At 68.5% G+C, this 54,410-nt stretch carries 55 protein-coding genes and 1 pseudogene (2 of these 56 cut by a window edge); 29 read left to right on the top strand and 27 right to left on the bottom strand.

Translation table 11 applies throughout. The features are described 5' to 3' along the window. A protein-coding gene (locus FOZ74_RS03630) for an Rne/Rng family ribonuclease (RefSeq protein WP_146911792.1) crosses the window boundary here: on the bottom strand, positions 1 to 2,779 show its 5' portion. Its footprint begins 95 nt before the window's first position; only the first 2,779 of its 2,874 coding nucleotides appear in the window; it begins with the start codon at positions 2,777 to 2,779; its stop codon lies off the left edge, out of view. Between the two features lie 557 nt (positions 2,780 to 3,336). Between FOZ74_RS03630 and FOZ74_RS03625 the strand changes: the two genes are divergently transcribed. The 4 genes from FOZ74_RS03625 to FOZ74_RS03610 are packed head-to-tail and all read left to right on the top strand — an operon-like array spanning position 3,337 to position 6,421. Next, the gene (locus tag FOZ74_RS03625; protein WP_146911791.1) at positions 3,337 to 4,323 is read left to right on the top strand and encodes an RluA family pseudouridine synthase; all 987 of its coding nucleotides are present in this window, start codon (positions 3,337 to 3,339) and stop codon (positions 4,321 to 4,323) included. Then, on the top strand, positions 4,320 to 4,988 hold the full coding sequence (locus tag FOZ74_RS03620; RefSeq protein ID WP_146911790.1) for an HAD family hydrolase: 669 nt from the start codon (positions 4,320 to 4,322) through the stop codon (positions 4,986 to 4,988). Before FOZ74_RS03625 ends, FOZ74_RS03620 begins: the two co-directional genes overlap by 4 nt. Beyond that, the gene (locus tag FOZ74_RS03615; RefSeq protein WP_146911789.1) at positions 4,988 to 5,371 is read left to right on the top strand and encodes a Rieske (2Fe-2S) protein; all 384 of its coding nucleotides are present in this window, start codon (positions 4,988 to 4,990) and stop codon (positions 5,369 to 5,371) included. Before FOZ74_RS03620 ends, FOZ74_RS03615 begins: the two co-directional genes overlap by 1 nt. Positions 5,372 to 5,374: 3 nt before the next feature. Continuing rightward, the gene (locus FOZ74_RS03610) at positions 5,375 to 6,421 is read left to right on the top strand and encodes a S49 family peptidase (protein WP_146911788.1); all 1,047 of its coding nucleotides are present in this window, start codon (positions 5,375 to 5,377) and stop codon (positions 6,419 to 6,421) included. Positions 6,422 to 6,433: 12 nt separating this feature from the next. Here the strand turns inward: FOZ74_RS03610 and FOZ74_RS16535 are convergent, their stop codons facing one another. The 5 genes and pseudogenes from FOZ74_RS16535 to FOZ74_RS03590 form a co-directional block, all read right to left on the bottom strand. Beyond that, positions 6,434 to 7,399 (bottom strand): flagellin, encoded by a 966-nt coding sequence (locus FOZ74_RS16535; RefSeq protein WP_255437833.1) that lies wholly within the window; start codon positions 7,397 to 7,399, stop codon positions 6,434 to 6,436. Between the two features lie 624 nt (positions 7,400 to 8,023). Then, positions 8,024 to 8,542 (bottom strand): annotated as a pseudogene (locus FOZ74_RS16530) (flagellin N-terminal helical domain-containing protein); the annotation flags it as partial. Positions 8,543 to 8,736: 194 nt separating this feature from the next. Further along, positions 8,737 to 9,519, bottom strand: a complete 783-nt coding sequence (locus FOZ74_RS03600) for a crotonase/enoyl-CoA hydratase family protein (RefSeq protein WP_146911786.1) — start codon at positions 9,517 to 9,519, stop codon at positions 8,737 to 8,739. 1 nt (position 9,520) lies between these two features. Then, entirely contained in the window at positions 9,521 to 10,291 is a 771-nt protein-coding gene (locus tag FOZ74_RS03595) for an SAM-dependent methyltransferase (protein WP_146911785.1), read from the bottom strand. Then, a complete protein-coding gene (locus tag FOZ74_RS03590) occupies positions 10,288 to 10,887 on the bottom strand; it encodes a Maf family nucleotide pyrophosphatase (RefSeq protein ID WP_146911784.1) in 600 nt (199 codons plus the stop codon). The genes FOZ74_RS03595 and FOZ74_RS03590 overlap by 4 nt, the downstream gene beginning before the upstream one ends. 25 nt (positions 10,888 to 10,912) lie before the next feature. On the opposite strand from FOZ74_RS03590, the gene FOZ74_RS03585 reads away from it, so the two are divergent. The 23 genes from FOZ74_RS03585 (at position 10,913) to FOZ74_RS03475 (ending at position 30,472) form a co-directional block, all read left to right on the top strand. Further along, positions 10,913 to 11,467: a YceD family protein gene (locus FOZ74_RS03585; protein WP_146911783.1), complete on the top strand. Its 555-nt coding sequence runs from the start codon at positions 10,913 to 10,915 to the stop codon at positions 11,465 to 11,467. 114 nt (positions 11,468 to 11,581) lie between these two features. After that, positions 11,582 to 11,773, top strand: a complete 192-nt coding sequence (gene rpmF, locus FOZ74_RS03580) for a 50S ribosomal protein L32 (RefSeq protein ID WP_146911782.1) — start codon at positions 11,582 to 11,584, stop codon at positions 11,771 to 11,773. A 127-nt stretch (positions 11,774 to 11,900) separates the two neighbouring features. Further along, positions 11,901 to 12,950 carry a phosphate acyltransferase PlsX gene (gene plsX, locus FOZ74_RS03575; protein ID WP_146911781.1) on the top strand — a complete coding sequence of 350 codons (1,050 nt, stop codon included), beginning with the start codon at positions 11,901 to 11,903 and terminating at the stop codon, positions 12,948 to 12,950. Beyond that, positions 12,950 to 13,927 (top strand): beta-ketoacyl-ACP synthase III, encoded by a 978-nt coding sequence (locus FOZ74_RS03570; protein ID WP_146911780.1) that lies wholly within the window; start codon positions 12,950 to 12,952, stop codon positions 13,925 to 13,927. The genes plsX and FOZ74_RS03570 overlap by 1 nt, the downstream gene beginning before the upstream one ends. 53 nt (positions 13,928 to 13,980) lie before the next feature. After that, complete coding sequence (fabD, locus tag FOZ74_RS03565; protein ID WP_146911779.1) at positions 13,981 to 14,934, top strand: ACP S-malonyltransferase; 954 nt, start codon at positions 13,981 to 13,983, stop codon at positions 14,932 to 14,934. Further along, positions 14,931 to 15,671 carry a 3-oxoacyl-ACP reductase FabG gene (gene fabG, locus FOZ74_RS03560; RefSeq protein ID WP_146911778.1) on the top strand — a complete coding sequence of 247 codons (741 nt, stop codon included), beginning with the start codon at positions 14,931 to 14,933 and terminating at the stop codon, positions 15,669 to 15,671. Before fabD ends, fabG begins: the two co-directional genes overlap by 4 nt. Positions 15,672 to 15,766: 95 nt before the next feature. Next, positions 15,767 to 16,006 (top strand): acyl carrier protein, encoded by a 240-nt coding sequence (gene acpP / locus FOZ74_RS03555; protein WP_003058049.1) that lies wholly within the window; start codon positions 15,767 to 15,769, stop codon positions 16,004 to 16,006. Positions 16,007 to 16,071: 65 nt separating this feature from the next. Next, the gene (gene fabF / locus FOZ74_RS03550; RefSeq protein ID WP_146911777.1) at positions 16,072 to 17,316 is read left to right on the top strand and encodes a beta-ketoacyl-ACP synthase II; all 1,245 of its coding nucleotides are present in this window, start codon (positions 16,072 to 16,074) and stop codon (positions 17,314 to 17,316) included. 36 nt (positions 17,317 to 17,352) lie between these two features. Beyond that, a complete protein-coding gene (locus FOZ74_RS03545) occupies positions 17,353 to 17,844 on the top strand; it encodes a hypothetical protein (protein ID WP_146911776.1) in 492 nt (163 codons plus the stop codon). Beyond that, a complete protein-coding gene (rpoE, locus tag FOZ74_RS03540; protein WP_146911775.1) occupies positions 17,841 to 18,473 on the top strand; it encodes an RNA polymerase sigma factor RpoE in 633 nt (210 codons plus the stop codon). Before FOZ74_RS03545 ends, rpoE begins: the two co-directional genes overlap by 4 nt. Positions 18,474 to 18,516: 43 nt before the next feature. Continuing rightward, on the top strand, positions 18,517 to 19,122 hold the full coding sequence (locus tag FOZ74_RS03535; protein WP_146911774.1) for a sigma-E factor negative regulatory protein: 606 nt from the start codon (positions 18,517 to 18,519) through the stop codon (positions 19,120 to 19,122). A gap of 135 nt (positions 19,123 to 19,257) precedes the next feature. Continuing rightward, positions 19,258 to 20,688, top strand: a complete 1,431-nt coding sequence (locus FOZ74_RS03530; protein ID WP_146914062.1) for a DegQ family serine endoprotease — start codon at positions 19,258 to 19,260, stop codon at positions 20,686 to 20,688. Between the two features lie 175 nt (positions 20,689 to 20,863). Further along, the gene (gene lepA / locus FOZ74_RS03525) at positions 20,864 to 22,672 is read left to right on the top strand and encodes a translation elongation factor 4 (RefSeq protein WP_146911773.1); all 1,809 of its coding nucleotides are present in this window, start codon (positions 20,864 to 20,866) and stop codon (positions 22,670 to 22,672) included. Positions 22,673 to 22,677: 5 nt separating this feature from the next. Then, positions 22,678 to 23,655, top strand: a complete 978-nt coding sequence (lepB, locus tag FOZ74_RS03520) for a signal peptidase I (RefSeq protein ID WP_146911772.1) — start codon at positions 22,678 to 22,680, stop codon at positions 23,653 to 23,655. 10 nt (positions 23,656 to 23,665) lie between these two features. Then, entirely contained in the window at positions 23,666 to 24,031 is a 366-nt protein-coding gene (locus FOZ74_RS03515; RefSeq protein ID WP_146911771.1) for a DUF4845 domain-containing protein, read from the top strand. Continuing rightward, the gene (gene rnc / locus FOZ74_RS03510) at positions 24,031 to 24,714 is read left to right on the top strand and encodes a ribonuclease III (protein WP_146911770.1); all 684 of its coding nucleotides are present in this window, start codon (positions 24,031 to 24,033) and stop codon (positions 24,712 to 24,714) included. Before FOZ74_RS03515 ends, rnc begins: the two co-directional genes overlap by 1 nt. Continuing rightward, the gene (gene era, locus FOZ74_RS03505; protein ID WP_146911769.1) at positions 24,711 to 25,640 is read left to right on the top strand and encodes a GTPase Era; all 930 of its coding nucleotides are present in this window, start codon (positions 24,711 to 24,713) and stop codon (positions 25,638 to 25,640) included. The genes rnc and era overlap by 4 nt, the downstream gene beginning before the upstream one ends. Positions 25,641 to 25,693: 53 nt before the next feature. Beyond that, on the top strand, positions 25,694 to 26,452 hold the full coding sequence (recO, locus tag FOZ74_RS03500) for a DNA repair protein RecO (RefSeq protein WP_146911768.1): 759 nt from the start codon (positions 25,694 to 25,696) through the stop codon (positions 26,450 to 26,452). Further along, the gene (locus tag FOZ74_RS03495; RefSeq protein ID WP_146911767.1) at positions 26,449 to 27,228 is read left to right on the top strand and encodes a pyridoxine 5'-phosphate synthase; all 780 of its coding nucleotides are present in this window, start codon (positions 26,449 to 26,451) and stop codon (positions 27,226 to 27,228) included. The genes recO and FOZ74_RS03495 overlap by 4 nt, the downstream gene beginning before the upstream one ends. After that, on the top strand, positions 27,225 to 27,881 hold the full coding sequence (locus FOZ74_RS03490) for an HD domain-containing protein (RefSeq protein ID WP_255437762.1): 657 nt from the start codon (positions 27,225 to 27,227) through the stop codon (positions 27,879 to 27,881). The genes FOZ74_RS03495 and FOZ74_RS03490 overlap by 4 nt, the downstream gene beginning before the upstream one ends. After that, positions 27,878 to 28,273, top strand: coding sequence for a holo-ACP synthase (gene acpS / locus FOZ74_RS03485; RefSeq protein WP_146911766.1), 396 nt, complete (start codon positions 27,878 to 27,880; stop codon positions 28,271 to 28,273). The genes FOZ74_RS03490 and acpS overlap by 4 nt, the downstream gene beginning before the upstream one ends. 58 nt (positions 28,274 to 28,331) lie before the next feature. Further along, a complete protein-coding gene (gene nagZ, locus FOZ74_RS03480) occupies positions 28,332 to 29,414 on the top strand; it encodes a beta-N-acetylhexosaminidase (protein WP_146911765.1) in 1,083 nt (360 codons plus the stop codon). A gap of 2 nt (positions 29,415 to 29,416) precedes the next feature. Further along, positions 29,417 to 30,472, top strand: coding sequence for a 6-phosphofructokinase (locus tag FOZ74_RS03475; RefSeq protein WP_146914060.1), 1,056 nt, complete (start codon positions 29,417 to 29,419; stop codon positions 30,470 to 30,472). A 45-nt stretch (positions 30,473 to 30,517) separates the two neighbouring features. On the opposite strand, the gene FOZ74_RS03470 is transcribed toward FOZ74_RS03475, so the two are convergent. The 8 genes from FOZ74_RS03470 to FOZ74_RS03435 form a co-directional block, all read right to left on the bottom strand. Then, complete coding sequence (locus FOZ74_RS03470) at positions 30,518 to 31,219, bottom strand: ABC transporter ATP-binding protein (RefSeq protein ID WP_186764679.1); 702 nt, start codon at positions 31,217 to 31,219, stop codon at positions 30,518 to 30,520. Positions 31,220 to 31,236: 17 nt separating this feature from the next. Then, entirely contained in the window at positions 31,237 to 32,004 is a 768-nt protein-coding gene (gene livG, locus FOZ74_RS03465) for a high-affinity branched-chain amino acid ABC transporter ATP-binding protein LivG (protein ID WP_146911763.1), read from the bottom strand. Continuing rightward, positions 32,001 to 33,254, bottom strand: coding sequence for a high-affinity branched-chain amino acid ABC transporter permease LivM (locus FOZ74_RS03460; protein ID WP_146911762.1), 1,254 nt, complete (start codon positions 33,252 to 33,254; stop codon positions 32,001 to 32,003). Before FOZ74_RS03460 ends, livG begins: the two co-directional genes overlap by 4 nt. Further along, positions 33,254 to 34,183, bottom strand: a complete 930-nt coding sequence (gene livH, locus FOZ74_RS03455; protein ID WP_146911761.1) for a high-affinity branched-chain amino acid ABC transporter permease LivH — start codon at positions 34,181 to 34,183, stop codon at positions 33,254 to 33,256. Before livH ends, FOZ74_RS03460 begins: the two co-directional genes overlap by 1 nt. 128 nt (positions 34,184 to 34,311) lie before the next feature. Next, entirely contained in the window at positions 34,312 to 35,367 is a 1,056-nt protein-coding gene (locus FOZ74_RS03450) for a high-affinity branched-chain amino acid ABC transporter substrate-binding protein (protein WP_432417479.1), read from the bottom strand. Between the two features lie 200 nt (positions 35,368 to 35,567). Beyond that, entirely contained in the window at positions 35,568 to 36,188 is a 621-nt protein-coding gene (locus FOZ74_RS03445; RefSeq protein WP_146911759.1) for a mechanosensitive ion channel family protein, read from the bottom strand. 12 nt (positions 36,189 to 36,200) lie between these two features. Continuing rightward, positions 36,201 to 37,751 carry a lysine--tRNA ligase gene (lysS, locus tag FOZ74_RS03440; RefSeq protein WP_146911758.1) on the bottom strand — a complete coding sequence of 517 codons (1,551 nt, stop codon included), beginning with the start codon at positions 37,749 to 37,751 and terminating at the stop codon, positions 36,201 to 36,203. Between the two features lie 158 nt (positions 37,752 to 37,909). Next, a complete protein-coding gene (locus tag FOZ74_RS03435; protein WP_146911757.1) occupies positions 37,910 to 39,022 on the bottom strand; it encodes a high-affinity branched-chain amino acid ABC transporter substrate-binding protein in 1,113 nt (370 codons plus the stop codon). Positions 39,023 to 39,250: 228 nt separating this feature from the next. Between FOZ74_RS03435 and FOZ74_RS03430 the strand changes: the two genes are divergently transcribed. Beyond that, positions 39,251 to 39,793: a YggT family protein gene (locus FOZ74_RS03430; protein ID WP_146914059.1), complete on the top strand. Its 543-nt coding sequence runs from the start codon at positions 39,251 to 39,253 to the stop codon at positions 39,791 to 39,793. Between the two features lie 55 nt (positions 39,794 to 39,848). On the opposite strand, the gene accD is transcribed toward FOZ74_RS03430, so the two are convergent. The 7 genes from accD to asd all read right to left on the bottom strand — a co-directional run bounded on the left by accD (position 39,849) and on the right by asd (position 48,476). Continuing rightward, positions 39,849 to 40,721, bottom strand: coding sequence for an acetyl-CoA carboxylase, carboxyltransferase subunit beta (accD, locus tag FOZ74_RS03425; protein ID WP_146911756.1), 873 nt, complete (start codon positions 40,719 to 40,721; stop codon positions 39,849 to 39,851). A gap of 40 nt (positions 40,722 to 40,761) precedes the next feature. After that, positions 40,762 to 41,571 carry a tryptophan synthase subunit alpha gene (trpA, locus tag FOZ74_RS03420; RefSeq protein ID WP_146911755.1) on the bottom strand — a complete coding sequence of 270 codons (810 nt, stop codon included), beginning with the start codon at positions 41,569 to 41,571 and terminating at the stop codon, positions 40,762 to 40,764. Further along, complete coding sequence (trpB, locus tag FOZ74_RS03415) at positions 41,568 to 42,821, bottom strand: tryptophan synthase subunit beta (protein ID WP_146911754.1); 1,254 nt, start codon at positions 42,819 to 42,821, stop codon at positions 41,568 to 41,570. The genes trpA and trpB overlap by 4 nt, the downstream gene beginning before the upstream one ends. 15 nt (positions 42,822 to 42,836) lie before the next feature. Next, a complete protein-coding gene (locus FOZ74_RS03410) occupies positions 42,837 to 43,550 on the bottom strand; it encodes a phosphoribosylanthranilate isomerase (RefSeq protein ID WP_146911753.1) in 714 nt (237 codons plus the stop codon). Then, positions 43,547 to 44,371: a tRNA pseudouridine(38-40) synthase TruA gene (truA, locus tag FOZ74_RS03405; protein ID WP_146911752.1), complete on the bottom strand. Its 825-nt coding sequence runs from the start codon at positions 44,369 to 44,371 to the stop codon at positions 43,547 to 43,549. Before truA ends, FOZ74_RS03410 begins: the two co-directional genes overlap by 4 nt. 69 nt (positions 44,372 to 44,440) lie before the next feature. Further along, a complete protein-coding gene (locus tag FOZ74_RS03400; RefSeq protein WP_146911751.1) occupies positions 44,441 to 47,116 on the bottom strand; it encodes a motility hub landmark protein FimV in 2,676 nt (891 codons plus the stop codon). A gap of 247 nt (positions 47,117 to 47,363) precedes the next feature. Then, a complete protein-coding gene (gene asd / locus FOZ74_RS03395; protein WP_146911750.1) occupies positions 47,364 to 48,476 on the bottom strand; it encodes an aspartate-semialdehyde dehydrogenase in 1,113 nt (370 codons plus the stop codon). A 352-nt stretch (positions 48,477 to 48,828) separates the two neighbouring features. Between asd and FOZ74_RS03390 the strand changes: the two genes are divergently transcribed. After that, positions 48,829 to 49,428, top strand: coding sequence for a hypothetical protein (locus FOZ74_RS03390; protein ID WP_146911749.1), 600 nt, complete (start codon positions 48,829 to 48,831; stop codon positions 49,426 to 49,428). Positions 49,429 to 49,489: 61 nt separating this feature from the next. Here FOZ74_RS03390 and FOZ74_RS03385 read toward each other — a convergent pair whose 3' ends face one another. The 6 genes from FOZ74_RS03385 to FOZ74_RS03360 form a co-directional block, all read right to left on the bottom strand. Further along, positions 49,490 to 49,687: a YgaP family membrane protein gene (locus tag FOZ74_RS03385; protein ID WP_146911748.1), complete on the bottom strand. Its 198-nt coding sequence runs from the start codon at positions 49,685 to 49,687 to the stop codon at positions 49,490 to 49,492. Positions 49,688 to 49,703: 16 nt separating this feature from the next. Then, on the bottom strand, positions 49,704 to 49,913 hold the full coding sequence (locus FOZ74_RS03380) for a YgaP family membrane protein (protein WP_146911747.1): 210 nt from the start codon (positions 49,911 to 49,913) through the stop codon (positions 49,704 to 49,706). Positions 49,914 to 49,973: 60 nt separating this feature from the next. Then, positions 49,974 to 51,110 (bottom strand): NAD(P)/FAD-dependent oxidoreductase, encoded by a 1,137-nt coding sequence (locus tag FOZ74_RS03375; protein ID WP_146911746.1) that lies wholly within the window; start codon positions 51,108 to 51,110, stop codon positions 49,974 to 49,976. A gap of 97 nt (positions 51,111 to 51,207) precedes the next feature. After that, positions 51,208 to 52,494: an NAD(P)/FAD-dependent oxidoreductase gene (locus tag FOZ74_RS03370; protein ID WP_146911745.1), complete on the bottom strand. Its 1,287-nt coding sequence runs from the start codon at positions 52,492 to 52,494 to the stop codon at positions 51,208 to 51,210. Between the two features lie 49 nt (positions 52,495 to 52,543). Further along, positions 52,544 to 53,923: a TolC family protein gene (locus FOZ74_RS03365; RefSeq protein ID WP_255437760.1), complete on the bottom strand. Its 1,380-nt coding sequence runs from the start codon at positions 53,921 to 53,923 to the stop codon at positions 52,544 to 52,546. 56 nt (positions 53,924 to 53,979) lie between these two features. Then, a protein-coding gene (locus FOZ74_RS03360; RefSeq protein WP_146911744.1) for an efflux RND transporter permease subunit crosses the window boundary here: on the bottom strand, positions 53,980 to 54,410 show its final stretch. Its footprint extends 2,812 nt past the window's final position; 431 of the gene's 3,243 nt are visible here — the last part of the coding sequence; the start codon falls outside the window, past its right edge — the gene reads right to left on this strand; its stop codon occupies positions 53,980 to 53,982.

Below are 54,410 nucleotides of genomic sequence, written 5' to 3'. Positions count from 1 at the left end.
GCCGCTCGCGCGGCACGTGCACCGGCCTGGGCTCGGCGGCGATCGCGGCCTGCACCGCGGCGACCTTGTCGGCATCGGACTGCACCCACACCAGGCCGCTGGCGGCGGCGCTTTCCTGCAGGCTTTGCAGCGGCAGCGTGTAGGGCTGCTGCGGCGCGGGCGCGGGGGCGCTGGCGGCAGATGCTTGCGCCGGCGCGGGCGCGGCCACGGCAGCCGCCGCTGGTGCGGGCTCGGCGGCCACGGTGACGTCGATGTGCTCCTGCGACGCCGCCGGGGTGAGCGCGCTGCCGGGCGAGGTGACGTCGATCAGCGTGTGCGGGCCCTCGTCTTCGCCGGCCGGCGCGTGCGCAGCTTCATCCACCGAGGCGGGCTGCCCGGCCGCGGCGAAGTAGCTGCGCCGGGCGGGCGCGGCGGCTTCTTCGGGCTCGAGCATCACCGTCGGCTCGAAGTCCGCTGGCGGCTCGCTGTCGGGCGCCTGGGCGCTGGTGTCTTCGGCGGATTCCGCACCGCGGCTGCCGCGGCGGCGGTCACGTCCGTAGCGGTCGCGCGAGCGGCGCGAGCGGCGCTCGCCATTGCCCGGCGCCTGCTCTTCGGTGTGCTCCACCGCGCCGAGCTGGATCACCGCCTCCTCGCTTGGAGTGCTGGCCAGGGTATCGGTGCTGGCGGCCGGCGTGGCCGGTGCTGGTGTTGCTGGCGCGGCTTGCTCCGTGGCATCGCGTTCGCGCGGCTCGCGGCGGCGGCCGCGTTCGCGGCTGGGGCGCTCGGCGCTGCGTTCGCCCGCCTCGGCTTCGGGCGCGCGGCCGTTGTGGCGCGGCTCGCCCGCCTCGCGGCGGGGCTCGCGTGCTTCACGCGGCTCGCGCGGGGGGCGCGGCTGGCGCGGGCGCTCCTGGCCGTTGGCTTCCGCGCGTTCGCCGCGGTCGCCGCGCTGGCCGCCACGGCGCCCGCCACGGCGCTGGCCGCTGCGCTCTTCGCGCGCGGCGCCGGCCTCGGCGGATGCTGCCGGGGCGGTGGGCGTCGCCACGGGCTGGGCCGGCGGCGTGGCCATGCCGAACAGCCCCTTGAGCCAGGACAGGAAGCCTTGCTCCTGCACCTGCACGCGCGGCTGGACCACGGGCGGCTGGACCGGCGCGGGCGCCGGCGCCACGGCGGCCGGCCGCGGCTGGGCGAGCGGCGCGGGCGCATCGGGCAGCACGCCCTTGATCACCGGTGTCTGGCGGTTGGTCGGCTCCTGCGAGCGGCGGGTGATCTGCGTCGGCTCTTCCTGCGCGTCGGCCATCTTGTAGCTGGCGTCCAGGTTGTCCAGGCGCGGGTCGTCGTGCTTGAGGCGCTCGAGCTTGTAGTGCGGCGTCTCCAGCCCCTTGTTCGGAATCAGCACGACGGAGATGCGCTGGCGCAGCTCGATCTTGGCGATCTCGGCGCGCTTTTCATTGAGCAGGAAGCTCGCTACCTCCACCGGTACCTGGCAGTGCACGGCGGCGGTGCTGTCCTTCATGGATTCTTCCTGGATCATGCGCAGCATCTGCAGCGCAAAACCCTCGGTGTCGCGCACGTGGCCGGTGCCGTCGCACAGCGGGCAGCGGATGTGCGCACCTTCGGAGAGCGCGGGCTTCAGGCGCTGGCGGCTCATCTCCATCAGGCCGAACTTGCTGATGGCGCCGAACTGCACGCGCGCGCGGTCCTGGCGCAGCGCGTCGCGCAGGCGGCTTTCCACCTCACGGCGGTTCTTCGCTTCCTCCATGTCGATGAAGTCGATCACGATCAGCCCGCCCAGGTCGCGCAGGCGCATCTGGCGCGCCACCTCGTCGGCCGCTTCCAGATTGGTGCGCGTGGCGGTTTCCTCGATGTCGCTGCCCTTGATGGCGCGCGCCGAGTTCACGTCGATGGAGACCAGCGCCTCGGTGTGGTCGATGACGATGGAGCCGCCCGAGGGCAGCTGCACCATGCGCGCGTAGGCCGACTCGATCTGGTGCTCGATCTGAAAGCGCGAGAACAGCGGCGCGTCGTCGCGGTAGCGCTTGACGCGTGCGGCATGCTCGGGCATCACGTGCGCCATGAACTGCTGCGCCTGCTCGTAGATGTCGTCGGTGTCGATCAGGATGTCGCCGATGTCGGCGCTGAAGTAGTCGCGGATGGCGCGGATCACCAGGCTCGACTCCTGGTAGATCAGGAAGGCGCCCTTGCCGGCCTTGGCGGCGCCGTCGATGGCGTTCCACAGTTTCAGCAGGTAGTTCAGGTCCCACTGCAGCTCGGCGGCCGAGCGGCCTATGCCGGCGGTGCGCGCGATGATGCTCATGCCCTTGGGGTATTCGAGCTGGTCCATCGCCTCTTTCAGCTCGGCGCGGTCTTCGCCCTCGATGCGCCGGCTCACGCCGCCGCCGCGCGGGTTGTTCGGCATCAAGACCACGTAGCGCCCGGCCAGGCTGATGAAGGTGGTCAGCGCCGCGCCCTTGTTGCCGCGCTCTTCCTTCTCGACCTGGACGATGAGCTCCTGGCCTTCCTTGATCACGTCCTGGATCTTGGCCTGGCTGGGCGAGACGCCCTCGGCAAAGTACTGGCGCGAAACCTCCTTGAACGGCAGAAAGCCGTGGCGGTCCTCGCCGTAGTCGACGAAGCAGGCCTCCAGCGAAGGCTCCACGCGCGTGACGACGGCCTTGTAGATGTTGCTCTTGCGCTGCTCGCGCCCCTCGATCTCGATCTCGTAGTCCAGCAGTTTCTGGCCGTCCACGATGGCCAGGCGCCGCTCCTCGGGCTGCGTGGCGTTGATGAGCATCCGTTTCATGATGCGTGTCCTTTGTTCCAAGCTGCGGCCTGTACGCGGCAAGGCGCCGCGCCAGAACCTGAAGCCCCGCGCAAACGGGGCCGCGAATGCCCGGGCTGAAACAGGAAACCGGCAGCAGGAAGAAAGCCGCACGCACCCGGCGCGTGCCGCGCAAGCTGAAAGACTCAGCTGCGCGGGCGCAGGGGTGGGGCGTGGATGAAGGCGAAATGCAGGAAGGGCGGCTTCGCTATGGGTTTGGAAGCTGCTTGCGCCCGCCAGATGGGCGCCTCAGGCGTATTTGATGCACAAAATGCGGGCTCGCGCCCGCACCAGTGCGACCAGATCCACGCCAGAACTACCCACATGATTTCGCTTTGTCCGCTGGTGCCGGGTTCCCGCGAGGGAGAGGCCGCCAGCCTTGAATTCCGTATGCTGTGTTTCGATGCGTCAGCCGCCCGGGCGGTGCGTGCTTGCAAAAGGCACTCGCTTCCCGGTGGCATCAACCAACCTGCGCGACCGGTCGGGTTGGTGGCCACTAAACTTCAGCCACTTCAATCACTTACACACTCTTCGCTCAGGTGACCGCAATTATAGGGGGCAAACCCCAGGGCGCCCCGGCGGCGCGCCAGCTGGTGGTGGACGCCGAGTCGGCCGGCCAGCGGCTGGACAACTTCCTGCTGCGCCAGCTCAAGGGCGTGCCCAAGACGCACGTCTACCGCATCATCCGCAGCGGCGAGGTGCGCCTGAACAAGGGCCGCAGCAGCGCCGACGCGCGCCTGGCCGAAGGCGACCTGGTGCGCCTGCCGCCATTGCGCCTGGCCCGGCAGGCACCGGCCCCGGTGGCGCCCGCGCGCGAATTCCCCATCCTGCTGGAAGACGACTGGCTCATCGCGCTGAACAAACCCGCGGGCGTGGCGGTGCACGGCGGCAGCGGCGTGAGCTTCGGCGTGATCGAGCAACTGCGCCGCGCGCGCCCCGAGGCGAAATTCCTCGAACTCGTGCACCGGCTCGACCGCGACACCTCGGGCATCCTGCTCGTGGCCCGGCGCCGCTCGGCGCTCACCGCGCTGCAGCAGCAGTTCCGCGAGCGCGTGACGGGCAAGACCTACCTGGCCCTGGCCGTCGGCACCTGGCCGGCGCGGCTCAAGGTGATCGACGAGCCGCTCTTCAAGTACCTGCAGGAGGGCGGCGAGCGGCGCGTGCGCACCACCACGGCGCAGGACCCTGACGGCATGCGCGCCGTCACGCTGGTCAAGCGCCGCAGCGTGCTCGCCGCGCGCCACGAACAGGGCCTGCCCGCGATGAGCCTGCTGGAGGTCACGATCAAGACCGGGCGCACGCACCAGATCCGCGTGCACCTGGCGAGCCAGGGCCACCCGATCGCGGGCGATGAAAAATACGGCGATTTCGACCTCAACAAACGCCTGCGCAAGCTCGGCCTTGCGCGCATGTTCCTGCATGCCTGGCGGCTGCAGTTCGATCATCCCGCCAGCGGCGAGCGCATCGAGCTGCAGGCCGAGCTGCCGCCCGAACTCGCCACCTTCATCACACCCGAGCACCCATGACTTCTTCCATCTCGCGCCGCTTCGATCTGATCGCCTTCGACTGGGACGGCACGCTGTTCGATTCCACCCAGCTCATCGTGCGCTGCATCCAGGAGGCCGTGCGCGACGTCGGCGGCACCGTGCCCAGCCCCGATGCCGCCGCCTGGGTCATCGGCATGGCCCTGCCGCAGGCGCTCGCGCGCGCGGCGCCGGACGTGCCGCCCAGCAAATACCCCGAACTCGCCAACCGCTACCGCGTGCACTACGTGCAGCACCAGGACGACCTGAGCCTGTTCGATGGCGTGCTGCCCATGCTCGACCACCTGCGGCACAGCGGCCATCTGCTGGCCGTGGCCACCGGCAAGAGCCGCCGGGGGCTGGATCAGGCACTGGCCACGGCGCAGCTGCGCGGTGTATTCGACGCCTCGCGAACCGCCGACGAGACGGCGGGCAAGCCCGATCCGCTGATGCTCAGCGAACTCATGGCCGAGCTCGACGTGCCGCCCGAGCGCGTGCTCATGGTCGGCGACACCACGCACGACCTGGAGATGGCGCGCAACGCCGGCTGCCCGAGCGTGGCCGTGGCCTATGGCGCGCACGCGAGCGACGGTTTCGCCGCGCTCGCGCCGCTCTTCGTCGCCCCCACCGTCGCGCGGCTCGACGCCTGGCTGGCGGAGCACGCGTGATGGCGCCCGCCGAGCCGCGACCGGAGCGCATCTACCTGTGCGACAGCGGCGCGCTCGGCGATGGCGGCACCGGCGTGGCCTTCGACGTCGTCTACCGCGGCGAGCGGCTGCGCGCCTTCGCGGTACGCTGGCGCGGGCAGGTGCATGCCTACCTGAACCGCTGCAGCCACGTGCGCAGCGAGCTGGACTACCGCGAAGGCCATTTCTTCGATGCCGATGGGCTGCTTCTGGTCTGCGCCACGCACGGCGCGGTGTTCGAGCCGGACACCGGCTGCTGCGTCGGCGGGCCGGGGCGCGGGCCGCTGGTGAAGGTGCGGCTGAGCGAATGCGAGGGCAGGGTGTACTGGCATACTGCGCCGCTGCTGCAACCGCCCGCGCCCTGACCGATGACCGACCCGAACCGCCCCGATGCTGAAGATTTGGGGTCAAATCTGCCTGAAACGCCCGACCTGTGGGCGCAAAAAGCTACCAAAGAAGGAGCAAATCGCACCCCGACGCAGCGCCAGGACCGCTGGGAGCGCGAGGTGCTGGAAAAGCTCGTGCTCGCCACCGTGCGCGAGCAGCGGGCCGCGCGGCGCTGGCGCATCTTCTGGCGCCTGCTGTGGCTGGGCATCGTCGGCGCCCTCATCTGGAACTTCAGCGCGCGCGAGATCGGCGGCGGTGTTCGCAGCTCGCCGCACACCGCCGTCGTGGACATCAAGGGCGAGATCGCGGCCCAGGCGCCGAGCAGCGCCGAGTCGGTCATCACCTCGCTGCGCAACGCCTTCGAAGACCCGGGCTCCAAGGCGGTGGTGCTGCTGTTCAATTCGCCCGGCGGCAGCCCGGTGCAGGCCGGCATGATCAACGACGAAATCCTGCGCCTGAAGGCCAAACACGACAAGCGGGTGTACGCGGTGGTGGAGGAAACCTGCGCCTCAGCCGCCTACTACATCGCCGCGGCCGCCGACGACATCTATGTGGACAAGGCCAGCATCGTGGGCTCGATCGGCGTGCTCATGGACGGCTTCGGCTTTACCGGCACCATGGACAAGCTCGGCGTCGAGCGGCGCCTGCTCACCGCCGGCGACAACAAGGGCTTTCTCGACCCCTTCAGCCCCATGTCGCCCGAGCAGCGCGCCTATGCGCTCCAGATGCTCGAACAGATCCGCCAGCAGTTCATCGCGGTGGTTCAAAAAGGCCGGGGCGACCGCCTGAAGGTCACGCCCGACACCTTCAGCGGCCTGTTCTGGACGGGTGAGCAGGCGGTGCGCATGGGCTTGGCCGACCAGCTGGGCAGCCTGGACTACGTCGCGCGCGAGGTGGTCAAGGCCGAGGACATCGTCGACTACACCCAGCGCGCCAACGTCGTCGATCGCCTGGCGCGGCGCTTTGGCGCGGCGGTGGGCGCGGGGATCGTGCAGGCCATGAAGGGCGTGCTGCCCGCCTTGCGTTGAGCCTCAAGTCCTTCACAAATTGAGCAGGGCCAGCACGCCCTGCGGAATCTGGTTGGCTTGCGCCACCATGGCCGTGCCCGCCTGCTGCAGGATTTGCGCGCGCGCGAGGTCGGCGGTTTCCTTGGCGAAGTCCGCATCCTGGATGCGCGAGCGCGCGGCGGACTGGTTTTCGGTGCTGATGCTGAGGTTGGCGACCGCCGTCTCGAAACGCGACTGCAGTGCGCCGAGCCTGGAGCGCGCGCCGCTGACGTGGGCCAGGGCGGCGTCGGCGGTCTTGATGGCGTCGTTGGCGCCTTCCACGGTGGAGATGTCCAGTTCCGAGACGGGGTGCAGTGTCGAGACTTCGTCATCGAACGCACGGGTGTCCAGCGTGTCGATGGAGAAGGATTGGTGCGAGTCCAGCACCACCTGGCCGCTGACCACGGCGTTCTCGGCCACCACATCGGCGAACAGCACGCCAGCCGGGTTGAACGGCATGCCCGTGGCGGACTTGCTCACCGCCACGTCGCCTGCGTTCTGGAAACTGGTGTCGCTGAGCATGATGTCGTTGCCCGTCGGGTGGCGCAGCAGCACCGACTTGCCGTCGGCGTCGTAGGTGGCGTAAACGCCGGTCTTGCTGCTGATGGCGTTGAAGGCGTCGATCGCGGCGGACAGGCCGCTGGGCGAGTCGATGTCGAGCAACTGAAACCCCACGGTCTGCGGCGTGCCGTTGTCCGAGCGCAATTGCAGGATGTAGGCGCCTGGCGTGTCGAACTGCAGTCGCGCCGTGGTGTCGGCCGTGGCCGTCACGCCGGTGGTTTCGGTGCGGGTGTTGATGCGCGCGGCAATCTGCGCCGCCGTGTCGCTGGCGTGAATGCGGATCGTAGCGTTTTCCTGCGTGCCCTGGATGGTGAAGCTGCCATCCAGCACACCGTTGTTGCCCCAGGTGACGTTGGTGGCTGGCGTGCCGTTGATGGAAAAGCGCTCGGTGCTAGCCATGTCGATTTCGCCGCCGATGGTGGCGAGCTTGCCCGTGTCCCCCGGGTTGCCGCCCAATTGAATCGCTGGCCCCGTGGGCGTGCCCGCATGATTGGCCTTGCGCACCGAGAACGGTGACAGCGGCGAGGTCCAGAAGGTGGAGCCGCGCAGCAGGATGTCGTCGCCGCTGGCAGACGTCAGCAGAATGCCCTGACCGTCAGCCGTGGGCGCGGCCGACACGCCCGATTGGGTGCTTTGCGCATTGATGCTGGCGATGGCCTGCGCCAGTCCGTCGGCGGGTGGCGTGCCAAGGATGAAGGAAATCGCGGGGGGGGGGGTAACACTGTTGGCGAAAACTTGTAATTCGTAGTTACCCGAGGTTGGGAATGTCAACAGTGCGCGCGTGATGGGCGTGGCCGTGAATTCCGGTGGGGTCAGGCCCGAGGCCGTCTGCATCTTGGCCGCCACCATGGCGGCGGTGTCGTGGGCGGCCACGGTGGCCGTGCCGCCCACGGGATTGCCATCCTTGTCCTGAAGCTGCAGCGAGCCGGGGGATGTGCCATTGCCGCTCCAGCCCGCCACCGCTCCGGGGCCGGGCGAGAGGTCACGGTTCCAACTGCGCACCACGTCCGAATTGCCCGCGATCTGGTTGTTGCCGTAGACCTGCGTGCGCAGGTTGACCATCGCCGCCACGATGGTCTGGTGGGCATTTGCCCCCACCTGGAACTGCTGGCTGCCGAAGGTGCCGTCGAGCAGCCGCTGGCCGTTGAATTCGCTGGTCAGGGCGGTACGGTCCAGTTCCGTCGTGAGTTGCGCCACCTCGGCCTGCAGCGCGGCGCGGTCGGCCGCGCTGTTGCTGGCGTTGGCCGACTGCACCGCCAGTTCGCGGATGCGCTGCAGCACGCTGGCGGAGCTCGCCAACGCGCCTTCGGCCACCTGCGCCAGCGAGATGCCGTCGTTGGCATTGCGCATCGCCTGGTTGGTGCCTCGGATCTGGCTCGTGAAACGCTCGGAAATGGCCAGGCCTGCCGCATCGTCCTTGGCGCGGTTGATGCGCAGCCCCGAGGACAGGCGCGCGATGGTCGTCTGGAAGGCTTGCTGCGTCACGCCCAGGTTGCGCTGGGCGGTGAGCGACGCGATGTTGGTGTTGATGGTGGAAGCCAAGGCAATCCCTCCTGACGGTTGTCGGGAGATGGTCGCCACTTTCGCGCCGATCTATAGCCGGATAAGGGAGCGCTTCCGAGCGTAATTTCCGGTTTTGGTGTTTGGCATTCAAAAACGGCGTCTGCCTTTTTTGGAAAATCGCAGGCAGCTATCTTGTTGATAGTCCCATCTGCCATATGGCAGGCGGGCCGGGGTTAGCGCGCCTCGTCGCTCTGGCCGTGGCGCCCCGCGCCCCGGCTGAAGCGCGCCGCGCCCGCCGCGCCTTCGGCGGCCACCATGGGCACGCCCATGCGGCCTTCGCGGCGCAGCGCCTCGGCCAGCGGCAGGTCCCACTGCGCGTAGGCGCTGGCGCGATCGGCCCGCATGCACTGCTGGGGAAAGGCCGCGATCTCGCGTGCCAGCGCCTCGGCGGCGGCCAGCGTCTGCCCCGTGGGCACGACGCGGTTGATGAGGCCCATGGCCAGCGCCTCGGCGGCACCGACGGCGCGGCCGGTCAGGATCAGGTCCAGCGCCCGCCCCATGCCGACGAGGCGCGGCAGCCGCACCGTGCCGCCGTCGATCAGCGGCACGCCCCAGCGGCGGCAGAACACGCCCAGTTGCGCATCCTCGGCCGCGACGCGCAGGTCGGCGAGCAGCGCCAGTTCCAGCCCGCCCGCCACCGCGTAGCCTTCGATGGCTGCGATGAGGGGCTTGGCCAGCGGCATGCGCGTCGGACCCATGGGCGCGCGCGGGCCGCCCTCGGGGTCCAGTTCGTTGCGCAACTCCGGGTCGGCCACGGCGGTGAGGTCCGCGCCCGCGCAGAAGTGGCCGCCCGCGCCATGCAGCACGGCCACGCGCAGCGCCGCGTCGGCCTCGAAGCGTTCAAAGGCCAGGCGCAGCGCGTCGGCCATGGGGCGGTGCACGGCGTTGCGCCGCTCGGGCCGGTTCATGGTGATGAGCGCGACCGGCCCGCGCGTTTCAAAGTTCACATCGCTCATATCAGGCTCCGATCGCAAACACGGTGGGCCGTCTCGGCGGCGTGAACGCGGGCATCTGCCGCCAGGCCTGCACCGCCTTGCACTGCACCTGGCTGCCCGCCAGCGTCAGACCGCTGGCCAGCGCCAGGCGCGTGTCCGGCTGCAGGGACTGCAGCAGCGCGGTGAACAGGGCGGCATTGCGGTAGGGCGTCTCGATGAACAGCTGGGTCTGCCCGTGCTTGAGCGCCAGGGTTTGCAGTTGCCGGATGCGCTGGGCGCGCTCGCCCGCGTCCTGCGGCAGGTAGCCGACAAAGGCGAAATTCTGGCCGTTCAGGCCGCTGGCCGCCAGCGCCAGCAGGAGCGATATCGGCCCGACCAGCGGCACCACGGGCGCGCCCAGCGCGTGGGCGGCGCGCACCACGGAGCTGCCGGGGTCGGCCACCGCGGGCATGCCCGCCTCGCTCACCAGGCCGATGTCGTGGCCCAGGCCCAGCGGCGCCACCAGCGTGCGCGCGTCGAAGCCGCCCGTGTGGTCCCCCTTCTTGTGCACGGCGTGCGGCAGTTCGGTGATGCTTTGCATCTGCAGCGGGCAGGCCAGCGGCAGGTGCTCGCTCAGGCGCTTGAGGTAGGCGCGGCAGCTCTTGGCGTTTTCGCAGACCCAGTGGCTGAGCGCGGCGGCGCGCGCCATCGTCGCCTGGGGCAGCACCTCGGTCAGCGGCGCCTGCGGCGTGCAGCCGAAGTCCAGCGGCGCGGGCACCAGGTAGAGCGTGCCGGGCAGGGCAGGCGCCGTCATGGCAGGCGCAGCCCGGCGGCGCGCAGCAGGCGGGCGACGCGAATCAGCGGCAGGCCGACGAGGGCCGTGGGGTCGTCGCTGTCGATGGCCTCCAGCAGCGCAATGCCCAGGCCCTCGCTCTTGGCGCTGCCGGCGCAGTCGTAGGGGGTTTCGGCGCGCAGGTAGCGCTCGATCTCGTCGGCCTGCAATGCGCGAAAGCGCACGCGCACGCTGGCCAGATCGGTCTGCAGCAGGCCGCGGGCCTGGCAGGCGAGGGCGGCGGCGGTGTGAAACACCACGGTCTGCCCGCTCATGCGCTGCAGCTGCCGCACCGCGCGCTCGTGCGTGCCGGGTTTGCCCAGGGGTTCGCCGGCCAGGTCGGCCACCTGGTCGGAGCCGATCACCAGCGCCTGCGGCTGGCGCGCGGCCACGGCCTGGGCCTTGGCGCGGGCCAGCCGCAGCGCCAGCGCCGCCGGGGCTTCACCCACGCCGGGGGTTTCATCCACTTCGGGGGCCGCGACGGTGAAGTCCAGGCGCAGCCGCTGCAGCAGTTCGCGCCGGTAGCGCGAGGTCGAGGCCAGGACGAGCGCGGGTGCGGGGCGGGCAGTTTGCGTCATCGGGCGATTCTCTTACACTGCCCGCATGACCAAGGCGTTCTCTGCAGATCGGCTGGACGTGAAGGCCTTCGCGCAGGCCGCAGGGCAGCTTTCGGGCCGTGAAACCCTGCTGCGCTACAAGCGTCTGGCGCAGGTCGCGCACAAGCTGCACCCCGACCTGCGCGTGGACTGGACGGCACGCGGCGAGCTGCGCGAGCGCGCCGGCCTGGCGCCCGGCGTCTGGTTGCAGCTGCAGGCCGCGGCCGAGCTGCCCCTGGTGTGTCAGCGCTGCCTGGGCAGCGTGGACGTGCCGCTGCAGGTGCAGCGCTGGTTTCGTTTCGTCGCCGACGAGGCGAGCGCCCAGGCGCAGGACAACGACAGCGAAGAGGATCTGCTGGTGCTTTCGCGCGAATTCAACCTGCACGAGCTGATCGAGGACGAGTTGCTGCTCGACCTGCCCCTGGTGCCGCGCCACGAGGAGTGTCCGGTCGAGATCAAGATGTCGGTCGGCGAAGACGAGCTGCAGGAGAGCGCCCCGCCCCCGGCGGTGAACCCGTTTGCCGCACTGGCGAATTTCAAGGTACGCGGCCCGGCCAAGTGAGTCTGGACGCGGGTGGCATTTCATTTATAATTTCCGGTTTCGCGTGAGCCTGCTGGGTCTGTGGCTGGGCTGGGCGCGCCGCTTCAGTTACCTCCAAGACATCAGGATCGCACCATGGCTGTTCAGCAAAACAAGAAGTCGCCCTCCAAGCGGGGCATGCACCGCTCGCACAACGCGCTCAAGACCCCGGGCACCGCGCTCGAACCCACCACGGGTGAAGTGCATCTGCGCCACCACATCAGTCCCAACGGCTATTACCGCGGCCGCCAGGTGATCAAGGCCAAGGCCGAAGACGGGGAGCTCTGATCGCCAGCCGCGGCCCAGCGCAGCTGCCGGGGCCCGCTGCTACCTTCGGGTAGCGCGGGCCTTTGTCGTTTTTGGCGCGCCGCGCGGCAAGTGACACAATCGCCGCCATTCCAGACACGAACACATGATGATTACGCTGGCAGTCGATTGCATGGGCGGCGACCACGGACCGCAAGTGACCCTCGCGGCCTGCCGCCGCTTCCTGGAGGCGCATGAGGACGCGCAGTTGCTGCTGGTCGGTCAGCTCCCGCAGGTGCAGGCACTCAGCCATGCGCGCGCCCACGCCGTGGCCGCGAGCGAGGTGGTGGCGATGGACGATTCCGTGGAGGTGGCGCTGCGCCGCAAGAAGGATTCGTCGATGCGCGTGGCGATCGAGCAGGTCAAGCACGGCGCCGCCCACGCGGCCGTGTCCGCGGGCAATACCGGCGCGCTGATGGCGACCGCGCGCTATGTGCTCAAGACGCTGGAGGGCATAGACCGCCCGGCCATTGCCACGCAAATCCCCAACGCGCGGGGCGGCGCGACGACGGTGCTGGATCTGGGCGCCAACGTCGACTGCAGCGCCGAAAACCTGCTGCAGTTCGCCATCATGGGCTCGGCGCTGGTGGCGGTGCTCAAGGGCGAGCCGCGCCCCAGCGTGGGCCTGCTCAACGTCGGCGAGGAGGCGATCAAGGGCAGTGAACTCATCAAGCAGGCCGCCGAGCTGCTGCGCGCGGCCGGCGCGCGCGGCGACCTGAACTTCATCGGCAACGTCGAGGGCAACGACATCTTTCGCGGCGCGGCCGACATCGTGGTCTGCGATGGCTTCGTCGGCAACGTGGCGCTCAAGACCATAGAGGGCCTGGCCTCGATGATCGGCGGCTTCATGAAAGAAGAATTCTCGCGCAACATTTTCACCAAATTTGCCGCCATCGTCGCCTATCCGGTCTTATCTGCGCTCAAAAAGCGTATGGACCACCGCCGTTACAACGGCGCGGCCCTGCTTGGCCTGCGCGGGCTGGTGTTCAAGAGCCACGGCTCGGCCGATGCGCTGGCCTTCGAGCAGGCGCTGGTGCGCGCGTATGATGCGGCGCGCAATGACCTTCTGGCGCAAGTGCGCGCCCAGGTCGCCCGCGCGGCGCCTTTGCTGGCTGCCGCAGAAACGGCCCTTGAGACCACCGCCTCGCCAGGACTTTGATGAGACGCTATTCCCGCATCGTCGGCACGGGCAGCCATCTGCCGCCGCGCCGAGTCAGCAACGACGAGTTGGCCGCGCAACTGGCGCGTCAGGGCGTGGAGACCTCCGACGCATGGATCGTCGAACGCACCGGCATCCACGCCCGGCACTTTGCCGACGCCGACGTGAACAGCAGCGACCTGGCAGAGCACGCGGCGCGCAAGGCGCTGGATGCCGCCGGCCTCGGCCCGTCCGACGTCGACCTGATCATCGTCGCCACGTCCACGCCGGACATGGTGTTTCCGTCCACTGCCTGCATCCTGCAGCACAAGCTGGGCATCGCCGGCTGCCCGGCCTTCGACGTGCAGGCGGTGTGCACCGGCTTCGTCTACGCGTTGGCCGTGGCCGACGCCATGGTGCAGGCGGGTGCGGCGCGCTGCGCGCTGGTGGTGGGCGCCGAGGTCTTCAGCCGCATTCTCGATTTTTCCGACCGCACCACCTGCGTGCTGTTCGGCGACGGCGCGGGTGCGGTGGTGCTGCAGGCCGGCGACACGCCCGGCATTCTGGCCAGCGACCTGCATGCCGACGGTCAGCACGTGGACCTGCTGTGCGTGCCCGGCCATGTCTCGGGCGGAGCGGTGCTGGGCGAGCCGCTGCTCAAGATGGACGGGCAGGCGGTGTTCAAGCTGGCGGTGAGCGTGCTCGAAAAGACCGCCCACGCCACGCTGGAAAAGGCCGGCGTCTCCGAGTCCGAAGTGGACTGGCTGGTGCCGCACCAGGCCAACATCCGCATCATGCAAAGCGCCGCGCGCCGCCTGCACCTGCCGATGGAGAAAGTGGTGGTCACCGTCGGCGAGCATGGCAATACGTCGGCCGCCTCGATCCCGCTGGCGCTGGACCATGCGGTGCGCAGTGGCCAGGTCCAGCCGGGCCACAAGGTCCTGATCGAAGGCGTGGGTGGCGGCTTCACCTGGGGTTCCTTGCTTGTAAAAATGTAGCATCTAGCGCTTGCCCAGCAAGCGTTGGAGCCGGTTTTGTTGCTTATTCTGCTATGGCTGTCACATTTGCTTTTGTCTTTCCCGGCCAGGGTTCGCAGTCGGTGGGCATGCTCGATGCCTGGGGCGGACACCCGGTGGTCGCGCAGACGCTGGCCGAGGCGTCCGAGGCGCTGCACGAAGACATCGGCGCCCTGATCCATGAGGGGCCGAAGGAGCGGCTGGCGCTCACCACCAATACCCAGCCGGTGATGCTGGTGGCCGGCGTCGCCGCCTGGCGCGTGTGGTGCGCCGAAGGCGGCGCCCTGCCCGTGGCGCTGGCGGGGCATTCGCTGGGCGAATACAGCGCTCTGGTGGCGGCCGGCGTGCTCAGCCTGGCCCAGGCGGCACCCTTGGTGCGGCTGCGCGCCCAGGCCATGCAGGATGCGGTGCCGGTTGGAGCGGGCGCGATGGCGGCGATCCTCGGCCTGCCGGCCGAGCAGGTGGTGGCTGGCTGCCGCCAGGCCAGCGAAGCTTTCGCCCCCGGTTCGGCCGAGGTGGTGGAGGCGGTGAATTTCAACGACCCGGGCCAGACGGTGATTGCCGGCACCAGCGAGGGCGTGGCCCGCGGCTGCGAAGTGCTCAAGGCCATGGGCGCCAAGCGCGCGCTGGCGCTGCCGGTGTCGGCGCCGTTTCACTCCAGCCTGATGAAGCCGGCAGCAGAAAAGCTGCGCCAGGCGCTTGCCGAGCTGAACCTGGCGCCGCCCCAGATTGCCGTGGTCAACAACGTGGATGTGGCAGTGCAGCAAGAGCCAGAGGCGATACGCGACGCACTCTACCGGCAGGCCTTCGGCCCGGTGCGCTGGGTGCAGTGCGTGCAGGCCCTGCGCGCGCGCGGTGCCAGCCACGTCATCGAATGCGGGCCGGGCAAGGCGCTGACCGGCATGGTCAAGCGCATCGACCCCGCATTGGTGGCCGCCTGCCTGCACGACCCCGCGTCGCTGGCCGAAGTCAAGGAGTTGCTTGCATGAACACCCCCGCATCTGCGCGCATCGCGCTCGTTACCGGCGCCACGCGCGGCATAGGCGCGGCCGTGGCCGCGGAGCTGGCCCGCCGTGGCCTGCTGGTGGTGGGCACGGCCACCTCGAACGAGGGCGCTGCGCGCATCGGCCAGGCGCTGGCGCCGCATGGCGGCCAGGGCGTGGTGCTGGACGTGACCGACGGCGCAGCCGTCGAGGCCGCGGTGGATGCCGTCGTCAAGGCGCATGGCGCCTTGCACGTACTGGTCAACAACGCCGGAATCACGCGCGACCAGCTGGCCATGCGCATGAAGGACGAGGACTGGGACGCGGTGATCGACACCAACCTCAAGGCGGTGTTTCGCGTCAGCCGCGCCGCCATCCGCCCGATGATGAAGCAGCGCCATGGCCGTATCGTCAGCATCACCAGCGTGGTCGGCGCCTCGGGCAATCCGGGCCAGGCCAACTACGCGGCCGCCAAGGCCGGCGTGGCCGGCATGACGCGCGCGCTGGCGCGCGAGCTGGCCAGCCGCGGCATCACGGTCAACTGCGTGGCGCCGGGCTTCATCGCCACCGACATGACCGCAGGCCTGCCCGAGGAGCAGCACAAGGCGCTGCTCACCCAGATCCCGCTGGGGCGCCTGGGCAGCCCGCAGGACATCGCGCACGCCGTGGCCTATCTGGCCAGCCCCGAGGCCGGCTACGTCACCGGGCAGGAACTGCACGTCAACGGCGGCATGTACATGTAGGACGGGGCGCCGGGCGCTGCCCCGGGGCCGGCTGCGGCCATATGCCGTGCGGCTAGAATCTCCGATTTGTTCACAACCCCAAGAGGGAACCCCCCATGAGCGATATCGAAGCACGTGTCAAGAAGATCATCGCCGAGCAGCTCGGCGTGGAAGAGTCCCAGGTCACCAATGAAAAGGCCTTCGTGGCCGATCTCGGTGCCGACTCGCTGGACACGGTCGAACTGGTGATGGCGCTGGAAGACGAATTCGGCATCGAGATCCCTGACGAGGATGCGGAAAAGATCACGACGGTGCAAAACGCCATCGACTACGCCAATACCCACCAGAAGGCTTAAACGCCCCCGCTGCCACCCTGCATCGGGCCGGGGTCGGGCAGTTCTCATTTTGGAAAGCTGAACGCATGAGCCGACGTCGCGTCGTCGTGACCGGCCTGGGTTGCGTCACCCCCGTGGGAAACACGGTGCGTGAAACCTGGGCCAACATCCTGGCTGGCCGCTCCGGCATCGGCCCCATCACGCGCTTTGACGCCTCCGCCTTTTCCTGCCGCATCGCCGGCGAGGTCAAGGGCTTCGACCTGGATGCCTACATGACATCCAAGGAGGCGCGCACCATGGACACCTTCATTCACTACGGCATCGCTGCGGCCGATGAGGCAGTGCGCGACGCCGGACTGCCCGTGGGCGAGGCGCTGAGCGAGGAACTCGCGGTGCGCATAGGCTGCATCGTCGGTTCGGGCATAGGCGGCCTGCCGCTGATCGAGAACACGCACGCCGAGCTGCAGGCGCGCGGGCCGCGGCGCATCACGCCGTTTTTCGTTCCCGCGTCCATCATCAACATGGTGGCCGGGCACGTATCCATGCGCTTTGGCTTCAAGGGACCCAATCTCTCGGTCGTGACGGCCTGCACCACCGGCCTGCATTGCATAGGGGAGGCGGCGCGCAAGATCGAATACGGCGACGCCGACGTGATCGTCGCTGGCGGCACCGAAGCGACGGTCTCGCCGCTGGGCGTGGGCGGCTTTGCCGCAATGCGCGCCCTGTCCACGCGCAACGACGACCCGGAAGGCGCATCGCGCCCGTGGGACAAGGACCGCGACGGCTTCGTGCTCGGCGAGGGCGCGGGCGTGCTGGTGCTCGAGGAGTACGAGCATGCGCGGGCGCGCGGTGCCCGCATCTATGCCGAGCTGTCGGGCTACGGCATGAGCGCCGACGCCGGCCACATGACCGCACCGAACATGGACGGGCCCCGGCGCGCCATGCTGGCAGCGCTGCACAACGCCGGCATCAACGCCGACGAAGTCGACTACCTCAATGCCCATGGCACCTCCACGCCGCTGGGCGACGTCAACGAGACCAACGCGATCAAGGCGGCGCTCGGCGATGCGGCGCGCAAGCTGGTGGTGAGCTCCACCAAGTCCATGACCGGGCATCTGCTGGGCGGCGCTGGCGGCATAGAGAGCGTGTTCACCGTGCTGAGCCTGCACGAACAGAAGGTGCCGCCCACGATCAATCTGCTCCACCAGGATCCCGAGTGCGACCTGGACTACTGTGCCAACACGGCGCGCGACATGCCGGTCAAGGTTGCGCTCAAGAACAACTTCGGTTTTGGTGGAACCAACGGCACGCTGGTATTTCGGCGTGTTTGAGCCCCTCGGCCCGGGGCGCTGCGCGGGCCTGAGTTGATGTCCGCACGCATTAGCCATCAGGCCCCGGCCGCCTCCTGCTCTCTCGCACCCGCTGCGTGGGCTGGCGCGCTTGCGCTCGCGCTTTGCACCGGCGCTCTTGCGCTGCTGCTTGCCTGGCGGCTGTCCCAGGCGCCGAACACGGCAGCGGCTGGGGTGGCGGTGCTGATCTGGCTCGCCGGCGCATTGCTTGCCTGGCGCTGGTGGCGGGACGGCGCAGCCGGCGCCCTGCAATGGGATGGGCAGCAATGGCTGCTGTGCGATGGCCGCGGCATTCTGCCCTGCAGCGCGCCCGAGGTGTGCCTGGATTTGCAGCACCTGATGCTGGTGCGCGTGAGGCCGCAGGGCAGGGCAGCGCAATGGCTGTGGCTGCAGCGCCGCGGTGCGATCCAGGGCTGGCCGGCGCTGCGCCGGGCCGTGTTTGCCGGTGGCGCACAGGCGGATCGGGCCGCAGGGTCGGCGCCGGCTGCGGCGCACGAGGGCCGCCCATGAGCGAGGACGACGCCCCGCAGACACCGATCAACAGCGACATGCAGCTGGTCGAGCGCACCGTGGCGGGCGACCAGCGCGCCTACGAGCTGCTGGTCATCAAGTACCAGCGCCGCATCGAGCGCCTGATCGGCCGCATGGTGCGCGACGTCGACCTGGTGCAGGACATTGCCCAGGAAACCTTCCTGCGCGCCTATCGGGCGCTGCATCAGTTCCGCGGGGATGCGCAGTTTTACACCTGGTTGTATCGCATAGCCGTCAATACCGCGAAGAAGACGCTGATGGATCTCAAGCGCGATCCGCTCATCACCGAAAGCGCACTGCGCAAGGCGGCCGACGAAGACGATGAAACTTCCGTGTTCGCCCGCGAACTAACGACCGGCGAAACACCGGAGACGGTGCTGGCGGCGCAGGAAGTGGCGCAGGCCGTGAATGCGGCCTTGGAGGCCCTGCCGGCCGAGTTGCGCCAGGCGGTGACGCTGCGTGAGATCGAAGGCTTGAGCTATGAAGAGATCGCGCAGGCCATGGCCTGCCCCATAGGCACCGTGCGCTCGCGGATCTTTCGCGCACGTGAAGCGATCTCGGCCAAGGTCAAGCCCCTGCTGGAGCAACGCACGGGCAAGCGCTGGTAGAGCTCAGGATGATGACAGTTGGAGACAGAATCGGGACAAGGCCATGAATGAGCAAGATGCAATGTACGAACGCCTGTCGGCGCTGGCCGACGGCGAGCTGGCGGAGCATGAATGCGCCGAGGTGCTGGCCTATGCGGGCACCGAACCGGGCCGCGCGACCTGGCAGGCCTACCACGTGATTGGCGATGCGATGCGCGGGGTGCCGGTGGCGCCCATGCTCGACGCGAGCATGCTGCAGCGCCTGCGGGCGCAGCTCGCGCAGGAAACGCTGGTGCACGGCCCGCATGCCGTGGCCGCCCCCGTTGCGCGCCTGGCGCAGCCGCAGCGCGAAGCGGCCAACGCCCCGCTGTGGCACTGGCGGCTGGCGGCGGGCTTTGCTTCGCTGACCGCGGCCGTGGCCCTCGGCTGGACCGCCTATGCCAACCTGGGCGGCGCACAGCAGGGCGCGCAGCTCGCGCAGGCGCAGATTCCTGCGGCGGGCGCGCCGGCCACCGTGGCGTCTGCCCTGGTCGTGAACGAGCAGAACATCATTCGCGATCCGCGCCTGGACGAAATCATGCGCCAGACCGGACGCAACAGCGGCATGAGCGTGATCATGCGCGAGCCGCTGTTTCGCAATGCTTCCCTGGAAGCCGGGGCGCGCCCTTGAGCGTGGCCGCGCGCCCGTCTCCTGCCGCCGCGCCGGCCCGGCGCGCTCTTGCATGCCGCCTGAACCCCGAATGAGGATATGACGATGAATTTGCGCACCCACGCAGGCCAGCGGGCCCGCTCGCTGGCACTGGGCATGGCCGTGACGCTGCTCGCCGGCTCCACTTTCGCTCTGATGCCGCTGCCGGTGCAGGCGCAGTCGGCGCCCGTGGTGCGCGGCCTGCCCGATTTCACCGAGCTCGTCGAGCTGGTCGGCCCCTCGGTGGTGAACATCCGCACGCTGGAAAAGGCCAGGAGCGATGGCGTGCCCGAGGGCATGGACGAGGACATGCTGGAGTTTTTCCGGCGTTTCGGCATCCCGATTCCGAACATGCCGCGCCGGCGCGGCCAGCGCCCCGGCCACCCGCAGGAGCAGCCGCGCGGCGTGGGTTCGGGCTTCATCCTGACGGCCGACGGCTACGTGATGACCAACGCGCACGTGGTGGAGGGTGCCGACGAGCTGCTGGTCACGCTCACCGACAAGCGCGAATTCAAGGCCAAGCTCGTGGGTGCGGACAAGCGCTCCGACGTGGCCGTGGTCAAGATCGACGCCAGCGGCCTGCCGGCGGTCAAGATCGGCGATGTCACCCGCCTGAAGGTGGGCGAGTGGGTGATGGCCATCGGTTCACCCTTCGGGCTGGAGAACACGGTCACCGCGGGCATCGTCAGCGCCAAGCAGCGCGACACCGGCGACTACCTGCCTTTCATCCAGACCGACGTGGCCATCAACCCGGGCAACTCCGGCGGGCCGCTGATCAACATGCGTGGCGAGGTGGTGGGCATCAACAGCCAGATCTATTCGCGATCGGGCGGCTTCATGGGCATTTCCTTTGCCATTCCGATCGATGAGGCGATGCGCGTCAGCGACCAGCTGCGCGCCAGCGGGCGCGTCAGCCGCGGGCGCATCGGCGTGCAGATCGAGCCGGTGACGCGCGAGATCGCCGAGTCCATGGGTCTTGCCAAGGCCCAGGGTGCGCTGGTGCGCGGCGTGGAGGTTGGCTCGCCGGCCGAGAAGGCCGGCATCCAAGCCGGGGACGTGATCACGCAATATGAGGGCAAAGCGGTGGAGAAGGTCTCCGACCTGCCGCGCATGGTGGGCAATACCAAGCCCGGCACCCGCGCGGCCATCACGGTATGGCACCGCGGCGCCGCGCGAGAGCTGAATGTCACGGTGGCCGAACTCAAGGCCGATGCCGATGAGGCGGAGCGCGCCGATGACGAGGAAGGCCCGAAGGAAAAGCCGTCGGCAGCGGCCCAGCAATGGGGCCTGACCGTGGCCGAGGTAACGGCCGAGCAGGCGCGCGAGCTGCGCCTCAAGGGGGGCGTGCGCGTCGTCTCCGTCGATGGCCCCGCCGCGCGCGCCGGCCTCAAGCCGGACGACGTGATCGTGGCGCTGGGCACCACCGACGTGCATGCGCTCAAGGATTTTGAAGCGGCATTGGCCAAGGCCGACCGCAAGAAGCCGCTCAGCGTGATGTTCCGGCGCGGTGAATGGGCGCAGTACGCACTGATCCGGCCCGACAAGTGAAGGGGCGGCCGGTAAAATCCGGCGCTGCGGCGCGCCAGGCGTGCCGTCCCCGCCCCGCTACAATGGCTTCCCAACTTTACGCAGATGCCGGTTGGTCCGGGGGCGCGTCGCATCGCTGACGCGCCTTTTTTTATGGCCTCTGCCCGGGCTCACGCGGCCTCATTTCGGTTGTCGGATGAAACACATCAGGAATTTTTCGATCATTGCGCACATCGACCACGGCAAGTCGACCCTGGCCGACCGCATCATCCAGCGCTGCGGCGGCCTGCAGGAGCGCGAGATGCAGGCACAGGTGCTCGATTCCATGGAGATCGAAAAGGAGCGCGGCATCACCATCAAGGCGCAGACCGCGGCTCTGCAATACCAGGCCAGGGACGGCCAGGTCTACAACCTGAACCTGATCGACACCCCGGGCCATGTGGACTTTTCCTATGAAGTGAGCCGCTCGCTTTCGGCTTGCGAGGGCGCGTTGCTGGTGGTGGACGCGAGCCAGGGCGTTGAGGCGCAGACCGTGGCCAACTGCTACACCGCCCTGGACCTGGGCGTGGAAGTGCTGCCGGTGCTCAACAAGATGGACCTGCCGCAGGCCGACCCGGACAACGCCAAGGCCGAGATCGAGGACGTGATCGGCATCGACGCGGCCGACGCCATCCCCTGCTCGGCCAAGACCGGGCTGGGCATAGACGACATCCTGGAGGCGGTGGTCGCCAAGGTGCCGCCGCCCCGAGGCGATGCCGACGGGCCGCTGCGCGCGATGATCATCGACTCCTGGTTCGACAGCTACGTTGGCGTGGTCATGCTGGTGCGCATGGTCGATGGCCAGCTCAGGAAGGGCGAACGCATCAAGCTCATGGCCACGGGCGCGGCCTACGAGGCCAACCAGATCGGTGTCTTCACCCCGGCCCAGCAGCTGCGCGAGGTCTTGCATGCGGGCGAGGTGGGCTACGTCATCTGCGGCATCAAGGAGCTCAAGGCGGCCAAGGTGGGCGACACCATCACGCTGGAAAAGAAGCTGCCCAACAACGCCGGGTCGGCGACACGGGCGCTGCCGGGCTTCAAGGAGGTCCAGCCGCAGGTCTTTGCCGGGCTCTATCCCACCGAGGCCAACCAGTACGACCAGTTGCGCGATGCGCTGGAAAAGCTGCAGCTCAACGATGCCTCGCTGCACTACGAGCCCGAGGTCAGCCAGGCGCTGGGCTTCGGCTTTCGCTGCGGCTTCCTGGGCCTGTTGCACATGGAGATCGTGCAGGAGCGTCTGGAGCGCGAGTTCGACCAGGACCTGATCACCACCGCGCCCAGCGTGGTGTATGAGGTGCTCAAGGGCGACGGCGAGCTGATCCACGTGGAAAACCCCTCGAAGATGCCCGACCAGGGCCACATCGAGGAGGTACGCGAACCCATCGTCACGGTGCATCTGTACATGCCTCAGGACTACGTTGGCCCGGTGATGACGCTGGCCAACCAGAAGCGCGGCATACAGATGAACATGCAATACCACGGTCGCCAGGTGATGCTGACCTACGAGCTGCCGCTGGGCGAGATCGTGCTGGACTTCTTCGACAAGCTCAAGTCCATTTCGCGCGGCTACGCCTCGATGGACTACGAGTTCAAGGAGTACCGCGCCTCGGACGTGGTGAAGGTGGACATCCTGCTCAATGGCGAGAAGGTGGACGCGCTCTCGATCATCGTGCACCGCAGCCAGGCGCAGTACCGGGGCCGGGCGGTGGTGGCCAAGATGCGCGAGATCATCAGCCGCCAGATGTTCGACGTGGCCATCCAGGCCGCGATCGGCGCCAACATCATCGCGCGCGAGACGGTCAAGGCGCTGCGCAAGAACGTGCTGGCCAAGTGCTATGGCGGCGACATCTCGCGCAAGAGAAAGCTGCTGGAAAAGCAGAAGGCCGGCAAGAAGCGCATGAAGCAGATCGGCTCGGTCGAGGTACCGCAGGAGGCCTTCCTGGCCATCCTGCAAGTGGAGGATTGAGGTCCATGCGCGCCATTCCCGCCTTTACGGCCGCCATACTGGCGGCTTTCGTTGGCTACATCGTCGCCTGGTACGTGGGCTACATCGAGGGCAATTTCGCGCTGCTGCTGATGCTGGCCACGCTGGTCACCGGCCTGTACTGGCTGGCCGAGCGCTGGTATTTCCTGCCCCAGCGCCGGCGCGCGGCCGAGGCGCTGGAGGCCGCAGCCGCCCAGCGGCGCGCCGAGCTCGACCGCATGGGCATTGCCAGGACGGACGAGGCCGATACCCGCGAGACCGAGGCGCGCCTGCTGGCCCAGCCCTGGTGGCTGGACTGGACCGCCGGGCTTTTTCCAGTGATTGCCGCGGTCTTCCTGTTGCGCTCCTTCCTGTTCGAGCCGTTCAAGATTCCCTCGGGCTCGATGATTCCGACCCTGCTCGTGGGCGACCTCATCCTGGTCAACAAATTCACCTACGGCTTGCGCCTGCCGGTGTTCAACACGCGCATCACCCAGGGCAATGCGCCCCAGCGTGGCGACGTCATGGTGTTTCGCTATCCGCCGCAGCCCAGCCTGGACTACATCAAGCGTGTGGTCGGGGTGCCGGGCGACGAGGTGGCCTATCTGAACAAGCGCCTGAGCATCAACGGCAAGGAGGTGCCGCTCGAAGAGCTGCCGGAATTCTTCGATCAGGACGCGATGCGCTACTTCGCGCAGCGCCAGGAGCGGCTGGGCGCGCATACGCACCGCATCATCGTGAACAAGGATGTGCCGGCCTTCATCCAGGGTGCGAGCCAGTTCAAGTACCGCGACCACTGCAACTACAGCGTCGAAGGCGTGGTCTGCAAGGTGCCCGAAGGGCAGTATTTCATGATGGGCGACAACCGGGATAATTCGCTCGATTCGCGCTATTGGGGTTTCGTGCCGGAAGAAAACATCGTGGGCAAGGCCTTTTTTGTCTGGATGAATTTCGGTAACCTCAAGCGCATCGGTTCATTTGACTGAAGGAGAGGCCATGGTGAAGCATCGCAATGCACTGGTGGGCAGGCAAAGAGGCCTGTCGTTTCTCGGTGTGATCTTCATCGGCGTATTTGCGGTCGCTGCCTTTGCGATTGGCGGGCAGTCGGTGCCCATCCTGCTCGAATACCAGGCCATCAAGAAGGCCGCGACCAAGGCAGCGCGCGAAGAGTCCAGCGTGGCCGGCATCCGCGCGGCGTTCGACCGATCCGCGGCGATCGACGACATCTCCTCCATTTCCGGCAAGGACCTTGAAGTGACCAAGCGCAACGACAAGATCGTGGTTGGCTTCAAGTACGAGCGCGAAATTGCCCTGTTCGGCCCGGCCTACCTCGTCTACCGCTTCCAGGATGCGGTCAGTTAGTGCCCAGCGATCTCCTTGACGCCTTGCAGCAGCGGCTGCAGCACCGATTTGCGGACACGGGCTTGCTGCTGCGGGCGCTCACGCACCGCAGCTTCGGCGCCGAGCACAACGAACGCCTGGAATTCCTGGGCGATGCGGTGCTGGAGCTGGCGGTCTCCACGCTCCTGTATACGCGGATGCAGCAGCTGCCCGAGGGCGAACTCTCGCGTGTGCGCGCCCTGCTGGTGCGCCAGGATTCGCTGCATGGCATTGCGCTGCGCCTGCAGCTGCCCGCGGCGCTGCGCCTGGGCGAGGGCGAGGCCCGCTCTGGCGGGCGCGAACGCCCCTCCATCCTGGCCGATGCGGTCGAGGCGCTGATCGGCGCGGTCTTTCTTGACGCCGGCTACGACAGCGCTACCGCGCTGGTGGGGCGGCTGTTCGAGGGCGTGCGCCTCGACGGCCAGCTGCAGGCTTCGGCCAAGGACGCCAAGACCGCGCTGCAGGAATGGCTGCAGGGCCGGCGCATGCAGTTGCCGCGCTATGCCGTGGTGGGCACCAGCGGCGCGGCGCACCACCAGGTTTTTGATGTGGACTGCGAAGTGGCCGAATGGTCGCTGAGCGAACGCGGACAGGGCGCCACGCGGCGCGCGGCCGAGCAGGAGGCGGCCAAGGCCATGTTGCAACGTTTGAAGGCCGGCCAATGAACGACAGCCAGGCGCCAGAGCCCGGCGCGGAGGGCCAGCGCTGCGGCCTGATCGCCATCGTGGGCAAGCCCAATGTGGGCAAATCGACGCTCATCAACGCGCTGGTGGGGCAGAAGATTTCCATCACCAGCCGCAAGGCGCAGACCACGCGCCACCGCATCATGGGCATACGCACGCGCGACAGGGCCCAGTTCGTGTTCGTGGATACGCCGGGTTTTCAGACGCGCCACGGCTCGGCGCTGAACAAGTCGCTGAACAAGGCGGTGCTGGGCGCGGTGAGCGACGTGGACCTGGTGCTCTTCGTGGTCGAGGCCGGCAGCTTCTCGCTGCAGGACGCGACGGTGCTGAGCCTGCTCAAGAGCGACATTCCCGCGCTGCTCGTGGCCAACAAGCTCGACACCGTGCACCGGCGCGCCGAGATCGCGCCCTGGCTCAAGAGCATGCAGGAGCGCCACCCCTTTGCCGAGTTCGTGCCGATGTCGGCGCGCAAGCCCGCCGACGTCGAACGCCTGCTGGACCTGATCGAGCGCTATCTGCCCGAGCAGCCCTGGTGGCATGCCGAGGATGAGCTGACCGACCGCAACGAGCGCTTTCTCGTCAGCGAGACGGTGCGCGAAAAGCTCTTTCGCCTGACCGGGGACGAACTGCCCTACACCTCTACCGTGGTGGTGGACCAGTTCAAGGAAGAACCCAGTCCGCGCCATGGCCGATTCGTGCGCATTGCCGCCACCATCGTCGTCGAACGCGACGGGCACAAGGCCATGGTGATTGGCGAGAAGGGCGAGCGGCTCAAGCGCATAGGCTCGGAAGCGCGACAGGAGCTCGAGCGCCTGATGCAGGCCAAGGTCTTCCTCGAGCTGTGGGTCAAGGTGCGCTCGGGCTGGGCCGACGACGCGGCGCGGGTGCGCTCCTTCGGTTATGAGTGAGGCGCGCCGCTGCATCCGCCCGGCAGCGCACCAGCTCTCGCACGCACAGCCCCATGGCCACACGCCGCATCACCGATGAGCCGGCCTATATCCTGCACAGCCATGCGTTCAGCGAATCGAGCCTGATTCTGGAGGTGTTCAGCCGCCACCACGGACGCGTGGCGCTGCTGGCCAAGGGCGCGAAAAAGCCCACCTCGGGTTTTCGGCCGGTGCTGCTCTCGCTCATGCCGCTGCGCCTGGCCTGGGGCGTGAGCCCTGCGGCCGAGGTGCAGACGCTCAGGGCGGCCGAATGGATGGGCGGGCACGTGATGCCGACGGGCGAGGCGCTGCTCTCCGGGCTCTACCTCAACGAGCTGCTGCTGCGCCTGCTGGCGCGCGACGACCCGCAGCCGCGGCTGTTCGACCTGTATGCGGGCGCGGTGCAGCTGCTGGCCGCCAGCGCGCACGGCGAAGTGCTGGAGCCGGCGCTGCGCGCCTTCGAGCTGTTGCTCCTGCGCGCGCTGGGCCTGCTGCCGCGGCTGGACGAGGAAACCGACACCGGCGTGCCGCTGGCGGCGCACCGGAGCTGCGTGCTGGTGGCCGACGCTGGCCTGCGCCCTGCGCTGGCCGGCGAGCGCGGCGCGCTCGAGGGCGAGCGCTGGCAACAACTGGAACAGTCATTTGGCGAGCCGCAGGCGCTGCTGGCCATGTTGCGCGCCTGTGCGCCGGTGGCCGCGGAGCTCAAGCCGCAATTGCGCGCGCTGCTGCAATACCATTGCGGCTCGCCCCTGCTGCGCACGCGCCAGCTTCTGATGGATCTGCAATCGCTATGAGTTCCCCCTGCGCGACCGCGCTGTCGGTCAACGTGAACAAGGTCGCCCTGGTGCGCAATACCCGCCACCTGGGCATACCCAGCGTGCTCACCGCCGCCCGGGCCTGTCTGCGCGCCGGCGCCCACGGCATCACGGTGCACCCGCGTCCCGACGGGCGCCACATCCGCGCGCAGGACGTGGCGGAGCTCGCCGCGCTGCTGCGCGACTGGCCGCGGGCTGAATACAACATCGAGGGCAATCCGACGCAGAACCTGATGGACTTCATCCGCCAGGTGCGCCCCAGCCAGGCCACCTTCGTGCCCGACAGCGAAGACCAGTTCACCAGCGACCATGGCTGGAGCTTCCCCCAGGACGCGGAGCGCCTGCGCCCATTGATCGCCGAATGCCATGCGCTCGGCGTGCGCGTGAGCCTGTTCATGGACCCCGTCGCGGCGCAGATGGCGCCGGCGCGCGCCGTGGGCGCCGACCGCGTCGAGCTCTATACCGAACCCTATGCCGCCGCCTGGGGCACGCCGGGGCAGGACGCACAGCTGCGGCGCTACGCCGAGGCCGCGCACGCCGCCCTGCAGGCCGGGCTGGGCGTCAACGCCGGGCACGACCTCAATCTGGACAACCTGGCCGCCTTCGTCGCCAGCGTGCCGGGCCTGCTCGAAGTCTCCATCGGCCACGCCTTCGTCTCCGACGCGCTGGAGCTGGGCTACGAGCGCGCGGTGCAGGCCTACCTGGCCTGCATGGACCGCGGCATGGCCGAGCGCGGCGCCGGCGTGGCGCGGTGAACGCGGTGCACGAGCTGCTGCGGCACAGCTGGAGTACGGCCTGGCAGCAGCTGGGCCTGCCCTCGGGCGCGGCCGACGAGCAGCTGCGCGGCGAGCTGCTGGCCGCATGGGGCGGGCCGGAGCGCAAGTACCACGCACTGCGCCATCTGCAGGAGTGCCTCGGGGCGCTGGAGTCGGTCTGGAGCCTGCCCGAGCGGCCGGCCGAGCTCGCGATCGCACTGTGGTTCCATGACGCGATCTACGAGGTGCGCGCATCCGACAATGAGCGACGCAGCGCCGACTGGGCCGCGCGGGCGCTCAGCGGCCATGGCGCGCCAGAGCAGCTGGCCCGGCGCGTGCACACTCTGGTGATGGACACCCGCCATGCGGCGCGGCCGGCCACGGCCGACGGCCTGTGGATGGTGGACATCGACCTGGGCATCCTCGGCGCCTCGCCCGAGCGCTATGCACAGTACGAAGCGCAGATCCGCGAGGAATACGCCTGGGTGCCGCGCTGGCTTTACCGGCGCAAGCGCCGGGCGCTGCTGCGCCAGTTCCTGGCCCGCGACACCATCTACGGCACGCCCTACTTTCGCATGCTGCTGGAGCTGCCCGCGCGGCGCAATCTGGAGCAGGCCGTCGCCGCCCTGGGCGGCAGACCGGCACGGCCATGATCTACGGCATAGGCACCGACATCTGCGACGTGCGCCGCATCCGCGCGAGCCTGCAGCGCCATGGCGAGCGCTTTGCGCAAAAAATCCTCTGCGACGCGGAACTGGCCGTCTGGCAGGCGCGCAGCCGGCGCTGGCCCGAGCGCGGCGTGCGCTATCTCGCCACGCGGTTTTCCGCCAAGGAGGCGTTTTCCAAGGCGGTGGGCCTGGGCATGGTCATGCCCATGACCTGGCGCTCCTGCGAAATCCTGAACCTGCCCGGTGGGCGCCCCGCCGTGCGCCTGCATGCGGCGCTGGCACAGTGGTTCGACGAGCGCCAACTGCGCTGCCACCTGAGCCTGACCGACGAGAGCGACTACGCAGCAAGTTTCTGCGTGGTCGAAAAATTTGGATGAAATCGGCCTCTAACGCCCGTGTACAAAGCGCTACGAGCTATCAAAAACGGAGATTGACATGCCTGACCAATCGCCTCTGATCATCGACATCGCCGCGACCACGCTGAGTGCGGACGACCGACGCCGGCTTGCGCACCCGCTGGTCGGCGGCCTCACCTTGTTCACGCGCAACTGGGAAAACCGCGCGCAACTGGTGCAGCTGGTGGCCGAGATCAAGTCCCTGCGCGCCGACCTGCTGGTCTGCGTCGACCACGAGGGCGGGCGGGTGCAGCGCTTCAGGAGCGACGGCTTCACCCACCTGCCGCCGATGCGCGCGCTCGGCAGGATGTGGATGCAGGATGGCAGGAAGGGCGAGGGCAGCGGAGCGATGCGCGCGCTCAACGCTGCCACCGCTACCGGCTACGTGCTGGGCGCGGAGCTGCGCGCCTGCGGCGTGGACCTGTCGTTCGCGCCGGTGCTGGACCTGGACCACGGCCAAAGCAGCGTGGTCGGCGACCGCGCCCTGCACCGCGATCCGCGCGCGGTGGCGGCGCTGGCGCGGGCGCTGATGCACGGCCTGCTGCAGGCCGGCATGGCCAATTGCGGCAAGCACTTTCCCGGCCATGGCTACGCGGGCGCCGATTCGCACGTGGACCTGCCGGTCGACGGGCGCGCACTCAAGGCCATCCTGGAAGACGACGCCGCGCCTTACCCCTGGCTGCGCAGCGCGCTTGCCAGCGTGATGCCGGCGCACGTCGTCTATCCGCGCGTCGATGCCCTGCCGGCGGGCTTTTCACGCCGCTGGCTGCAGGGCATCCTGCGCGAGCGCCTGGGGTTTGACGGGGCCATCTTCAGCGACGACCTGAGCATGGAAGGCGCGCGCCGCCTGGCGGGCCGGCCGCTGGACTTTCCCGATGCGGCGCTGGCGGCGCTGCAGGCCGGCTGCGACATGGTGCTGCTGTGCAACCAGAGCCTGGGCGAGGGCAGGGCGGTGGACGAGCTGATCGACGGTCTTGAGCGGGCGCTGGAGCAGGGGCGCTGGCAGCCCGACGGCGCGGGCGAGCAGCGGCGCCTGGCGCTGCTGCCGCAGACGCCGCCGCTGCCCTGGGACGAGCTCATGCTGCACCCGGCCTACGTGGCGGCGCTGGAGCAGCTGGCGTGACCCTGCGCGTGGGCATCCTCACCGGCGGCGGCGACTGCCCGGGGTTGAACGCCGTCATCCGCGCGGTGACCAAGTCGCTGATCCGCCACGGCCAGTGCGAGGTGCTGGGCATCGAGGACGGCTTTCAGGGATTGATGGAGCCGCTGCCCCGCGTGCAGGCACTCGACTGGCAGCGCGTGAGCGGCATCCTGCATGTCGGCGGCACCATCCTGGGCACGAGCAACAGCGCCAACCCGCTGCGCGACGCGGCCACGCTCGCGCAGGTGGGGCGCAACCTGGCGGCGCTGAACCTGGACGTGGTGGTGGTCATAGGCGGCGACGGCACCATGAGCCTGGCGCACGGCGTGGCGCAGGCCACCGGCGTGCACTGCGTGGGCGTGCCCAAGACCATAGACAACGACATTGCCCACTGCGAGCGCAGCTTCGGCTTCGATACCGCCGTCACCACCGCAGCCGAGGCGCTGCGCCGCCTGGAGAGCACGGCCAGCAGCCACCACCGCGTGATGATCGTCGAAACCATGGGGCGCCATGCCGGCTGGCTGGCGCTGGAAGCGGGCCTGGCGGGTGCCGCCGACGTCATCCTGCTGCCCGAGATCGACTACGACATCGAGGCCGTGGCCGCGCACTGCCGCGCGCGCGAGCAGCGCCAGCGCTACACCATCATCTGCATGGGCGAGGGCGCCAAGGCCAGGGGCGCGGCGCTGACGGTGCGCGAGCAGGTCGCGGGCAGCCCGGACCCGGTGCGCCTGGGTGGCGTCGGGCATGTGCTGCGCATGCAGCTGCAGCCCTTGCTGGCAAGCGAGGTGCGCACCACGGTACTCGGCCATCTGCAGCGCGGCGGCGACCCCACGCCGTTCGACCGCGTGCTGGCCACGCGCTTCGGCCACCATGCGGCCCAGCTCGTGGTGCAGCGGCGCTTCGGCCAGATGGCGACGCTGCAGCACGGGCGCATAGGCAGCGTGCCCATGGCAGAGGTGGCCAACGTGCAGCGCACCGTGGCGCGCGGGCATGAGCTTGTCACCATGGCGCGCGACATCGGCGTCTGCCTGGGCGACTGAACGCAAGCGCGGCCGCCGGCGGGCGGCAGCGCGCAAGGCGGGCGCTCAGCCGCCGAGGTAGGCCTTGCGGATGTCGGGGTTGGCCAGCAGGTTGGCGCCGGTGTCTTCCATCACCAGGTGGCCGTTTTCCAGCACGTAGCCGCGATCGGCAATCGACAGCGCGCGGTTGGCGTTCTGCTCGACCAGGAATACCGTCACGCCGTCGGCGCGCACGGTTTCGATGATCTCGAAGATCTGCGCGATGATGAGCGGCGCCAGCCCGAGCGTGGGCTCGTCGAGCAGCAACAGGTGCGGCTCGCTCATCAGCGCGCGGCCTATGGCCAGCATCTGCTGCTCGCCGCCGCTCATGGTGCCGGCGCGCTGGTTGGCGCGGTCCTTCAGGCGCGGGAACAGCTCGAAGACGTGGGTCACGCCCTTGTCGATCGCGTCCTTGTCCTGAAAGAAGCCGCCCATCTTGAGGTTTTCCAGCACCGTGAGCTGCGGGAACACGCGCCGCCCCTCGGGCGAGACCGCAAGGCCCATGCGCATGATCTCGTGCGTGGGCACATGGGTGATGTCGCGGCCTTCCAGGGTCACCTTGCCGCCGCTGGCGCGCGGCGTGCCGCAGATGGTCATCAGGAGCGAGGTCTTGCCCGCGCCGTTGGCGCCGATCAGGGAGACGATCTCGCCCTGGTTGACGTGCAGCGAGACTTCATTGACGGCGCAGATCGCGCCGTAGTGCGTGGACAGCCTTTCGAGCTGAAGCATGGGGGTGGGCTGGCTCATCAGGCTTCTCCCAGGTAGGCCTTGATGACCCGCTCGTCGTTGCGCACCGCCTCGGGCGTGCCCAGGGCGATCGGGCGCCCGTATTCCATTACCAGAATGCGCTCGGAGACGCCCATCACCAGTCCCATGTCGTGTTCGATCAGGAGCACCGTCACGCCGTACTCGCGGCGCAGGCGGTCGATCAGCTGCTGCAGATCCTTCTTTTCCTGCGGGTTCAGGCCTGCCGCCGGCTCGTCGAGCATCAGCAGGCGCGGCCCGGTGATCATGCAGCGCGCGATCTCCAGGCGCCGCTGGTGGCCATAGGCCAGGTTGCCCGCCTCGCGGTTGGCGTACTGGCGCAGCTCCATCACGTCGAGCCATTTGAGCGCGTTGTGGATCTTGAGCTGTTCGCTCTCGCGATAGCCCCGGGTGTTGAACAGGCCCGACAGCGGCGGTGGCCGGTGCTGGCGGTGCTGGGCCACGAGCAGGTTTTCCAGCACCGTCATGCTCTTGAACAGGCGCACGTTCTGAAAGGTGCGCACCACGCCTTCGTTGGCCACGTGGTGGCTGGGGTGCCCGGCAATGCTCTTGCCGTTGAGCGCGATGGCGCCGGTGGTGGGCTTGTAGAAGCCGCTGATGCAGTTGAACACCGTCGTCTTGCCCGCGCCGTTGGGCCCGATGATGGCGAAGATCTCCTTGGGGCTCACGTCGAAGCTGATGCCGTCGACCGCCAGCAGGCCGCCAAAGCGCATGCTCAGGTCCTTGACGGTGAGTATGGGCGCGCTCATTGCGGCACCTCCACCTGGTGGCGCTTCATCGGCAGCAGCCCCTGCGGGCGCCAGACCATCATCACGATCATCACGAAGCCGAAGATCAGCATGCGGTACTGCGAGAACTCGCGAGCGAACTCGGGCAGCACGGTGAGCACGATGGCCGCGACGATCACCCCGAGCTGCGAGCCCATGCCGCCCAGCACCACGATGGCCAGGATCAGCGCCGATTCGATGAAGGTGAAGGACTCGGGGTTGACGATGCCCTGGCGCGCCGCGAAGAAGGCGCCACCGAAGCCGGCGAACATGGCCCCGAGCGTGAAGGCCGAGAGCTTGATCTTCATCGGGCTCATGCCGAGCGAGCGGCAGGCGATCTCGTCCTCGCGCAGCGCCTCCCAGGAGCGGCCTATGGGCATGCGGATCAGGCGGTTGCTGATGTACAGCGTGATGCAGGCCAGCAGCAGCGCCATCAGGTAGAGAAAGATCACCATGTGCATGGTGCTGAACTCCAGCCCGAAGAACTGGTGGAAGGTGGTGCCACCCTCCACCGTCGGGTTGCGCGTCATCGGCAGGCCGAACACCGTGGGCTTGGGCAGGCCGGCGATGCCGTCGGGGCCGCCGGTGAAGTCCACCAGGTTGACCAGCAGCAGCCGGATGATCTCGCCAAAACCCAGCGTCACGATGGCCAGGTAGTCGCCGCGCAGGCGCAGTACCGGAAAACCCAGGATGAAGCCGAAGAAGGCCGAGACCACGCCGGTCAGCGGCAGCGCTTCCCAGAAGCTCCAACCCGCCCAGTGGTAGAGCATGGCGAAGGTGTAGGCGCCGGTGGCGTAAAAGCCCACGAAACCCAGGTCCAGCAGCCCGGCAAAGCCGACGACGATGTTCAGGCCCAGGCCCAGCATCACGTAGATCAGCGTGAGGGTGGCGATGTCCACCGAATTGCGCCCGCCGAAGAAGGGCCAGATCACGGCGATCATCAGTACCACCAGCACCAGCACGCGGTGCTGGCCCGGCTCGAAACTGGGCAGCGCGGGCATCTTCAGCGTCGGCAGGCGCGGGAACAGCAGCGGGCGCAGGAACTGCACCACGAAGACCGCCAGGCACCCCCAGAGCAGGGTGGACCAGCTGGGCGCCAGCGTGGTGCGTGCGCCGGCACGCTCCAGGTGCAAGGTGAACGAGGGCAGCAGCACGATCGCCGCGAGCACGGTCGCGACGATGGCGCCACGCAGCGCGCCGCGCACGTCGGTGGAGGGGGCTGTGCGTGCCATCAGACTTTCTCCACTTCAGGTTTGCCCAGCAGCCCGGTGGGGCGGAACATGAGGATCAGCACCAGCAGCGCGAAGGCCACGATGTCCTTGTATTCGGACGAGATGTAGGCTGCGGCCAGGGTCTCGGCAATGCCCAGGATCACGCCGCCCAGCATGGCGCCGGGGATGCTGCCTATGCCACCGAGCACGGCCGCGGTGAAGGCCTTGATGCCGGCGATGAAGCCGATGAAGGGGTTGAGCTTGCCCACGGCCAGCGCGATCAGCACGCCGCCGACGGCAGCCAGGACCGCGCCCAGGATGAAGGTGAAGGAGATCACCCGGTTGGTGTCTATGCCCAACAGGTTGGCCATGTGCATGTCCTGCGAGCAGGCGCGGCTGGCGCGGCCCATGCGCGAATTGCGGATATACAGCGTGAGCAGGACCATGAGCACCACGGTGACGACGATCACCAGCACGCGCGCATAGGGAATGAACACCTCGAAGCCGCCGTTGGCGCCGCCAAAGCGCATCGCGCCCGGAATCAGCGCGGGCACAGCCATGTCGCGCGCACCCTGGCCCAGCGCCATCCAGTTCTGCAGGAAGATGGACATGCCGATGGCGGAAATCAGCGGCACCAGCCGCGGGCTGCCGCGCAGCGGCTTGTACGCGAGCTGCTCGACCACGTAGCCATAGACGGCGGTGACCAGCACCGCCACCAGCAGCATGAGCGTGATCACCAGCCACACCGGCAGGCCGCTTTGCACGCCGACGGCGGAGAGCGTGACCAGCCCGACGTAGGCGCCGATCATGTAGATCTCGCCGTGTGCGAAGTTGATCATGCCGATGATGCCGTAGACCATCGTGTAGCCGATGGCGATCAGCGCATAGATGGCGCCGAGCGACAGGCCATTGAAGAGCTGCTGCAGCAGCTGGGGTAGGAAATCAGACATGGGGGCCCTCGGGCAAAGCGCGCACAGCCACGGTGCGCGCTCTAGGGAGCAAATACGACAGCGCCGCCAGCGCGAGCTGCAGCGGTATGCACTGCAGCACGGCGGCGGCGCTCAGCCTGTGGCCGGGCTTACTTCACGAGGGACTTGGAGCCGTCCTTGTGCCACTCGAAGACCTGGAACTCGAAAGCCTTCAGGTCGCCCTTGGCGTCCCAGCTGGTGGCGCCCAGCGGCGTTTCGAAGGTGGTGGCATGCATGTGGTCGGCGACCTTCTTGGCATCGTCGCCCACGGCCTTGACGCTGTCCAGGATGACCTGGGCGGCGGCGTAGGAGGTCAGCTGGAAGGCGCCCGAAGCGTCGCGCTTCTTGTCCTTGAAGGCCTTGACCACGGCGGCGTTCTTGGGGTTGGAGGCGAAGTCGGCCGGCAGCGTCAGCAGCATGCCTTCGACGGCCGGGCCGGCAATCGCGTTGATCTCGGGGTTGCCCACGCCCTCGGGGCCCATGAGCTTGACCTTCAGGCCCTGCTCGCCCGCCTGGCGCAGCAGCAGACCCATCTCGGGGTGGTAGCCGCCGTAGTAGACGAAGTCCACACCTGCGCTCTTGAGCTTGGTGATGACGGCGGAGTAGTCGCTGTCGCCGGCGTTGATGCCTTCGAACAGCACCACGTCCACGCCGGCCTTCTTCAGGTCGTCGCGCACTGCGGAGGCGATGCCCTGGCCATAGGACTGCTTGTCGTGCAGCACCGCGACCTTGGTCGGCTTGATCTTCTCGATGATGAACTTGGCGGCGGACGGACCCTGCTGGTCATCGCGGCCGATGGTGCGGAAGATGTAGTGGAAGTTCTTGCCGTCCGTCAGCGCGGGCGAGGTGGCCGAGGGCGTGACCACGACCACGCCTTCGTTGTTGTAGATGGGCGCGGCCGCAATCGAGGCGCCCGAGCAGACCGGGCCGACGACGTAGTGGATCTTGTCGTTGACCACGCGGTTGGCGGCGACCGGGCCCTGCTTGGGTTCGCAGGCGTCGTCAACCACCACGGTTTCGACCTTCTTGCCATTGATGCCGCCGGCAGCGTTCACCATTTCCACGGCGGTGAGCACGCCTTCCTTGATCATGTCACCGTACTGGGTGAGCGGGCCGGTGGCGGGGATCACCATGGCGATCTTGACCTGCGCGTGCGCGGGAAACATCAACGATGCACTGGCCAGGCCAATCGCACCCACCAAGGTATGCAAGCGGAATTTCATGGAGTCTCTTTTCAAATTGGTAGAAGTGAAAAACCTCTGCGACGCCGGTAAGCGCCTGCGAGAGTGACAAGGTTAACCGTTTGCGACCGTTTGACCATCGGGAAAACCTGATGCCGGCCGCGGGTTTTGCGCGAAATTTTCTGTTAAAGAGGGTCCTGGCCCGCTGGCGGCTCCGGTGCCTGTGCGGGCTGCGGCTCGGGGCCGCCGGCCGGCCAGCGCCTGAGCACCCGCTGGAAGATCAGCGCATTCGGAATCTGCAGCAGGCGCGGCTCCTGGCCGGCACTGGCGTCCTGCAGCGTGGTGTAGAGCAGATTGATGTCCACCACCTTCCCGAGGGGGCCGGGTTTTTCCGTGTTGGTGTCGAGCAGCTCCACGTGGTCGCCGACGCGAAACGGCCCGACCATGAAGATCAGGAAGGCGCAGAAGATGTTGGACAGCACGCTCCAGGCGGCGAAAAAGGCCACGGCGCCGACCGCCGCGAAGCCGGTGAGGGCGCTCCAGAGCACGCCGGCAGACACCCCTAGGCGCTCGAGCACCAGCAGGAAGGCGCCGCCCAGGATCAGCAGGCGCAGCAGCGCGTTGATCGGCTTGACGAGTTCGTGCGGGAACTGGTAGTGGTCACCCGCGCGCAGGATCAGCCGGCGCAGCGCATGGTGCAGCGCCAGCGCGACCAGCACGATCAGCAGGATCTGCACCGTGGGCACGATGAACTCCAGCCAGTCGTGCATCCACGGCGGCAACCCGGTCTTCAGGCGTGCCAGCATGGGCGCGGCCTCCTACTGCTCTCGGCGCAGGGCCGGAAACAGGATCACGTCGCGGATGCTGGGGCTGTCGGTGAGCAGCATCATCAGGCGGTCTATGCCTATGCCGCAGCCGCCGGTGGGCGGCAGGCCGTACTCCAGCGCACGCACGAAGTCGTGGTCGTAGTACATGGCTTCCTCGTCGCCGGCATCCTTGGCCTGCACCTGCGCTGCAAAGCGCGCCGCCTGGTCCTGCGCGTCGTTGAGCTCGGAGAAGCCGTTGGCCATCTCGCGCCCGGTAATGTAGAGCTCGAAGCGCTCGGTCACCTCGGGGCGCTCGTCGTTGGCGCGCGCCAGCGGCGAGATCTCGGTCGGGTGCTCCATGATGAAGGTCGGCTGCCAGAGCTTTTCCTCCACCGTCTCCTCGAAGTACAGCACCTGCAGGCTGGCCAGCGAGCGGCGTGACAGCTGGTCCTTCTCTTCCTTCAGGCCCAGCTTGCGCAGCGCCGCGGTCAGCCACCGGGCGTCGTCCACGCCCGCACCCGCATCGGTGTGCGCCAGGATGGCTTCGCGTATCGTCATGCGCGCAAACGGCGCCGCCAGGTCCACCGCCCGCCCGCCATAGGTGAGCTGCAGCGTGCCGCTGGCCTTGAGCGCGGCGTCGCGCAGCAACTGCTCGGTGTAGTCCATCAGGTCGCGGTAGTTCCAGTAGGCGGCATAGAACTCCATCATGGTGAACTCGGGGTTGTGGCGCACCGAGATGCCTTCGTTCCTGAAGTTGCGGTTGATCTCGAAGACGCGCTCGAAGCCGCCGACCACCAGGCGCTTGAGGTAGAGCTCGGGCGCGATGCGCAGGTACATCTCCTGATCCAGCGCGTTGTGGTGCGTGACGAAGGGCTTGGCGTTGGCACCCCCGGGTATCGGGTGCAGCATGGGCGTTTCCACCTCCAGAAAGCCGTGCTCGACCATGAAGGCGCGGATGCCCGAGACCGCCTGGCTGCGCGCGATGAAGCGCCGGCGCGCGGCCTCGTCCGTCATCAGGTCGAGGTAGCGCTGGCGGTACTTCATCTCCTGGTCCTGCATGCCATGGAACTTGTCCGGCAGCGGGCGCAGGCTCTTGGTCAGCAGGCGCAGCGCGCCGACCTTGATGGACAGCTCGCCGGTGCGCGTCTTCATCAGCGTGCCGCTGGCGCCGAGGATGTCGCCCAGGTCCCAGCGCTTGAAGTCAGCGTAGAGCTCTTCACCCAGCGCGTCGCGCGTGATGTACAGCTGGATGCGCCCGCCGGTGGCGCCGAGCGAGCCGTCCTGCAGCGTGGCGAAGCTGGCCTTGCCCATCACGCGCTTGAGCATCATGCGCCCGGCCACGCTCACCTGCACCGCCTGCGCCTGCAGCTCGGCGTCGTCCACCTCGCCATAGCGCGCCTGCAGCTCGGCCGCATGCCGGGCGGGCTTGAAGTCGTTGGGAAAGGCCACGCCCAGCCCCTGCGCCTGGCGCTCGCGCAGCAGCCGCAGCTTGTCCTTGCGCTCGGCAATCAGCTGGCTTTCGTCAGACCCGGTGGGGACAGCGGCGGAATCGATGGTTTGCATGGCGAAATGGGGCGTTGCCGCGCGGGGCGGAGCGCCGGTTCAGGGCAGGCGCGGGCCTGCGGTGATGAAAACCGCCGATTCTAGGAGGCCAGGAGGGCGCGTTTGCTGCCGGCCTGCCGAAAATCCCGCAGCCCCGGCGTGCCGGGGAGTGCGCTGCTTTACTTGACCAGCGTCTTGCTGCCGTCCTTGTGCCATTCGAAGACCTGGAACTCGAAGGATTTCAGGTCGCCGTTGGGCTTCCAGCTGGTCGGGCCCAGCGGGGTCTGGAAGGTGGTCTTGTGCATGTGCTCGGCCACGAGTCTGGGGTCGTCGCCCACGGCCTTGATGCTGTCCATGATGACCTGCGCGGCGGCGTAGGAGGTGAGCTGGAAGGCCCCCGAGGGGTCGCGCTTCTTGTCCTTGAATGCCTTGACGATGGGCGCGTTGCGCGCCACGGCGGAAAAGTCGGCCGGCAGCGTGACCAGCATGCCCTCGACCGCGTCCCCGCCTATCGTGTTGATTTCCTCGTTGGCCACGCCTTCCGGGCCCATCATGCGGGCGCCCAGCCCCTGCGCCCGTGCGTCGCGCAGCAGCACACCCATTTCGCTGTGGTAGCCGCCGAAATAGACGAAATCGACGGCCGCCGCCTTGAGCCGCTCGACAACGCTGGCGTAGTCCTTCTGTCCGGCCGTGATGCCTTCGTACATCACCACTTCCACTCCCTCGCGACCGAGGATCTTGCGTGCGGTATTGGCAATGCCACGGCCGTAAGCCTGCTTGTCGTGCAGGATCGCAACCCTGCGCGGCTTGATCTTTTCGACGATGAACTGGGCGGCGACCGCGCCTTGCTCGTTGTCGGGGCCTATGGTGCGAAAGATGTAGTGGTAGTCGGTGCCGTCGGTGAGCGAGGGGGAGGTCGCCGAGGGCGTGACCACGACCACGTGCTGGCTGTTGTAGATCGGTGCGGCCGCGATCGCGGCTCCGGAGCACACCGGCCCCACGACGTAGCGGATCTTGTTGTCCAGCAGCTGGTTGGCGGTGGCGGGTGCCTTCTTGGGGTCGCAGGCATCGTCGAACACCACCGTTTGCACCTGCTGGCCGTTGATGCCGCCACTTGCGTTGACGCCTTCGACGGCCGTGTTCACGCCGTCCTTGACCATGGTTGCGTATTGCGTCAGCGGCCCGCTTGCCGGAATCATCAGGCCGATCCTGATCTGTGCATGGGCCGTGAGCGTAAGGGCGGTTGCGGCGAGGGCCGACAACGCCGTGCATATGCGCGTGCGAAGCTTCATGTAAACCTTCTCGGACAGGTTGAATTGAGGGTGCCGGGCACCCTTGTGGGCCGGCAAGTCGGACAAGATTAATCGCTGGCCGGGCTTTGGCAAGAGGGTTAACCTGCGGCGCGGGGCCTTTCTCTGCCGCGGCGCGGGTCCGCAGCCGCCGGCGCAGTCGCCAGCGCGACCCGGGCGCCCCGTGGCATGATGGTGTGCCCCTTGCACCGCCCCCCGCTGCACCGCCCCATGCTCTACCAGATCATTTCTTTCCTGCTGGACGTTGCCGCCAGCGTGGTCGCCGGCGCCTGTCTGCTGCGCGTGTACATGCAGCGTCTGCAGCTGCCGTTTGGCAACCCGGTCGGGCAGGCGGTGCTGGCGCTCAGCGACTGGCTGGTGCTGCCTCTGCGTCGGCTGCTGGCGCCGCGCGGTCGCTGGGACCTTGCCAGCCTGCTGGCGGCAGTACTGGCGCAGGCGGTGGAATACCTGGTGCTGATGCTCTGGCTGGGCGCGGGCCTGGGCGGCCTGGTGTTTCTGGTGCTGTTCAGCACGGTGCGCGTGGCCATCCTCGGACTGATCGGCCTCATCATCCTGCATGCGGTGCTGAGCTGGGTGCCCAACCATTCGCCGATTGCCGGCATGGTCGCGCGCCTCGCGGAGCCCTTGCTCGCGCCGCTGCGGCGCGTGCTGCCCCAGCCCCAGGGTCTGGATTTCTCGCCGCTGGTGGCGTTGCTGATTCTGCAGGTGCTCCTGATCGTTCTGGGGAATCTGCAGGCCGCTTCATTTTTGTAATGAAATACGGCTCTAACGCCCGCCAGCCAAGCGCTGGCAGCTATTGTTTTCGAGGTCAGGCGATGGCGTCCACGGGCAGGCGCTGCAGCGTCGCCAGCAGCCGGGCGACGGTGCCCGGCAGCTGCCGGCGGTCGACGATCATGTCCACCGCGCCCTTGCTCTGCAGGAATTCGGCGCGCTGAAAGCCTTCGGGCAGGGTGACGCGCACGGTCGATTCGATCACGCGCGGCCCGGCAAAACCGATCAGCGCGCCGGGTTCGGCGATCACGATGTCGCCCATGAAGGCAAAGCCGGCCGAGACGCCGCCCATGGTCGGGTCCGTCAGTACGCTGATGTAGGGCAGGCCCTTCTTGGCCAGGCGGGTGAGCGCGGCATTGGTCTTGGCCATCTGCATCAGCGACAGCAGGCCCTCCTGCATGCGCGCGCCGCCCGTGGCGGTAAAGCAGATGAAGGGCACTTTCTGCTCGATGGCGTTTTCCACCCCGCGGGCAAAGCGTTCTCCGACGACCGAGCCCATGGAGCCGCCCATGAAGTCGAATTCGAAGGCCGCGGCGACGATGCTGATGCTCTTGACCGCGCCGCCCATGACCACGAGCGCGTCGGTCTCGCCGGTGTTCTCCAGCGCCTCTTTCAGGCGCTCGGGGTACTTGCGGCTGTCCTTGAACTTGAGCGCGTCCACCGGTATGACTTCCTGGCCGATCTCGTAGCGCCCTTCGGCGTCGAGGAAGGCGTCGAGCCGTGCGCGCGCGCCGATGCGGTGGTGGTGGCCGCAGTTGGGGCAGACGTTCTGGTTGTGCTCCAGGTCGGTCTTGTAGAGCACGGTGTCGCAGCTCGGGCACTTGATCCACAGCCCCTCGGGCATCTGCCGGCGTTCGGCCGGGTCGGTGGGCTGGATCTTGGAAGGCAGGAGTTTTTCAAGCCAGGACATGGTGGTTTCCTTCGGTGTGGGCCGCGGGCGGCCCAGGTATTCAGGCGTCCAGTGCCTTGCGGATCTGGCGCAGGAAGTCGATGGTGACCCCGACGACGCGCTCGTGCGGCTGGTCTTCGATCAGCTCGATGATGCGGCTGCCCATGACCACCGCGTCGGCCGTGCTGGCGATGGCCCGGGCGGTTTGCGCGTCGCGTATGCCAAAGCCCACGCCCACCGGAATCTTCACGTGCTCGCGGATGCGCGGCAGCATGGCCGCCACCTCCTCGGTCTTGAGCGCGCCCGAGCCGGTCACCCCCTTGAGCGAGACGTAGTACACATAGCCGCGCGCCACGCGCGCCACCTGCTGCATGCGCTCGGTTGTGGAGGTGGGCGCGAGCAGGAAGATCAGGTCAATGCCGCTGCCGCGCAGCTCGGCGCCGAACTGCTCGCATTCCTCGGGCGGGTAATCGACGACGAGCACGCCGTCCACGCCGCAGGCGGCGCAGTCGCGCGCAAAGCTGCCCGGGCCGCGCTGCTGCTCGTAGCGCTCGACCGGGTTGGCGTAGCCCATGAGCACCACCGGCGTCGCGCTGTTGCGCTGGCGAAAGACCCGCACCATCTCCAGCACCTCGGCCAGGCCTATGCCGAGCTGCAAGGCCTTTTCCCCGGCTTTCTGGATCACCGGGCCGTCGGCCATCGGGTCGGAAAACGGTACGCCCAGCTCGATCACGTCGGCGCCCGCCTCGACCATGCCGTGCATCAGCGCGGGCGTGATGTCGGCAAACGGAAAGCCGGCCGTGACATACGGAATCAGCGCCTTGCGGCCCCTGGCCTGCAGGGCCTCGAAGGTGTCGGCAATGCGGCTCATGCGCGGGCCCCCTTGACGGTGGCGCCCTGCTGGCTCGGGCGGTCGAAGTATTCGCCGCCGGCCAGGTCGGCCACCGTGCCTATGTCCTTGTCGCCGCGGCCCGAAAGGTTCACGAGGATGGCCTGCCCGGGCGCCATGGTCGGGGCCAGCTGCATCGCGTAGGCCACCGCGTGGCTCGACTCCAGCGCCGGGATGATGCCTTCGGTGCGGCACAGATGGTGAAAGGCCGCCAGCGCCTCATCGTCGGTGATGCCCACATAGCGCGCGCGGCCGGTGTCCTGCAGCCAGGCATGCTCGGGGCCGACGCCGGGGTAATCGAGCCCCGCGCTGATCGAGTGCGTCTCGGTGATCTGGCCGTTCTCGTCCTGCAGGATGTAGGTGCGGTTGCCGTGCAGCACGCCGGGGCTGCCGCGCTCCAGGCTCGCGGAGTGCTTGCCCGAATCCAGCCCCTGGCCCGCGGCCTCGACGCCGATCAGCTGCACCGCCTCGTGCGCGATGTAAGGGTAGAAGATGCCCATGGCATTGCTGCCTCCGCCGACGCAGGCGACGACGGCATCGGGCTGGCGCCCCGGGCCCAGCAGCTCGGGCATCTGCGTGAGGCACTCGGTGCCGATCACGCTCTGAAAGTCGCGCACCATCATCGGATAGGGGTGGGGGCCGGCCACGGTGCCGATGATGTAGAAGGTGTTGTCCACGTTGGCCACCCAGTCGCGCATGGCCTCGTTGAGCGCGTCCTTGAGCGTGCGGCTGCCGCTTTCCACCGGCACCACGCGCGCGCCCAGGAGCTGCATGCGATAGACGTTGGGACTCTGGCGCTTGACGTCTTCCGCGCCCATGTAGACCACGCACTCCAGGCCGTAGCGCGCGCAGATGGTGGCCGTGGCCACGCCGTGTTGGCCGGCCCCGGTCTCGGCGATGATGCGCGGCTTGCCCATGCGCCGCGCGAGCATCGCCTGGCCGATCACGTTGTTGATCTTGTGCGCTCCGGTGTGGTTGAGGTCTTCGCGCTTGAGGTAGATCTGCGCACCGCCGAGCTCGCGGCTCATGCGCGCCGCATGGTAGACCGGCGAGGGGCGCCCGACGTAGTGCGCGAGTTCGCTGCGGAATTCCGCGATGAAGTCGGGGTCGTTCTGATAGCGCGCGTAGGCGGCGCGCAGCTCGTCGATGGCGTGCGTCAGGGTCTCGCTGACGAAACTGCCGCCATAGGGGCCGAAGTGGCCACGGGTATCGGGTTGGTCGTATTGCAACATTTGATTCTTGGGGAGTCAGGCTGCGTCTGCCGCACGCACGGCGGCGACGAAGCGGGCCATCTTGCCGGCGTCCTTGAGGCCGTGTACGGGCTTGCCGTCAGGGCCTTCAAGCTCCACGCCGGAGCTCACGTCAACGGCCAGCGTCCTGCAACGCTGCCGCAGCGCCCTGATGCCATCGCCCACGTTGGCAGGTGTGAGTCCACCAGACAAAACGAGGTGAGCATCGACGTTGGGTGGCAGCAGTGACCAAGGGAATGTCTTGCCGCCCCCGCCATAGCCTGGAGTCTGTGCATCCAGCAGGATGGCGCGGGCGCGGGAGTGATCGTGGGCGTATTTTACGAGGTCGAAGTGCCCCGCGCCGGCGTCCTCCGGAATGCGCGCAGCGCGCAGGTAGGCAATGCGCCCGCGATCGCTGGCGTGCCAGCAGTCTTCGGGTGATTCATCACCATGAAATTGGGCCGTAGCGCCCGGTACGAGAGCGCAAGCAGCTATGGTTTCAGAAGCGGGTGCATTGACGAAGAGCAGTACCGGCGTGACGAAGGGCGGCAGCCGCGCAGCCAGCTCGGCGGCTCGCTGGGGCAAGACGCAGCGCCGGCTGCCGCGGTAGAGCACGAAGCCGATCGCATCCACCCCCAGGGCCACGGCGGCGTCCACATCGGCTTCGCGGGTCAGGCCGCAGATCTTGATGCGGGTGCGCGTCGTCTTGGCATGCGTCGGGCTGGCGCTCATGGCAGCCAATCATACGCAGGCGTGCGATCGGGCAGGCCCCAGACGCCTTCGTACACGGGGCCGAGGAAGTACAGACCCTCGGCCATGAAGGTCGGCGCCGCCATGCTGCGCGAGCGCGCCTGCAGCACCTCCTGCATCCACTGCGCGGGCCGCGCGCCCTGGCCTATGGTGATGAGGCAGCCCATGATGTTGCGCACCATGTGGTGCAGGAAGGCGCTGCCTTCGAACTCGAAACGCCAGTAGCCCGTGGGGCAGCCCTGGGTGCCGGTGTCCGCCGGCTGCAGGCTGGCGCGCCGGGAGATGTCGATGCGCATGAGGCGCTTGACCGGGCTCCTGGCCTGGCAGCCCGCAGCGCGAAACGAGCTGAAGTCGTGCTCGCCGATCAGGTAGCCGGCGGCTTCCTGCATGGCCGCAAGCGCCAGCGGCTGGAATACCCAGCCGACGCGCCCCGCCTCCACGCTCGGGCGCACGGGCGACTGCAGCAGCACGTAGGCATAGCGGCGCGCGACGGCGCAGGCGCGCGCATGGAAGGCATCGGGCACGCGCCGCGCCCATTGCACGGCCACGTCGGGCGGCAGAAAGCTGTTGGGGCCGCGCACCCAGGCGAATTCGGGGCGCTCGATGCCGGTGTCGAAGTGCACCACCTGCATCAGCGCATGCACGCCGGCATCGGTGCGCCCGGCGCACAGCGTGGCGATGGGCACGGTGGCGAAGCGGGTGAGTGCCGCCTCCAGGCGGTCCTGCACGGTGCGCCCCGAAGGCTGGCTCTGCCAGCCCTGGTAGGCTTGGCCGTTGTAACTTACGCCCAGAGCGATGCGCATGCCTGCTGGCCCACGGTGCCCGACTGGCGCCGCGCGCGGTGCGCTGCCCGCTGCGGCGCCGCGCCGCGCTCAGTCCAGCGCGCCGAGCATGCGCTCGGCCCTGGCCTTGAGCTCGCCGTCGGCCTGGGCGAGGACTTCCTCGACCAGCGCGCGCGCGCCTTCACTGTCGCCTATGGCCTTGAACTCCTCGGCCAGGGCGAGCTTGGTGGCCAGGGGGTCGCTGGGCAGCGGCTGTGCGGGAGCGGCCGGGGCGGCGGCGCTGACGTCGATGGCCGGGCTGGCCGGCTGGCTCAGGTCCAGCGACAGGTCGCCAAGGTCGAATTCCAGTGCGGCCGGCTCGGTGCCTGCGTCTTCGCGCTTGGAAAGCGGCATGGGGCCGGAATCGGCCAGCACCAGGTCGTCGGCCGGGAAATCCAGCGTGTGCGCGAGATCGTCCGCCGCAGGGGCGGGCGCTGGCGCCAGCGCGGCCGGCACGGTGGGCAGCGCCTGGGGAGCGGTGTCGGCAGCCCTCTCCTCGTCGCGGGCACGCGCCGCTTCGGCAGCGGCAGCGAAGCTCGAGGCTGTGCCAGCCGCGGCCGCGGCCGTGGTCGTGGCCTGCAGGGGCGCGGGCGTGGAGGCGCCGCTGTCCAGATCCAGATCCAGCCCGATTTCGGGCAGCACCGAGTCGGGCGCGGGCGCCACCGGGGCGGCGGGCGGCGGACTCAGCTCGGGCGCATCGATGCCGCCCGGCGTCGGTTCGCGGGTCTGCGGGGGGCTGGCGACCGGTGCCTGCGCGGCAGCGATGCCGGCCGCAGCGGCGCCGGCGGCAGCGGGCAGCGCGCGGTAGAGCGGGTTGTCGCCGTCGAGCTCCGCGCCCAGGCGCTGCACGCGCTCCCACTCGGGGCCCTGGCCCTGGCTGAGCTCACGTACCTGGCGCGCGGCCGCTTCCAGGCCCACGCGGTCCTGGCGCTTGGCGTAGATCTCGGCCAGCTTGGCCGGGATGGCCACCTGTTGCGGGTGCAGCAGCGCAGCCTCCTTGAGGATGGCTTCGGCTTCGGGGTCCTTGCCGTAGGCGAGGTAGACGTCGGCCTCGGCGACCGGGTCCACGTCGCCAATCTGATCGAGCTGGCTCGGAGAATAGAGGGTCGAGGTGGAGCCGGTGTTCAGATCGCTGCTGGTGGTGTCCACCTCCTGGCCGCCACTTTCGGCAAAGAAGGAGTCGGGGTGGTCGGCGTCGTCGGCGAAGGTGGTCTCGGGGCCATGCTGGTTGCGCCGGCTCTGCTGCCAGCGGTAGCCGGCCCAGCCCAGCAGCAAGACCAGCAGCGCCAAGGCGCCGCCCGCCTTCAGCGGGTCTTGGGTGAGTTCGTCGAGCAGGCTGGGCTCGGCCGCCGGTGGCGCCGGTGGCGGCGCGGGCGCAGCCGCAGGCTGGGCCGCTTCGGGTGCGGGTGCAGGCTCCGGTGCGGCGACCGGCTCGGTGGCCGCGGCGGCCAGGGCCGGCGGCGCGGTGAGCTCGGCGGCGCTGTCGGCGGTCGGTGCGGCGGCGTTCGAATCTGCCGCCGGCGTGGCGGGGGCATCGGCCGGCGGAGCGCTGGCCGAGGAGGTGCTGTCTGCGGCCGGTGCTGCGGCCGCGGGCTCGGCGGGGGCTGCGGAATCGGCGGGGGCCGCGTCGGCGCCGTCGCCTATCTTCTGCAATTCGGCGACGTTGCGCGAGAGCTCGGCCAGACGCGCCGAGGTCTCCTGCGCCTGGCGGCTCTCGGCGGTCTTGGCGTCGTCCGCCGCCTTGGCCGCGGCCTCGCCCTTGCTCAGGGTCAGCTTGTCGGTCTGGGCCGCTTCCGGTTTGCTTTCGGCCACTTCGGTCTGCACCTTGCCCCTGTCGGCGCGCGTGGCCGACTGCACGCCGGCGCTGGGGGCGGCCCCTGCCAGGCGCTGGCGGAAGGCGTTGAAGTCGTGGATCTGCGCCGCGATGATCTTGCGTGCCTGGGCGGCGGAGGTGGCCTGGGCCGCTTCCTTGCCGGGCAGCTGCAGCACCGCGCCCGCGCGCAGGCGGTTGACGTTGCCGTCGATGAAGGCCTCGGGGTTCGCGCGCAGCATGGCCAGCAGCATCTGGTCGAGCGATACGCCGCCGGGCCGGTGGGCGCTGGCGATGGCGCCGGCGGTGTCACCGGCGTGGACCGTGACCTCGCGCGCCGCGTTCTCGCTGGGTGGTGCGGGCGCGCGCGCGGGCGCGGGCGCCGGCGCTGCGGTCTGGGCTCTGGGCGCGGGCGGCGCGCTCGGACTGGGCACGGCGGTGGCCTGCGCGCCGCTTGCACCGGCCTCGCCCGTCTGGGCTGCCAGCGGCGCGGGCGCGGACGGGCGGCGCAGGGCCGGCGGGTCGAACAGCAGGGTATAGCTGCGCACGATGTGGCCGGCGTTCCAGGCGGCATCGATCACCAGGTCGATGAAGGGGTCGCTCACCGCCCGGTCGCTGCTCATCTGCAGCACCATGCCGCCTCGGGCTTGCTGCTTGAGCTCGAGGCGGATGCCGTTGACCGCCGGTGAAAACTCCAGCCCCTGGGCGCGGAAGACCTCGGGGCTGGCCATGCGCACGCGCAGCGATTCGGCTTCGGCGGGCGTGATGCGCGGCAGCGCGACTTCGGCGCGCAGAGGTTCACCCAGGGCAGACTGAACCGTGACCTTGCCCAGGGTCAGCGCGCTGGCGGTGGAGACGTACAGGCCCGTGGAGAGGGCGGCCGCAGTGGCCAGGAGGGAAAGGTTCCAGCGATGCATGGGTGCGGCAGTCTGCGTTGTGTGTCTGTTGGTTGCCTTGCGCTTTGAAAACAGGAGCGCAAAAGCCCCTGATGACGGTTGAAAGCACCTTAGCATCAATGTGTTGCACTGACAAGCTGAGGATGCGGTTCAGCTTTTTTTCAGACCTTTTGTGCCATTTTGTCGCATCCCCTGTTGGCAACTGGCAACAAGCGGGCGCGGCGCTTCCAGGCCGCGCACCGCCGTCGTTCGGAGAGCGCCGGCGCGCTCAGGCGGCCAGCAGGATGCGCAGCATGCGCCGCAGCGGCTCGGCCGCGCCCCAGAGCAGCTGGTCGCCGACCACGAAGGCCGAGACGTACTCGGGTCCGAGGTTGAGCTTGCGCACGCGCCCGACCGCGATGTCCAGGCCGCCCGTGACTGCAGCGGGCGTGAGTTCATGGACGCTGCGCTCGCGTTCGTTGGGCACGAAGCGCACCCAGGGGTTGCCGCCCTGGATCAGCGATTCGATTTCCGCCAACGGCAGGTCCTTCCTGAGCTTGAGCGTGAGCGCCAGCGAATGGCAGCGCATTGCGCCGATGCGCACGCACAGGCCGTCCACCGGAATCGGCGTGGCAGTGCCCAGAATCTTGTTGACCTCTGCCTGGCCCTTCCATTCTTCCTTGGACTGGCCGTTGTCCAGTTGCGAGTCGATCCAGGGAATCAGACCGCCGGCCAGGGGCGAGCCGAAGAACTCGCGCGGCACGTCTTCCCGTATGGTCTGCGCAACCTTGCGGTCGATCTCCAGGATGGCCGAGGCCGGCGTGGCCAGGTCGTCTTCCACCGCGGCGTGGATCACGCTCATGCCCTTGAGCAGCTCGCGCATGTGGTTGGCGCCGCCGCCCGACGCCGCCTGGTAGGTCATGGAGCTGACCCATTCGACCAGACCTGCCTTGAACAGCCCGACCATGCCCATGAGCAGGATGGAATTGGTGCAGTTGCCGCCTATCCAGTTCCTGCCGCCCGCGGCCAGGCGCTGGCGGATCAGCTCTTCGTTCACCGGGTCGAGCACGATGACTGCGTCGGACTCCATGCGCAGCGCGCTGGCGGCATCGATCCAGTGTCCTTGCCAGCCGGCGGCGCGCAGCTTGGGGAAGACTTCCTTGGTGTAGTCGCCGCCCTGGCAGGAAATGACGATGTCGCAGCGGCCGAGCGCGGCGACGTCGCCCGCGTCCTGCAGCGTGGTGTGCGTGCGCGCCATGGCGGGCGCCTTGCCGCCGGCGTTGGAAGTGGAGAAGAAGACCGGCTCGATCAGCTCGAAATCGCCTTCGGCCTGCATGCGCTGCATCAGCACCGAGCCGACCATGCCGCGCCAGCCGACGAGACCTACCAGTTGCTTGCCCATTGCTCTGCCCTTTCAAAAAATCGAAGCACCATCCGGCGCTGCTTTCTTGCCCCGGCTCGTCTGGCCGGAGGAGGGCGCACGACGATGCCGGAGCTGTTCAGCTCTTGATGGTCGTGGTTTTGGTGGTGAACGCGCATGCCCGCTCGCCGTGCATGGCGACGGGGTACAGCCGGTTTGGCAGCGTGGCATCCATGGAGCGGTATTTTAGGCCAAGCGGTTTTTGCACTGCAACATGGGGAGCAGGACGGCTTTCGCAAAAAGACAACAGGCCCGCGCGAGGGCCGGTGCCAGAACGCGCTGCCCCTATACTGCAGACGTTTTGAAACAAATGCAATTTTTCGAGAGGTCTGGCATGCGGCGGTTGATGGGCATCGTGGTCTTGGCGGCGCTGGCGGGCGCGGGTTCGGCGGGAGCGCAGACGGTCTATGCCCAGCTCGGCACCACCGGTGCCACCCTGGGGTATGCGCAGCATTTCGAACGCTTCAACCTGCGCGCCGACCTGAATTTTTTGAGCTATGGCCGCAACCTGCACACGCGCAACATCGACTATGACGGCAAGCTCAAGCTGGGCTCGATCGGGCTGTTCGGCGACTATTTCCTGGCCGGGCAGTTTCGCCTGACCGGCGGGGTTTTCCTCGGGCGCGACAAGATCGTGGTGGATGCCAAGGCCGAATCCATCCTGCCGGGCGAATGGGTGCGCGGCGACATCCACACGCGCAACCTGCGCCCTTATCTGGGCATAGGCTGGGGATATTCGCCCAAGGCCAGCGGCCTGTCCTTTGCGGCCGACCTGGGCGCGAGCTACGGTGCGGTGCGCACCAGCCTGCAGGCCTCTCCCGGCATGGGCTGGACCCAGGGGCGGCTGGACCAGGAACGCCAGGCGCTGGACGACAAGGCCAGCAAGTACAAGTGGTTCCCCGTGGTGCGCGTCGGTCTGGCCTACCGTTTCTGAGCCGCCCCGCGCCCCAGCTCTGCGCCGCCGCGGCCCTGGGCCGCCGCGGCGTTCTCGTCTCTCACTCGGGCTTTTTCATCGGACAGGTGCGTATGCCCAGCAGACCATAGGCCGGGCAGAAGCGAAACAGGCCGGTGGCCAGCGGCAGTACGCCAAGATAGCCCCACCAGCCCACGACGCCGGTGGCGGCCAGGGCGATCAGCACGATGCCCACGAGGATGCGCAGGACGCGGTCGATGCCGCCGACATTGTTCAACATGGTTCTTCCTTTCGGTTCAGCAGCCGGGCTGGATGCCCAGCTTCTTGAGCATGTTGGCCATCAGGCACCACTGCGTGAAGGCGCTCTGCAGCAGGTTCAGGCCAACAAATGCGGTGAACGCGAGCCACCACTGGCTCACGAAGACGGGGCTGCCCGGGATGCCCAGGGCGAGCGTAAGCAGAATGAAAAATCCGGCAACGGCGCGGGTGACTCTCCAAGTGGTCATGGTGTGCTCCTTCAACAAAAAACGCAATGGACAACGGGAATGTGGTCTTGAGCGGGCCGCTCAGCGATAGCGCTTGAGGTAGCGCCGCTCGAAATGCGCCTTGGCCCAGTGCAGCGGACGCAGCCAGGGCAGCGCGATGGTGCGCGCATCGGTGCGCCAGACGAGCTTGCCTTGCTCGAGCGTGTCGATGATGCACAGCAGCTCGGTCTTGAAGCCCGCGGTTTCGGGGCGGCCGGCCAGCGCGTCGATCAGGTTTTGCGCGGCTGCCCTCGCCTGCAGGTCGGCCATGTGCGCCTGCTTGGGCGCCCAGTCGGGGCCGGGAAAGCTGCCGGCATCGCCCACGACGTAAGTCCTGGGCCAGCCGCGCACGCGGCATTGGGCATCGGCCGCGACCAGGCCGCCGGGCGAGCGCGGCAGGGCGGTCGCGTCCAGCCAGGCGTTGCCCGTCATGCCGCTCATGAAGAGGATGAGGTCGGCGGGGATTTCACCGCCTTCGGTCACCACCTTGTCCTCCTCGAAGCGCAGCGGCTTGTGGCCCAGGTGGGTCTGGATGCCCCGGCGCCGCATCTCGGCAAGAATGCCCTGTACGGCCTGCTCGCCCAGGCGCTTGCCCGGCTCGGCCTTGGGGTGAAAGAAGGTGAGCGTGAATTGCCCGCGCCGGCCCTCGCGGCGCAGCTGCGTGTCGATCGCGAAGAGAAATTCGAACATCGGCCCGCCGCGTACCGCCGCAGGCTCCTTGGGGTTGCCCGAGAAGCCGATGGCGATCGCGCCGCCCGCCATGGCCCCGAGCCGCTCGCGTATCTCTTCGGCCGCGGAAATGCCTTCGCAGGGCGTGATGGCGTGTTCGATGCCGGGCAGCTTCCTGATGAAGCGCCCGCCGGTGGCGATCACCAGGGCGTCGTTGGCAATTCTTTCTGCGCCGCGGATCAGCACCGTGCGGCCGGCGTCCTCCAGCCCCGTCACCTCGGCCTGAACGTGGCGCACCTTCATGCGCTCGAAGAAGGGCGCAAGCGGCACGACCAGGTCTTCGCGTCGGCGCCGGCCGCTCGGTATCCAGATGCTGCCGGGCAGGTAGTGCAGTTCGGCACGCGGCGATATGAGGGTGATGGGGGCGGTGCACAGGCGCGCCCGCAGCTCGCGCACGGTGCTCAGCGCGCCGAAGCCGCTGCCGAGGACGGTGATTCCGGGACTGCTCATAGTGCTCGGCCTCCTTGCCCGCGAGGGCATGGCGCATCATGAACCTGGCAGCCTGACCCTTTCAGGCGCGTCGATTCCGAGGCGTGCCCCGGGGCGTTCATCGGGTTTTCTCCAGCCGCTCTATGCCCAGCGCCTTGAGCACGTGCTTCTCATAAAAGGGCTCGGGCGAGCCGGTCTTCATCTTGTGCATGAAGTATTTTTCGAACGCGATCTTGCCCAGGTGCACCCACCTGCCCTTCTTGAACCAGTTGACGTTGCGCGGCGGGATCTGCGGCAGCGCGACGAAGGCGGCGCCGGTGTCGCCCATGTCGGCCAGGCAGATCGCGTTCCAGGTGGCCTTGGCGGTGGCCTCTTCGGGCCTGCCCGCAAGCTCGGCGGCGATGTTGTGGCAGATGGCCGAGACCATGGTCTCGATCATGTAGCCGGTCTTGGGCGCGCCCGTGGGCACGGGCGTGGCCTCGACCGGCGGGATGGCCACGCACACGCCGGCCGAGAAGATGTTGCGCCACTTCTTGCTGCGCTGGTGCTCGTCGATCAAGACGAAGCCGCGCGGATTGCACAGGCCCTCGACGGCGGCCACCGCGTCCACGCCCTTGAAGGCGGGCAGCATCATGGCGTATTTGAAGGGCAGCTCGTGCTCCTTCTTGGGCTGGCCTGCCTCGTCCACCTCGGTGACGAACATCCTGCCCTGCTCAACCCGGGTGGTTTTGGCGTTGGTGATCCACCTGATGTCGAAGCTGCGCAGCTCGCTTTCCAGCAGCGTCTTGGAGTCGCCCACGCCCGCCAGCCCCATGTGGCCGATGTAGGGCTCGCTGGTGACGAAGGTCAGCGGCACCTTGTGGCGCAGCTTGCGTCTTTGCAGGTCCTTGTTGAAGATGAAGGCAAACTCGTAGGCCGGGCCGAAGCACGAGGCGCCGGGCATGGCGCCGACGATGGCCGGGCCGGGGTCCTGCAGGAAGCGCTGGTACTCGGCCCAGGCCGCTTCGGCGTGGTCCACGGTGCAGATCGACTGCGTGTGCCCGCCCTGGGGGCCGCTGCCCGGCACCTCATCGAAGGCGAGCTTGGGGCCGGTGGTGATCACGAGGTAGTCGTAGGCCAGTCGCTCGCCGTCGGCCAGCGTGAGCGAGCTGCCTTCGGCATCGATCTCGTCCACGCGCTGCGCGATGAAGGCGATGTCCTTCTTGGCCAGGCTGGGCGCAATCGGCAGGGTGGTTGCCCGGCGCTCGCGCCAGCCCACCGCCACCCAGGGGTTGGAAGGCACGAACTGGAAGTAGTCGACCGCGTTGACCACGGTGATGCGGTGCGTCCTGTCGAGCAGCGCGCGCAGTTCATAGGCGGCCGGCATGCCGCCGGTGCCTGCGCCAAGAATCACGATGTGGGCCATGTCTGTCTCCTGCTGGGGTGGTGGGGTGGGGCGTTGTTCTGGCGGCGCTTCAGGGTGTGGATGGGTTTGTGCCCTGCCCCGGGGGGGTGCTGGCGTCCTGCAGCGCGGCCTCGTCAAGCTGCCCGGCGCGCTCGGCCAGTTGCAGGCGCGCGAGCACGCCGCCCGCGCGCGCCTGCGCCAGCTGCAGTTGCGTGGCGGCCACGTCGTTGCGCGCGCGCAGCACGTCCAGCAGCGTGCGCTCGCCCAGCTCGTAGCCGGTGTGGGTGGCGTCCTCGCGCAGGCGGCTGGCGCCGAGGGCGGCTTGCAGGGCCATGCCCTGTTCGACGCTGGTGTGCATGGCCAGCCATGCCGCTTCGATCTCGCGGGCCAGTTGTTCGCGCAGTGCGTCCTCCTGCGCCTGGGCGGCGGCCAGGCGCGCGGCGGCTTCCTGCGCGCGGCCCGAGCGCATGCCGCCGGTGGAGAGCGGCAGCGTGAGCTGTACGCCGACCATCGCATTCAGGCCGGTGTTGCGCGCCGCGCCGAAGTCGCCATGGCCACCCAGGCGCTCGTGCGCGGCCTGGGCGATCAGGTCCACGCTGGCGCGGCTGCCCGCCGCGTACTTGTCGAGCTCGGCCTGGGCCAGCCGGGTCTGCAGCCGCTGCTCGCGCAGCTGCAGGCTCGCGCCTTCGGCCAGCTGCTGCCACAGCGCCAGCGCACGCGGCTCGGGGCGGGCGGCGGCGGGCAGTTGCACCGTGAGGCGCCCGGGCGGCAGGCCGGTGGCATCGGCCAGCGTGCGCATGCGCGTGGTGATGTCGGCCTGGGCGCTGGCCAGTTGCGCCTTGAGCCGGGCCAGCTCGGCGGCGGCTTCGTGTACGGCGGTAATCGGCGCGGCCCCGAGGTCGAAGCGGTCTTGCGCTTGCCTGGCGGCGCTGTCCACGGCCTGCATCTGGCCTTGCAGCACGCGCAGCTTTTCCTGCGCGAGCGCCAGGCTCAGGTAGCTGCTGGCGGTGCGCAGCATGGCGCTCTGGCGCTCGGCCTGCAGTGCCAGTTCGGTCTGCTCGGCCTGCAGCTCAAGCTGCTGCTGCTGGGCACGCCGCACCGGGTTGTACAGCGGCTGGCTGGCCTGCAGCGCCACGCGCGTGGCCGCGCCGCCGTGGACGGAGGTGGCGAAGTCCGCGCCCTCCACGGTGCCCATGCCGGGCGCGGAGAACTGCGCGCCGTGCATGCGGGTGTCGCTGGCGCCCAGGCCGGCGGAGGCGGTCAGCGCCACCTGCGGACGCCACAGCGCCCGCGCTTGCTGGCGTTGGGGCTCGGCCACGCCGGCGGCGGCGCGGGCGGCGGCCAGCGGGCGGTCGTGCGCTTCGGCGGCCTGCCAGGCTTCGGCAAGGGTCAGCGCCGGGGCCCTGGGGGCCAGCAGCAGGGCAGCGGCAAGCACAAGCCAGAGTTTCAAGCCAAATCGGCCTCCAGACATTGCTGGGCAAGCGCTGACAGCTATGGTTTGTGTGGTCATGCGGCTTCTCCCTGGCCACGCACCACGTCCAGGTGCTTGCGGTAGGCCACGTAATAGAGCAGGGGGATGACGACCAGCGTCAGCACCGTGGAGACGGCGATGCCGAAGATCAGCGAGATCGCCAGGCCGTTGAAGATCGGATCGCTCAGGATGAAGAAGGCGCCCAGCATGGCCGCCACGCCGGTCAGCAGGATCGGCTGCGCGCGCGTGATGGCGGACTGCACGATGGCCTGCCTGAATTCCATCCCGGCCTGCACCTGCAGCCGGATGAAGTCCACCAGCAGGATGGAATTGCGCACGATGATGCCCGCCAGCGCGATCATGCCGATCATGCTGGTGGCGGTGTATTGCGCGCCCAGCAGCGCGTGCCCCGGCATCACGCCGATGAGGGTCAGCGGGATCGGCGCCATGATGATCAGCGGCGTGA

This window comes from Comamonas flocculans (assembly GCF_007954405.1).
GTDB classification, from domain to species: Bacteria; Pseudomonadota; Gammaproteobacteria; order Burkholderiales; family Burkholderiaceae_C; genus Comamonas_C; species Comamonas_C flocculans.
Note: the sequence above shows the minus strand (reverse complement) of the source record. Positions and strands in the feature narration are given on the sequence as shown.

Coding starts and splice junctions, on each gene's coding strand:
- FOZ74_RS03620 (WP_146911790.1), top strand. CDS start 4,320: ATGACTTCTTCCATCTCGCGCCGCTTCGATCTGATCGCCTTCGACTGG.
- FOZ74_RS03615 (WP_146911789.1), top strand. CDS start 4,988: ATGGCGCCCGCCGAGCCGCGACCGGAGCGCATCTACCTGTGCGACAGC.
- FOZ74_RS03610 (WP_146911788.1), top strand. CDS start 5,375: ATGACCGACCCGAACCGCCCCGATGCTGAAGATTTGGGGTCAAATCTG.
- FOZ74_RS16535 (WP_255437833.1), bottom strand. CDS start 7,399: ATGGCTAGCACCGAGCGCTTTTCCATCAACGGCACGCCAGCCACCAAC.
- FOZ74_RS03600 (WP_146911786.1), bottom strand. CDS start 9,519: ATGAGCGATGTGAACTTTGAAACGCGCGGGCCGGTCGCGCTCATCACC.
- FOZ74_RS03595 (WP_146911785.1), bottom strand. CDS start 10,291: ATGACGGCGCCTGCCCTGCCCGGCACGCTCTACCTGGTGCCCGCGCCG.
- FOZ74_RS03590 (WP_146911784.1), bottom strand. CDS start 10,887: ATGACGCAAACTGCCCGCCCCGCACCCGCGCTCGTCCTGGCCTCGACC.
- FOZ74_RS03585 (WP_146911783.1), top strand. CDS start 10,913: ATGACCAAGGCGTTCTCTGCAGATCGGCTGGACGTGAAGGCCTTCGCG.
- rpmF (WP_146911782.1), top strand. CDS start 11,582: ATGGCTGTTCAGCAAAACAAGAAGTCGCCCTCCAAGCGGGGCATGCAC.
- plsX (WP_146911781.1), top strand. CDS start 11,901: ATGATTACGCTGGCAGTCGATTGCATGGGCGGCGACCACGGACCGCAA.
- FOZ74_RS03570 (WP_146911780.1), top strand. CDS start 12,950: ATGAGACGCTATTCCCGCATCGTCGGCACGGGCAGCCATCTGCCGCCG.
- fabD (WP_146911779.1), top strand. CDS start 13,981: ATGGCTGTCACATTTGCTTTTGTCTTTCCCGGCCAGGGTTCGCAGTCG.
- fabG (WP_146911778.1), top strand. CDS start 14,931: ATGAACACCCCCGCATCTGCGCGCATCGCGCTCGTTACCGGCGCCACG.
- acpP (WP_003058049.1), top strand. CDS start 15,767: ATGAGCGATATCGAAGCACGTGTCAAGAAGATCATCGCCGAGCAGCTC.
- fabF (WP_146911777.1), top strand. CDS start 16,072: ATGAGCCGACGTCGCGTCGTCGTGACCGGCCTGGGTTGCGTCACCCCC.
- FOZ74_RS03545 (WP_146911776.1), top strand. CDS start 17,353: ATGTCCGCACGCATTAGCCATCAGGCCCCGGCCGCCTCCTGCTCTCTC.
- rpoE (WP_146911775.1), top strand. CDS start 17,841: ATGAGCGAGGACGACGCCCCGCAGACACCGATCAACAGCGACATGCAG.
- FOZ74_RS03535 (WP_146911774.1), top strand. CDS start 18,517: ATGAATGAGCAAGATGCAATGTACGAACGCCTGTCGGCGCTGGCCGAC.
- FOZ74_RS03530 (WP_146914062.1), top strand. CDS start 19,258: ATGGCCGTGACGCTGCTCGCCGGCTCCACTTTCGCTCTGATGCCGCTG.
- lepA (WP_146911773.1), top strand. CDS start 20,864: ATGAAACACATCAGGAATTTTTCGATCATTGCGCACATCGACCACGGC.
- lepB (WP_146911772.1), top strand. CDS start 22,678: ATGCGCGCCATTCCCGCCTTTACGGCCGCCATACTGGCGGCTTTCGTT.
- FOZ74_RS03515 (WP_146911771.1), top strand. CDS start 23,666: ATGGTGAAGCATCGCAATGCACTGGTGGGCAGGCAAAGAGGCCTGTCG.
- era (WP_146911769.1), top strand. CDS start 24,711: ATGAACGACAGCCAGGCGCCAGAGCCCGGCGCGGAGGGCCAGCGCTGC.
- recO (WP_146911768.1), top strand. CDS start 25,694: ATGGCCACACGCCGCATCACCGATGAGCCGGCCTATATCCTGCACAGC.
- FOZ74_RS03495 (WP_146911767.1), top strand. CDS start 26,449: ATGAGTTCCCCCTGCGCGACCGCGCTGTCGGTCAACGTGAACAAGGTC.
- acpS (WP_146911766.1), top strand. CDS start 27,878: ATGATCTACGGCATAGGCACCGACATCTGCGACGTGCGCCGCATCCGC.
- nagZ (WP_146911765.1), top strand. CDS start 28,332: ATGCCTGACCAATCGCCTCTGATCATCGACATCGCCGCGACCACGCTG.
- FOZ74_RS03470 (WP_186764679.1), bottom strand. CDS start 31,219: ATGCTTCAGCTCGAAAGGCTGTCCACGCACTACGGCGCGATCTGCGCC.
- livG (WP_146911763.1), bottom strand. CDS start 32,004: ATGAGCGCGCCCATACTCACCGTCAAGGACCTGAGCATGCGCTTTGGC.
- FOZ74_RS03460 (WP_146911762.1), bottom strand. CDS start 33,254: ATGGCACGCACAGCCCCCTCCACCGACGTGCGCGGCGCGCTGCGTGGC.
- livH (WP_146911761.1), bottom strand. CDS start 34,183: ATGTCTGATTTCCTACCCCAGCTGCTGCAGCAGCTCTTCAATGGCCTG.
- FOZ74_RS03450 (WP_432417479.1), bottom strand. CDS start 35,367: ATGTTTCCCGCGCACGCGCAGGTCAAGATCGCCATGGTGATCCCCGCC.
- FOZ74_RS03445 (WP_146911759.1), bottom strand. CDS start 36,188: ATGCTGGCACGCCTGAAGACCGGGTTGCCGCCGTGGATGCACGACTGG.
- lysS (WP_146911758.1), bottom strand. CDS start 37,751: ATGCAAACCATCGATTCCGCCGCTGTCCCCACCGGGTCTGACGAAAGC.
- FOZ74_RS03435 (WP_146911757.1), bottom strand. CDS start 39,022: ATGAAGCTTCGCACGCGCATATGCACGGCGTTGTCGGCCCTCGCCGCA.
- FOZ74_RS03430 (WP_146914059.1), top strand. CDS start 39,251: ATGCTCTACCAGATCATTTCTTTCCTGCTGGACGTTGCCGCCAGCGTG.
- accD (WP_146911756.1), bottom strand. CDS start 40,721: ATGTCCTGGCTTGAAAAACTCCTGCCTTCCAAGATCCAGCCCACCGAC.
- trpA (WP_146911755.1), bottom strand. CDS start 41,571: ATGAGCCGCATTGCCGACACCTTCGAGGCCCTGCAGGCCAGGGGCCGC.
- trpB (WP_146911754.1), bottom strand. CDS start 42,821: ATGTTGCAATACGACCAACCCGATACCCGTGGCCACTTCGGCCCCTAT.
- FOZ74_RS03410 (WP_146911753.1), bottom strand. CDS start 43,550: ATGAGCGCCAGCCCGACGCATGCCAAGACGACGCGCACCCGCATCAAG.
- truA (WP_146911752.1), bottom strand. CDS start 44,371: ATGCGCATCGCTCTGGGCGTAAGTTACAACGGCCAAGCCTACCAGGGC.
- FOZ74_RS03400 (WP_146911751.1), bottom strand. CDS start 47,116: ATGCATCGCTGGAACCTTTCCCTCCTGGCCACTGCGGCCGCCCTCTCC.
- asd (WP_146911750.1), bottom strand. CDS start 48,476: ATGGGCAAGCAACTGGTAGGTCTCGTCGGCTGGCGCGGCATGGTCGGC.
- FOZ74_RS03390 (WP_146911749.1), top strand. CDS start 48,829: ATGCGGCGGTTGATGGGCATCGTGGTCTTGGCGGCGCTGGCGGGCGCG.
- FOZ74_RS03385 (WP_146911748.1), bottom strand. CDS start 49,687: ATGTTGAACAATGTCGGCGGCATCGACCGCGTCCTGCGCATCCTCGTG.
- FOZ74_RS03380 (WP_146911747.1), bottom strand. CDS start 49,913: ATGACCACTTGGAGAGTCACCCGCGCCGTTGCCGGATTTTTCATTCTG.
- FOZ74_RS03375 (WP_146911746.1), bottom strand. CDS start 51,110: ATGAGCAGTCCCGGAATCACCGTCCTCGGCAGCGGCTTCGGCGCGCTG.
- FOZ74_RS03370 (WP_146911745.1), bottom strand. CDS start 52,494: ATGGCCCACATCGTGATTCTTGGCGCAGGCACCGGCGGCATGCCGGCC.